This window comes from Alteribacillus sp. YIM 98480 (genome assembly GCF_009765375.1).
GTDB lineage: Bacteria > Bacillota > Bacilli > Bacillales > Marinococcaceae > Alteribacillus.
The window spans coordinates 222,966-266,801 of sequence record NZ_VTOK01000005.1 but is presented as its reverse complement, the minus strand read 5'-3'; the positions used below and the strand labels follow the sequence as shown (position 1 = coordinate 266,801).

Sequence of the window (43,836 nt, the reverse complement as noted above, 5' to 3'; positions counted from 1 at the left end):
GAGGGGTTCAGCGTTTTTGTTTATGGTGTCCCGTGCAGGGCTCGAACCTGCGGCCTCCACCCTGTCAAGGTGGCGCTCTCCCAACTGAGCTAACGGAACGTTACGTTATATGACATTAAGTAGGTGGAAAATCAACGTTTCAACGAAATTGTCGAAGAAACAACTTTCATTTGTTTCGTGCACATTGAATATTATAACGGTTAACACCGCTTATACGCAAGGGAAAATTGCGCTTATATGCCGCCAAAATTTCGTAATTAACCGAACAGTTAGCAGCTAAGTCAAGACTAATAGCGTCAGAATAAACATCTCTGCAAAAAATAACGAACCCATCATTCAGGTTCCAAGCGTTCTGAAACGCTATCGAATTCCCCTTTCGTTTATTCGGATTCTGCTTTCGCTTTTCTTTCACACATTTTGTGAAGTCTTCCGTATATTTCAATTATGCAAAGTAAAGGCAACGTGTAAATCATATAAGTCGAAGCCATTTTGTTTGTTCGAAAATATTGAATGAAATTGTTTACGTTTGAAAAGTTGGTTTCCCACGCACTGAATATGAAAATTGGGAACATAATTATAAATGTATATTTCACAAGCAAAGGAATTTGTGTTCTGAAAATATACCACGAAGGAACGAACACAAATATCAGATATATGAAGAAAACAATCAACACCATCGTCAAAGCAGATTCCCGCACCGTACTGGCCGAATTATTCGCATAGTCCACAGGAAAACCACCTATTGAAAACATTAAAGCTAAGTGCACTAAAAATGTAATCATCGTCAATATAAATATTCTAAAACTAAAAAGTTCGTTCGATTTCATTGGCTTTAATGCCTGAACGAATTTCATCAATATCCCCCTTCGCATACATGTTTTCTTAGGTTCGGCTTCATGGTTCTAATCGTTCAAAATTATACTTTTCTTCAATTTCTTCATGACTACGTTTAGGAAGAGTTCTGATATACGGCGGTTAAAGCCTTTCCGTCTATCTGTTCAACTACAATATGAATGTCTTCGTTGAAGTAATGTTCACGAGCATTGTGTTTTCAGGGTTTCTCTCAATTATATCTGTCATAATAGCTTCGAAATCAAACTCCGTGTCACATTTTTTGTTAGTTTCATAGCTTACATAATGAATATCGAATCCCTCTTTCTCTTTTAAAAGACCGACCCCCAATTATCTCGTTTTAATCCGTGTCGCCTTATTGATCCATCTCTACTTTTTCAACAATTTCTTCGACTTTCTCACTATTATTAGTAGATTCACCTTCATCTAGTGCGATATTAACTGAATTCCAAAATCTAGCTTTGTTTTCATTGTTGAAAGCCACGTCAAGGTCGTGAATAACCCTGTGGGAGTACAACAACGCATCATAATTATATGTTTCTTGTGCATACCAAGCTAAAGCTGCAAAGTTTTCAACATCTTTTCTAAGGGTAGCATCTTCTATCGTTTCTGCCGCTTCCAACGCTAAAGTTGAATATTTTTCCAAATGAAGTGAAATGTCTTCCCAATTTTCTTCATAGGCGTCTATATTATTATTTACTTTCGAATATTTCGTATGGTCGCCGTAACCAGTAATGTCATTTAACAAGACATGTGCTTCGCTGATTGTTTCTTCAACAAACATGTCTTCTTCTGGTCCAACTTGGTTTTCTTTAAACTGCACGACTGATTCGGATGCTTTCATCATTCCTCCATCTGATTTTTTTGTGGTGTTATCCATAAAATGTACAACAAAGAACCCTGCAGCGGATAATACGATAATCGCCGCTGCTGCGGATGTGATAATAAACCATTTCATAATATAACCCCCGTCTTCGTTCATCTTCCACTTCTGCTCACTTTATTTCTTCGATGAATGTGTATCCGCCACCAATGGAGACATCCCCCACTGTCTTCGCTGAACCCTTGGCGTAATCGACGGGAAACCCATCTAACGAATCCCTAACAAACTAACTAGATCATTTTCCATTTTGTACCTTTTCTAAAGTACCACTAATAAATAGTTCTGTAAATGTTTTGTAATAAAATAGATGAGAAAAAACTTCCACCATCGTTACGGTGCTTCTGTTCAAATAAATTCACCTAAAAGATTAGATCCTTTTGGAGGTGTTAACCTCCGACCACCGCGCTTCCCCCGTACATGGCGGTTACCTCTTTTTTATTAAAAGTGAGGTTCGCTGCCGACTTTAGCTAGCTGTTACTATACTTTCTTCACGGAATCATAAAGAAAGTGTGTATATGTGGCACACCTAAGAAAAGCGCAAACGCCTTGCTCACGAGCGACAAGTCCTGGAGGGTCGGCATAGGGAAAGCTGATCTTTGCTTTCCATTGACGAACCGAAGGAAGCTCGAGCGAGTAGGCGCTTGCGCTAGACATGTAAAACACCAACTATTTATAATTTCTTCCCTTTTAAAAAAAGACTGCCGATTTTTTCGGCAGCCTCCTGCGTTTCTCAAGTATCTTATTTACCCTTTTAACCCCTCATACTGCTTAATAACTTCTTTGGTGATGTCGCTGTCTTCACCTAGCCCGCTCACTTTTTTTAGAACATGCCGAGGGCCGTTTTTCTTCAGCATATCCTGGATTTCCACTGCTTGTTCGTCTTCTGGATCATCGAACAAGAGCGCTGCAGCGATTGCCTTTGCGAGGTTCGAGTAAGGCAGGCCTGCTTTTTGTGATTCTGTTGTTGGTCGAATCAATCTGTCTTCAGGACCTAGTTTGCGGATGGGGGCGCGTCCTACTCTTGTAACGCTGTCATTCAAATACGGATTTTTGAAGCGTTCGATATTCTTCGTTATATAACGCTCATGCTCTTCTTTATCAAGACCATATTGTTTTACTAAATAGGCACCGGTTTCTTTCAGTGTCTCCTTGACCTGCTCTGCTATTTCTTCATCGGCGAGCGTTTGATCTATGGTGGATTTTCCTTTCAGGTAGCCAAGATAAGCAATAACGGCATGGCCGGTATTGACGGTAAATAGCTTTCGTTCAATAAAAGGATCAAGATCCTCCACCATCTTCATTCCTTTAACTGGCGGAATGCTTTCCTTTGTTTCCACGACCCATTCATAATAGGGCTCCACCAGCACATCCAGTGAGTCGTCCTCCTGAATCGGAACAATCCGGTCCACAGCAGAATTAAAGAAATATACCCTTTCTTCGAGGCTAGCTTTCGTTTCTTCGTCAAGATGATCGAGTATATGCTTTTTTAACATGTCTGTCGCACCGATTTGGTTCTCGCATGCAATCACATACAGCTTCTCATCGGTTGAACGGACGCGCTTGGATATAGCGCGGGCCATTAACGGGGCAATTTTTGGTAAAATATTCGGGCCAATCGCCGTCGTCAAGTAAGCGGATTGTTGAATGGCCTCTATGACATCTTGTTCTTGAGTTAGATTATTTAACCCCGTCACATTATCGACGGTTATAGTTTCTTTTTTTTCGGCAGCTAATGTGACTTGATAGCTTTTTTCATCATTTATTTTATTAATGAGCTGCTCGTTGATATCGACAAAGGTTACATGATAATCCGATTGGGAAAATAATGCACCGATAAAGCCTCTTCCAATATTTCCTGCTCCAAGATGAACGGTTTGCTTCACCATTATCATTCCTTTATCAAATTATGTTGTAAATAGTCTAAAAATAAACCTTCTAATTTCTTTTGAATCATCGCTTCGTTTGACGATGAGAAAATCATCATAGATGTGTTATTTTCAATCAAACTTGTGCTGATAATACTAAGTATTTCTTGTTCTCTCTTGCTCAAGTTTACGGGGGCTAGCATTAAAAGCAGGCTTTTCATGTGTACTTCCCCGTCGTCCATCCCTTTCACTTTACACGGCTCATCTAAATGGGAGACCTGGAATATCAGCTCCTGTACACTTTCGTCACGGCAGTGAAATAAGCCCATATTGGTGTTCGGTATCCCAAGACCTCCTTTTTTCTCCCGTTCCTCGAGCTGCCGCATGACATTATTCGAGTTTTGAATAAGCCCATCTTGCTCTGTTTGTTCAACCATTTCTTTTAAAACGTTCTTATGACCCTCTGCCTCCTGTTTTCGATATACTCGGAAATTGTTGAGAATGGCTTCCATGCTGAAATGAACTTCTTTAATTTCCTGCAGCAGATTTCGTACTTCGGATGCGTGGTAAGAAGTTTTTGGCTCCCGTTGTATAGCTGGTTTTAAATATTGTTTTTTTCTCGTCAGTTTTTCTACATTATTTTGTAAGTGATTTTTGATGAATCCTATATCTTTGTCGCTTAAGAGCGGGCTTACCAACGTGTATTCTACATCAGTAAATGGCAGTCTTACCGTAGAAAGGATGATATCATATTGCTCGAGATTGGCAGAGTGAAAATCGTTCATTGATAAAATGTCCACATTGTTAATTTCGGCAAGCTCTTTTTGAATACGGCTGGCCAGCATTTTCGACGCGCCAATTCCTGTTGGACAGACGACGACGGCATTTATTTTTACTTTTTCTTCATTCATCAAAAGGGCTGAACCGAAATGGAGAACGATAAAGGCAATTTCGTCATCTGGAAAATCAATATCGTTAAATTCATGTTCCAAACTTTTTTTCACAGCCATAAATAGCACCGGGTATTTTCTTTTAATGTCTTCGGTTAACGGATTGAACAATTCCATCTCTTGTTTTAACCGAAAGATCGAAGGCTCCATGTGTGCGAGTAAACCTTGATACAATGAAAAATCATCAGACAAATCGACATGCAGCTGAGCGGAAACATCTTGTATAACGTTTTTAATCAGCTGGCCGAGCAGGATGCTGTCGTAATAGATGGCGCCTTCAGCTTGTACTTTAGAACCTTTTAAAATAACCGTTAGAAAATGAATGTCACTGCTCGTTAACGGAACCGAAAATCTTTCTTTCAACTCTTTGCATATTGTTTCCATCACGTTGTATTCATTTGTATCTTCCTTTTCCGTGTGATCATCCTGCAAAACAAAATTAGCTTCGGTTCGCTGCAGCGACAAGCATATATGAACGATCAATCCAATATAATCGCTGTCGATTAATTTTGTCCGTTCATTATTCAACGTTTGATTCACTATTTGTTCAACCGCTAACAAGTATTCAGGTGAAAAATACCCAAGAACAGGTTCTTTTAAATAGTTCCCTTTTTGCAGCACATACAAGTTTTCTATGATGTCTTCATAAAAGTAAACGAAAACGAAGCTTGCCAGTGCCCGGCGTTTGCTGGCTTCATCTGCGTAGAGTTCTACCCCTACTCCCCTCTTTCTCGTAAGGGTAATAGAAAATTTACTTAACCAGTCTGCTAAATCATCCAAATAAGTTGTTAGAGTGGCAGTGCTTACCCCGAGCTGCTTGGCCAGCACCTGCTTTTTAAAAGAAGGGCCTTCATGAAGTAATGTAACCAGTAAACTGAGCTTTCTTTCTTCAGGCGTTTCATCAATGGGGTCAACATCCGTTATGTTTTGTATTAGTTTGTATATATGTTCATTTTTCCCATCGATAAAAAGTCCTTCATTCTCGGTATATTTCAGCGTTAAATCATATTCGTTTAAAATTTTTTCTATCGACTTCAGGTTTCTTTGAATCGTTCTTACACTCACATGTAAAAAAGCAGAAAGAGAGTGAACCGTATGCTTCCCAGAGGTTCTTACGATTAAATCAATAATGGATTTTTCTCTGGATGTAATAACCAATACGAACACTCCTTTCTTTATAAGAAAAGCGCAAGCGCCTTAAAAGAAGGAAGTTCGGCTACGAGCGTCACGTCCTGTGACAACGCCGAACTGACTCCCATCCTGGGAGCCCGCGACAGGTTCTGGAGCTTTCGCGCAGGGTCGCCTGCGGCCCGGAGTCGAAAGGGAAGAAATCCCGAGCGGCTGGGCGCTGAAGCTAGACATCAAAAACGCCAAAATGTAGACTATATTACCCAATAAGAAAAGCTCAAGCGCCTTGCTCACGAGCGACAAGTCCTGGAGGGGCGGCATATGGAAAGCTGATCTTTGCTTTCCATTGACGAACCGAAGGAATCTCGAGCGAGTAGGCGCTTGCGCTAGACATGTAAAACGCCAACTATTTATCATTTCTTACCTTTTAAAAAAACTTGGCTGCGCCGAGGTCTTCGTTATACGTATAAAATGTAGAACAGAAAGGCAGGATAACCCGCCTTTCTCTTTTTCATTACTTATTTGCTGTTGATCATTTCTTTTAATTCTTTTGCCGTTTTGGCTTCTATCATTTTATCGACATTTTCCTGTTCAGCACAAATGACGGCAATGCCGGATAGGATTTCTAAGTGAGTGCCGTCTTTTCCTGCTATACCGAAGATCAATTTCGCCTGTTCGCCGTTAAAGTCCACTCCGTCTGGAACTTGTACGACGGTAAAACCGGATTTAAGGACAGCTTTTTTAGCGTCTTCGGTGCCGTGCGGAATCGCAACGTTATTGCCCATATACGTAGAGGTGATTTCTTCTCGTTCTATCATCGCATCTACATAATTTTCTTCGACATAACCCGCTTTTACTAATGCCTCTCCTGCAAATCGGATCGCTTCTTCTTTCGTAGAGAACTCTTGGCCGATGAAGATGTTTTCCTCGAGTAGCAGATCGTCATCTTCATCCATATGAGGTTCTGTGTCTACGGCATCTTCTTCCGATTCTTCCACAAGTTCTGCTTGTTCTTCTGTTATACCGCCTTGCATCCCGGCAATAAGCTTATCGTATTCTGGACTTGATAAAAAGTTGTCGACGGATATGTGATAAGCATCCGGCAGTTTATTTTTGGCCCGGTTTGTTAATTCCTCTTGTGTTATCACGACTTCTGCATCAGCTGGGAGGTTGCTGATCGATGTGTTTGTTACCGCAGCATCCAGGCCGGCGGCTTTTACTTTTTTACGAAGAAGAGACGCCCCCATTGCACTGGATCCCATGCCAGCATCACAAGCAAACACAATTTTATTTACATCTTCTGGCATTGTGCCTTTACTAGCAGATACTTGTCCAGCGACCGAACTTTCTTTTCCTTTCATTTGTTCCATTTTCTTTGTCGCTTCATCGATATCTTCATCCTGTTTTCTGCTTGATTTCAGTACTACAGCAGAAATCAGAAAAGACACGACCGCTGCTACGATAACTGCTGCGAAGTTCGCGATATAAGCCATCCCTTCTGGAGGAGTAACCGCGGTAATTGCAATAATACTACCAGGAGATGCTGGCGCAACCAATCCTCCGCCTAATAGTACCAGTGTAAACACGCCGCTCATTCCGCCAAGGATTACAGATACAATCAACATCGGCTTCATTAACACGTACGGAAAATAAATCTCGTGAATCCCGCCAAAAAAATGGATGATTGCAGCTCCTGGAGCTGACAGTTTTGCCGTTCCTCTTCCAAACAGCATGAAAGCTAACAGGACACCTAGACCTGGACCTGGATTTGCTTCCAATAGGAACAGAAGCGATTTTCCACCTTGCTGCACCTGTTCCAGACCGATGGGGGAGAGCACCCCATGGTTAACCGCATTATTTAAGAAGAGAATTTTAGCAGGTTCAATGAGAATACTTGTTAACGGAAGTAATCCGGCCATAACGAGCCAGTCCACACCTGCAACGAGTATTTCTGTAAACGCATCAACGGCTGGTCCTACACCGAGAAACGCCAGAATCGCAAGAGCCCCGCCAAGTATACCAGAGGAGAAGTTGTTTACGAGCATTTCAAATCCCGCTCTCACTTTTCCTTCGATCACCTGGTCAAATTTTTTAATAACAAATGCCCCAAGCGGTCCCATAACCATAGCACCTAAAAACATCGGCGTATCCGGTGCACCGACGATAACCCCCATCGTCGCAATCGCACCGACCACACCGCCGCGCTGATCATGGATCAGTTTACCTCCTGTATAACCAATTAAAAGAGGCAGCAGATAGGTAACCATTGGGTCCACTAAACTGGCAAGGCTTTCATTTGGAATAAAACCAGTTGGTATAAATAACGCAGTAATTAACCCCCAGGCAATGAAAGCACCAATGTTGGGCATAACCATAGAACTGAGGAAGTTTCCAAACTTCTGTATTGCAACTTTAGCATTTGATTGAGCCATTGTTTTCTCCTTTCTTTAAAAATTCTGGCTTACCGCCAAGTCAAATGGCGGAAGCCTTTAGGAAAGTTTATAGTAAGTATTAAAAATAATAACTTGAGACTATTTTCATCTTAGGCTACCTCATGGTGATGCTTCAATAACAATGAAAACTAACTTTGTCGCACGTATCATGACAAACCTATTGTTTCTCTATGGCCGATTCCTATCCTTTTTTAGGACAGCCTTTGTCTGAATGAATATAGCAAAATGTATGTAAACGTCCAAAAAATGAAACCAATACATGAGGGTTTAACGTCTAAGAGTAAAAAGGGGGTGATGAGAATCAAATCCGTATACTCTTTCCTTTTTGGAGTAGCGATATTGCTTTCTGGATGCGGCGTGCTTGAAACATCTAACCGCAGTGAGGACCCTTTTCCGCCGCCCATACCTACTGGAACAGTAGAAATGAATAATACGCAGCATGGAATGAAAAGCGGGGGATACGAGTGGATTCAAACAAATGATGACGGGGATAGTCAGGCTGTTCAAACTGATGCTCCTTCTCCGATGCAAATCGCCGACATTATGGAGGCCATAGCGCTTAAACCTGAAACCGAAGCAGAGATTACGTTTAACAGCGAACATAAACCGCAGTTGACCTTGTACATATGGAACGAGGATGGGCGGAATACGGAAGGATCGTTGAAAGACCATTCTTTTACATTACCGGAGAAGACAGGAGAATATGTTTATGAGGTCGTTGCTGATTGGTCATATGAAAACGTGAAAGGCACTGTTTCCTATACGTTTTTAACAGAAGTGGAATAGAGTTGAAAAAAAATGGGATTGTTTCAGGAGTCATGCCCATTTTTTTACCTTTCAGAGTGGATGGCACATCTCTGGAAAATGTGGTCCTTCATGGTACGGTCGAAATGGGCCTCCCGCTCTGTTTTTATGTGCCTGAAGATCTGCGAAGCATAGATGCCGAGAAATTTGAAGACAATGAATCAAAAAAGCAGCGATTTTGAACAGACACCGGCAGTTTATTCGTCAAATCACTTGGAATGGTAGAGATATCCACTTTGTTTTGCTGATTGCATAGTTTCCTAAGTTCCATTTTTTTACAATACTAGCCGGATTCAGCGATTTACTCGCCGACTTCATACTTTTACTCGCCGTTCTTGTTCTTTTACTCGCCATTGCGAGGCTTTTACTCACCATTTGGGACTATCCTTGCCGGTTGAACCCACTGTATGGAGAACTCGCTCTTTCTAGTTGCCTGCTATATTTCTTTTTGCTTCTTTCAGCAACTTGAATATCTTCTCGACTTGGTGTTACATCCCCACTTGGATGAATGTTTTACATTAATTTTTCAAGATTTACTAACAGTATTTTTTACGATTAATGTAATTGTTTAAGCGAATTCGATTTCTTTCATGATAGATTCTTCCTCTCGATAGCAGGCTCCAATCAACAAACTAAGAAAATCTTAAAAAAGTGAACCCCGTTCCACTTTTTTATAGGGAAATGGAGTTATTTTGTGATTCAATTGTTAAGTGCATCTTTTTTATATATAGAAAGCACAAATTTGATAGAAGCACACGAATGAAATCATGAGGAGAATAGAACGGATCAACCACTGAGTATGTTTGTGTTTGTTTTTGTGTACGTGAATATATAAATAATTACTGTATATAATCCTTCCGCAAGGTTAATAATCAGCTATGTTTATTTCTCTAAATACGCTGAAAACGATGGAAAATTATACTGTAGATAATGGGCAGTATAGTACAATAAGAAAATCATAATTACTGTGTTATTAATATTGAAGTTGTATACTTTGATTAATAAACTAGGTAAAATGTGAGGTATAGAATATTTATTAACTTATAAAAGGAGTGTGTTCATTATGGTTGGGGTAGAAATTAATATGGTGGTGAAAGATAGCTTAAAAGCATTGGAATTATACGAAAATATATTTGATATCGAGCGTGTGGAGGTTTCAAACTTTCCTCGTGGTGAAAATGAGGCAGTTTTTATCCTATACGACGTTCACTTTCATATGTTAGATGAAAACCCAGAATTCCATTTGATCGCACCAAATCCTGACGACCCTAAAACTAGTTGGGTTAATGTTACTGTCCCAGATATTAAAGAGACCTATGCAAATGCGATGGATTTAGGTTGTACAGAGGTGCAACCGGTGACTGAGATTTCTGACTACGGAGTATCGAACGCCATATTCATGGATCCCTTTGGTTATATATGGATGCTGCATCAAGTACATAAAGAGGTTAGTCATGAAGAACGTATACAGATTTGGGAGGAAAAAAGGGAGAACTAACAATGGGTGTATTATTCAGACTGATGAGGGTCAATTTAGAGTTTGGAGTAAAGAGAATAAGCCAGATGGAATGATGGCTCTGAATTTGCCGGATGATTTCATTTCCATTCTTTTACAATACTAGCCGAATTATCTGGTTTACTCGACGACTTTGCACTTTTACTCGCCGATACTTCTCTTTTACTCGCCATTTTCACTACAAATAACTCGCTTTGATGGCTGAGGACCGCTGCAGTTAACACTTCAGCGTCAGCACGCCGGATAAAATAATAGGATTCATTTTATTACAATACTAGTCTAAGCATTATGACCATCTATTTGTTTGGAATCGATTCATTAAGGGTATGAAGCTTATAATAGATTTGTGCTCTTCGTCCGGCAATGAGCAAGAAAACCAGCAATGATGACGTTAGGAATGAAAAGAGTTGGCAGAAAAAAATTCCTTTTTCAATCACCTGAGGCATTCGATGAAAACATTGAATGATGGTTCTTTAAAAATGAGAAGGGGCGATTGAAATTGGAGCGCAAGTATATAACCAGGCCCCTTCCACTTTCTATATAAGCCCTCTCAAAGGCATCGTTGCTTGTCCATCTTCTATCATGTCAAATGACAACCAGTTGATTTCACAGAGGATTTCGTTATTTTTCAGCTGAAGACGTTATAAAAAAGTCAGATAACGCTTGTTGAAGGCTTCCTTTTGTTTCTGCTTTTTTTTCTAGGTTAATTCCTAAATCAATCATTTTTCTTACCACTTCAGGGCGTACGCCTGTAATAATCGGTTTGCTTCCCATGATGGAGACGCCTTCAATGACTTTCATTAAATGATCGACGACGGCTTCTTCCATGTCTGCGATTCCAGATAGGTCTAAGATTAACGTTTGAATCCGTTTTTCACCTATTTCCATCAATACTTTTTCTTCAATTGTTTTCATCCTTGATTCATCGATCGTTCCGATTAAAGGCAGAACACACATGGCGCTTGTAACAGGAATAATCGGTACAGAGAGGTTTTCCACCAATTTGCTTTGCGATTCAATCAATTTATCCTTGTATTTAGAATAGCTGAGAAAAAAAGAATTGAGGAATTTATCGATGAAATCATTAATTTTTTTCTCTAACACAAAAAAATCATCCGTGTCGTCACTGCTATTGTCCTTCAAATGACTATAGAATTGCAGGAATTTCCACAGTGTTCTTCTTATCGCCTGCACCCATTCGAGTTTAAAAGTTAAGGTTAACTTGTACCTTGCCCATGCTACTCCTTCTTGCCTTGAAAATTCAATGAGTTCTGCTTCTTTTTGTTCAACGACATATGTTACTAATTTGTGAGCATTATCTATAAGATTAATATTGCCGATCAGCTGAATTTCTTCGATTTTTTCTCTCACATTCACTGCCTCTTGCAGTAATTCATGTTCAAACTGATCTTTATTTTCCGTCAAAAATGCTTTCATATCCTGTCCTTCTTGATATGCTAAGTTCATGGTTATCACTCACCTTTGAAAATGTAATGGTTTGATTTAGTTAGATGTCTAATTCATTATACAAAGAAGGAAACAATATGTGGAGATACCTTTGTTTAGTTTCCTTTCATTCCCTTTTTGCTACAGTAATAAACTACTATTTTTTTAGGAGGTACTAAAATTGGATCACATTATTCTTACCGGAGCGTCTCACGGGATTGGGCTCGCTGCGGCGCAGCATTTTTTACAAAACGACAATGTCCATCTTTATACTATTTCTCGTACAAAAGACGAATCTTTAGCAGAAAAAGCTCGCAAAACCGGGGCTTCACTTGATCATTTTTCCTGCGATTTAACGGATAGACATCAAGTGGAAGCGATTCTTCCGGTTATTTTTCAAAACATTAACCAAGAAACCGTTTCTTCTCTTACGTTAATTAACAATGCCGGGATGGTGGAGCCAGTTGCTCCTGCAGACAAATGGGGGTCAGCAGAAGCCGAAGCTGCCGTACAATTAAACTTGCTCGCTCCGATGATTTTATCATCTTCATTTGTGAAAGCAAGCCCTTCTTTTGACGTTCCTAAAACAATATTAAACGTTTCTTCAGGGGCAGCTCATCATCCGATGCACGGCTGGAGTGTATATTGTTCGACAAAAGCCGGGTTGGATATGTTCACACGTACTTGTGCGATTGAACAAAAAGAGAACAAAGCCTCCCCTGTACGTTTTTTATCGTTTGCTCCGGGTATTGTTGATACACCGATGCAAGAAAACATTCGCTCTCTTTCAAAAGAAGATTTTCAAGCCGTCGAAACGTTCCAATCTTATAAAGATGAAGGTAAACTCCTTTCTCCAGAATCAGTGGCGGAAAAAATGGACAAGTTATTATTTGAACAAACCTTTGAAAACGGCGCTTCGATTGATGTACATGAATTGTAAAACAGCAGCATCCAGTTTCAAAAGCATCCGGAACCTTTCCGGATGTTTTTCTAAAGGAGGAACGTTTTAGCTCAAATTTATTATCGAAACGAACATCTTTTTACGCACGTTAATATTCTGCAGCAGAGGGCTCTCTTCCCTATGAAGATGCTCATATTTTTCCTTTCAAATTCATTGACATTCAAACATCTATTTGAGTAACATGAGAATATATTCAAATATTCATTTGATTGTGCAAATGCCCAGGGGGGTGAGCTTCGTGCCTGATACTGATAAAAAACAAATTTACCGCATACAAGGCTTAACCTGAGCAGGCTGCGCAGACACGTTTGAGCAAAACGTGAAGCACCTGGATGGTGTGAACAGTGCAGATGTGAATTTTGGCGCCTCTAAGTTAACCGTTTATGGAGACGTATCTGTCGAAAAACTGGAAAAAGCCGGTGCCTTTGAAAATATAGCCGTGCGTCATGAAAAAGATCAAACGCCGGTTAAAAAGGAGCCTTTTTGGAAAAAGCATGCATCCTTAATGATTTCTTTACTGCTGTTGGCAGCTGGTGTGTGTTCTCATATGTTTGTTGGAGAACATCATCTTTATACGATTCTCGCTTATCTTTCTTCCATTGTTATTGGCGGTCATTCTTTGTTCCGGACAGGACTTTTCAACCTTTTTCGCCTGCGATTTGATATGAAAACATTAATGACGGTGGCGATTATTGGAGCGGTGCTGATTGGTGAATACGGAGAAGGTGCTGTTGTTGTTATTTTGTTTGCGATTAGTGAAGCGCTTGAGCGGTTTTCGATCGATAAAGCGCGGCAATCGATTACGTCACTCATGGAGATTGCACCGAATGAAGCGCTTATACGACGAGATGGAACAGAAGCTGTCATACCAGTGGATGATATACAAATTGGAGACACGCTGCTTGTCAAACCCGGCGAAAAAATTGCCATGGACGGACGTATTACAAAAGGCGTCTCTACGATTAATCAAGCAGCCATTACCGGAGAATCGGTTCCAGCTGAAAAGCAATCCGGAGATGATGTTTTTGCAGGTACGCTTAATGAAGAAGGTTTTTTAGAAATAGAAGTTACCAAACGCGCGGAAGATACAACGCTTGCTAAAATCATTCACCTCGTCGAAGAAGCACAGGCTGAAAAAGCACCATCGCAAGCCTTTGTGGACCGCTTTGCTAAGTATTATACGCCTGCAATTATAGCGGCTGCTTTCTTCGTTGCCATTTTTCCTCCTTTATTATTCGGAGCACAGTGGAGCATTTGGATTTATCAAGGGCTGGCTGTTCTTGTCGTCGGCTGTCCGTGTGCACTCGTTATTTCTACTCCAGTCTCTGTCGTAACAGCGATTGGCAATGCTGCAAAAAATGGTGTTCTTATAAAAGGCGGCGTCTATTTAGAAGAAATGGGAGCTATTCGAGCAGTCGCATTTGATAAAACCGGTACGCTGACGTATGGGGTCCCTTCTCTTACTGACATTGCTATTTTCGCTGACGATCAAGAAGAAATGTTTTCTTATTTGGCAGCGTTAGAAAATCATTCCCAGCATCCGCTTGCTGCAGCAGTCACAAGACAGGCTAATGAGCAAAAGATTGATTACAAAAACGTAAACGTAGAAGCGTTTCAATCGATTACTGGAAACGGCATTCAAGGCCGCATTAACGGCACTATGTATTATGTCGGGAAGCCATCTTTTTTCCATAAAGCATTATTAACAGATCATGTCAATCAGTTCATGGAAGAATGGACAACAACAGGTAAAACCGTGATGGTAATGGGAACCAATGAGAAAATAACGGCAGTTCTAGCTGTGGCAGATGAAATACGGAGCTCAAGCCCAGCTGTTCTTCAGCGTCTGCATGCATTAGGTATAAAAGAAACGGTCATGTTAACGGGAGACAATGAACAGACAGCCCAAGCGATCGGTACAATTGCAGGAGTCAAACATGTTCAATCCGAACTTCTGCCTCAAAACAAACTTGATGTGATTAAAAACATGATGAAAAAAAACCAGAAAGTAGCAATGGTTGGAGATGGGGTTAATGATGCTCCTGCTTTGGCCAATGCAACAATAGGAATTGCGATGGGTGGTGCCGGGACCGATACGGCGCTTGAAACGGCCGATGTGGCACTTATGGCAGATGATTTAGAAAAACTTCCATTTACGGTACAGCTCAGCCGCAAAGCACTCCGCATTATTAAGCAGAATATTGTTTTTTCAATTGGTATTAAACTGCTCGCCCTCCTGCTCGTTATTCCAGGATGGCTGACGCTGTGGATTGCTATTTTCGCCGATATGGGAGCTACCTTACTTGTTACTTTAAACGGACTTCGCTTATTAAAGCTAAAAAACAAAGAAAAAAGCCCAAACACTTTGTAAGAAAAGCGCAAGCGCCCTGTCCAAATCCTGGAGGGTCGGCATATGGAAAGCTGATCTTTGCTTTCCATTGACGAACCGCAGGAACCTCAAGCGAGTAGGCGCTTGCGCTAGACATGTAAAACGCCAAATATTTATAATTTCTTACCTATTAAAAAAGAAGTTCTTGTTCTCAAGTACAACCACTGACTCGGACCTGGAGATCAAATAATAAAGAGAAATTATCCATTTGACAAAATTCTTTATGGCGAAAGATGCAGTTCAATAAAAGTAAAAAGCTATCTTTAAGGGGAACTCCCCTTTAGATAGCTTTTTATTATCATTTCGTATTATCTTTTTTTAGATTAAACTGGTTAACGACTTCTTGTAATTCAGCCGCCATTTGACTTAACGATTGAGCAGAAGAATCGATTTCTTGCATCGAGGCGAGTTGTTCTTCTGACGAAGCTGCTACCGTTTGCGTGCTAGCTGACGCTTCTTCTGAAATACGGTTCATTTCTTCAAATGCCGCCGATATTTCTTGACTGCTAGAAGATAATTGTTCTGATGAAGCAGCCATTTGTTCTATATGTTCTGCCACTTCAAGTGTGGACGTATGAATGTTTTCAAATTTTTCTCTTGATTCATTAACAACCTCCATTCCATCTTCTACTTCTTTGGTTACGTTTTTAGTGGATTCGGAGGATTCAGCCATATCTGTTTGAATGTCTCTAATAATACTGGCAATTTGATTGGATGATTGCTGGGATTCTTCCGCTAACTTTCTTACTTCTTCGGCAACGACCGCAAAACCTTTACCGTGTTCACCAGCTCTTGCTGCTTCAATCGCTGCATTAAGAGCAAGCAGATTCGTCTGTTCTGCTATATCGGAAATCACATTTAATATTTTTTCTATTTCTTGAGATCGTTGGCCTAGGGCCTGATTGACCTTATTGGATTCTTCGACCGCCCCAAGAATAGATTCCATTTTATGATATGTATTTTGAACGGACTTGCCGCCTTCTTCTGCTTTTTCCAGTGTAAGGCTTGATGTCTGTGCAATGTCTGTTACTGAAGATGCCATCTGCTGAATTCCGTCGGTTATTTCTTTTAATGCCTTTACATTGTCCTGTGATTGGACTTTTTGCGTTTCTGCTCCGCTTGCGACTTGCTGAATCGATGTTGTAATATCTTCAGACGCTTGGCTTGATTGTTCAGCGCTCGCATTTAATTGTTGAGAAGAAGAGCTGACTAATTCCGCATTTTGTTCGACTTGCTGTATGATGGCTTTTAAATTTTCTGTCATCTTATTAAAGTGATAAGCTAATTCCCCTACTTCATCGCGTGTGTGGATGACAGCACGATCTTCTGATAAATCGCCTTGCGCCACCCGTTTCACTTTTTCCGTGATGATTTGGACAGGCTTACTGATTTTTCGAGCGACCAACACAGCTGCTAATACGAGAAGGATACTTGCTGCAGCAAGAATAATAATGGAAAAAAGCTGGATCTGATCTGTCACTGATAAAATATGGTCCATCGGCGTTGCTAAATATAAACCATATCCTGCTTGTGTCACAGGAGCATACGACATAACCGCTGCTTCGCCGTTATTTTTCAGTTCAGAAGCGCCGTTTGACGTTTTTCCTTCTTCAAATATGGACACGACATTCTCATTGAAACCAGCTTCTTCTACCGTTTGTCCTATGAGTTCTTCTTCTGGATGGAGCTGAATAATATTTTGCTTATCAATTAGTATAGCTTCTGCCCCTTCCATGTTTTCATCTGTCATTGTTAAAAACTGCTCCACTAGTGCTTCAAAATTAAGAGATGCACTCATTACCCCAATAATATTATCATCATCATCCATTACAGGCGTGGCAACGACGACAATCCGATTGCCTGTCGAGTTGGAAGTAAGAACATCGGAAATGGAATCTTCTCCTTGCATACCGTTTTGAAAATAATCTCGCTCTGACAAATCTAATGAACCGATTTCTTCGGAAGAAGTGTGGGCACGAACGATTCCTTCAGGATCTGTAAAAACGACGGTTTCATAAGCAGCATCCTGTTCTTTCACATAATTCATCAACCCTAACCGTTCGTCCAAGTCATTTGATATAATATTTTCCGTTTGCGCTGTTAATTTTACTTCTTCCAGCCTTTTATCAAGCCATTGTTCTAACCCTTCTGCTGTACTTAACGAAATGTTTTCCATGGCATTTCTTTCTTTTGCCACCATTTCATTGCTGCTTAATTGATAAATAAACATAGATGAAACAATAAGCGGAATGAGACCGACCAATAAAAAACTAATGATTAATTTCTTTCTAATCGTAAACATTTTCTTCTTCATATTTCCACTCCTTTTTCTGTCCAAACGGAAGTATACCAAAAGTCATGGGTCTAGTGGAGTGCAATATTTACTTTTCTGTATTTCATTACAAAAGTCCTATATTATTATTTTTGAAAAATTTACATGGTTTTTTACTGAAGCAGCAGTACATCTTATAAAACGAGGGCAAAACATTCCCTCTACTTCTGCTTTCGTTTGATGAGCATTATGCTGATTGAAGGGAAAGCGGCTTACAGGAGATGATGATAAGTGGCACATCGTGAGAATAAAAACCGACAAGATCAGAAAAATCGGGAGCTTAACAAGGCGAACCGAAAACGAAACCAAAATCATCAGCGTGAATTGCACATGGACAACATGAACACGGAATTTGCTTGTGAATCAGAATTTCAAGACGATCTTGACAACCTGAATAACCGCGGCAACCGTGAAGAAAACTGCAACGACTGCTAATCTCCTGGGGAGGGCTGTCCCAATTTGGGGCAGCTCTTTTTTAGTTTTTTAGTAATTGGCAGCTGGTCAAAATTAGAAAAGTTCGGCCTTCCTTGGAATCCTCTGGTGGAAGAGGTAGTAGTTTTGCTTATCCTTTTAACAAAGTTAAACATTCCCATAAGAAAAGCCCAAGCGCCTTGCTCACGAGCGACAAGTCCTGGAGGGGCGCATATGGAAAGCTGATCTTTGCTTTTCATTGACGAACCGAAGGAATCTCGAGCGAGTAGGCGCTTGCGCTAGACATGTAAAACGCCAACTATTTATAATTTCTTACCTTTTTAAAAAAAGCACCCGATTATTCGGATGCTTGATAAAGGTGATGGCGTCTTAGTTGGGATTCAGCTCTTGCATAAATATTCCCTGCTTCTTCTTCAGAAATATCAAATGCTTTGCTTGCTTTCTTTTCAACATACGTATCATTTTCGGCTTCGTCGTATTTCTCGCCTGCCTGCTCTAACAATTCATACTCTTTCTCCATGAAGTAATACACTTCTCTCTCTACTTCCGGCAAGGATTCCAGACCATTTTTCACGTTTGCATCACTCATATGTAATCCCCCTTTTAATTACATGATAGTATATTTTTTCGATAAAGCAAGTACGATTCCTTTATTAATTTGAAAGTAACAGAAAATAATTCCCTTTCTCTCACTTTTCCTCATTTGTAACCATCCTATTCGTCAAAAGAAGGGTACATTTTGCCCATCTAAGACATTTGACTATTTTCTAGAATCATGCAAATGTTAAAACAACAATAATATTTTACAAAGGAAGCGTGCTCAGAACATGGAACATACAACAACTGACGTACTTGTGATTGGCTCGGGAGCTGCTGGACTTGCCGCAGCCGTTTATGCCTCCCAACAAGATGCAGATGTCCTCGTTATTGATAAAGGAGCATTTGGAAAGAGCGGTTCGACGGTGGGAGCGGTGCAAATTGCCGGGATCGGCCCATGGTCTGTCCCAGAAGACAGTCCAACAGCATATGGAAAAGATATTTATGAAAGCGGACGCGGTTTAAGCGTTCCTTCTCTAATTGGGGCATTAACCACTGATATTGAAAAGCGGCTCCGAGAAATGAACGAGTGGGGACTGAAACTCGATCAAAACGAAGCAAAAGAAGTTGCCGTGTCCTTAACATCCGGCCATACTATTCCCCGCTCCATCAGCGCGAAAAAAGGAAAATCCGGACTTGGATTATTACAAACATTGACGAAAGCCGCTAAGAAAAAAGACTGCCTTACTCGCTGGAGCGATGTTATAACACTTGAACTTCTAAAACAAAATGGCAGAGTGTGCGGGGCAGTGGTTTATGACTTACGAGAAAATAAACCGTATTTCATTCAAAGCAAAACTGTGATTTTAGCTGCAGGCGGAATCGGACAGTTATATTCCATTACAAGCAATCCGGTGCAGGCAACAGGAGACGGTTTCTCCTTAGGTCTAGGTGTTGGAGCATCTCTTATTGACATGGAACAGCTTCAATTTTATCCGGTAAGCTTAATGAAGCCCGCTTCCCTCGATGGATTATGCATGAGCTTTTACCACCTTGGCAAACTTTATAATGCTCAAGGAGAGCGTTTTATGGAAAGGTATGAACCAGAAACGTTGGAAAATACAACAAGAGACAAACTTTCCATTGCAATCGGCAAAGAAATAGCAGCCGGACACTGCTCGTCAAATCGGAGCGTCTGGCTTGATGCAAGAGACCAATTGGAAGCCATACAATCTTATTTTCCGCATGAATATTCGTTGTGTCTCAACCGCGGGGTAGACCTGACTGCAGAGTGCGCCGAAGTCGGCCCGGCTGCCCATTTTATTATGGGGGGGATACAAATAAACAGCGATGCTTCTACAGATGTACCAGGATTATATGCGGCTGGAGAAACATCCGGCGGATTGCATGGCGGCAACCGTCTCGGAAACAATGCTTTATCTGAATGTCTTGTGTTTGGAGCACGAGCAGGAGAAGCAGCAGCATCTTTTTCTAAAGAAACGATGCTTGAGAATCAGCCAGTGCTGCCCGATCACGCCGAATCATTATTAGAAAAACTATCTACCTCAGCAAAAGGCAGCCTCCGTCCACTTGATATAAAAAATAACATCCGAAATATAATGGATAACTATTTGAATGTGATTCGAACGACAGAGGGACTAAATAAAGCAGACAAAAAGCTTGAGAAAATAGAAGCGGCGTTCGATGACGTTTCCATCACCAATCCTGAAGACAGCTATTCTAGGGAAGTGCTCGACTTCATCGAAGCTTCTCATATGCTGCGCACAGCAAAAGTTATAACAGCAGCGGCGAATATAAGAAAAGAAAGCAGAGGAGCTCATTACAATAATGACTTTCCAGCTCAAAACCCTGATGCTTCCCATACTTGCGTGACATCAAGTAATGGTTTGCTGCAATGTACCCTTTGTCCGGTGAGAGGAGAGTGACATGCATGAAAGTAGAAATCAAACGATCAGAAGGGCAAACCGACAACTTTGACATGGAGTATAAAAAAGGGATGACTGTGTTAGACGTGGTCGAAGATATTTACAAATATCACGACCCAACTATTGCATACCGCTATTCGTGCCGAACCGGCCTTTGCGCCACGTGTAATATGATGATAAACGGAAAGCCAGGCTTAAGCTGCATGACTCTCGCAGAGACTGGCAAAAACGGCAAGCTTTCCATTGGCCCTATGCCGCGAGGAGAAACAATTAGGGATCTTGTTAAAGAAATGTAAGCAGAATACATGAGTCAGGCCAGCCACCGAGTCCTTATGGCAGCAGTCGTAGTTTTTCTTATGCTTTTTAAACATTCCTAAAAGTATTAGAAAGACTAGGCTTGTTGCCAAGACCTTAATGGAAAAATCCTTAGTTTTTCTTATACTTTAATCCTTTAATGAAGTTAAACTTTCTTAAAGACAAGAAAGGAGCCGGCCCCCTTATCTTTTCGGGCCGGCCTCTTTTTCTATTTAAATGGTCCATTCATCATGGATAACTCCGACAACATACCATTCTCCCTCATGCTTTTCTACCGCTATTCGAAGCGATTTCCAATCCATGCCTGCGTATTCCTCTTCGTCACCTGAAAAATAGTATTCAACTATAAATGCTTCCGGATAAACATCTTGACTGTTGTCTATCGTATTTCCTTGTCCGATTCTCTCATTCACTGATGTTTCTTCAGCGTTGAGAAAATCACGATCATAAATAAATTCTTCGTAATAACTAGAGAAATCCTGCTCTATCGGGTGTCCGGAACCATCATAATGGCCCCACAAATACTCTGTGTCCTCTTCGAACAGCCCTTCTGTTTCTTTTGCAGAAAAGTGCTGGTCGTTTTCTGGATCGACATAAGCATAAGGTGAAAACCTTACTCCATTATCTGGATGTACGAAAGAGGCGAAATTCTCGCTATTTTTATTTTTTAACGCTTCAACCATTTCGTCTGCCGCCGCTTTTGCTTCTGCTTTCTCTTGCACGGCGTCATCCACCACTTCATAACTTAAAATGGTTTCTTTGATTTCTTGTTCGTTTTCTTCAAAGAACGAAAGAGACACTTCTCCACTTAGATGGTATTCTATATCGTTTTTTAGTCTGAACATATCAAATTCAACCGTATTGTCTTTTTCTATTTCTTTGTAATAGCCATTGCCGTTATCTAAAATGATGGAACGATACTCTGAGATATCAGGGGCCTGGTCATTCATATAATGAGTGGCATAAGCTCTAATTTGATTTTCATCTGATTCATATAGAAGCTTTCCATCTCCGTTCGCTGCTTCTTCACCAGCGGGCCAATCAGCAGGGTGCGTCACTTCAAAGTTGAAACGTGAATTGGCGTACGTTTCACGTTCTGCTTCATCAATAAATTGTTCAGGTGCTAATGCTCGTGCTAGAAACACGGAGAACTGCGCTCTAGTAAGCGTATCATTTGGTCGATACGTATTGTTTTCGTAGCCTGTTGTAATTCTGGCTTCTGCTATCGCTTGAATATCTGTATAAAAAGTATGGCCTTCCTCTATATCTTTAAATGTTTTAACAGCTTCCGGGCCTGCTGAAATGGGAAAAGAACGATTTAGCACAGCTGCCATCTGTCCGCGCGTCATCGCTTCATTAGGTAGAAAATAACCATCATTCCCACGAATAATTCCTTCATCCTGAATAGCTGCGACGATGTCAAAAGCATGAAAATCTTCTTGAATATCTATAAAATCTGGTGTCGGTCGATCTTCGGTTTCTAGTTCCAGTGCTTCGACAAGCATAGACGCTGCTTGACTGCGTTTTACCGGATCATTCGGACGAAACGTTTCGTCGTCGTAGCCGGTAACCACCTTTTCATCAGCCAGAAACTCTATTTCTTCTTGTGCCCAAAATTCACTGTTTACATCGATGAACGGATGAGAGTCAGCATTTGCTGTGGCTGGTGCTAGGAGTGCAGCAATACATGCTGATATCGCCCACTTTCTTATTTGTATCACGTACGTTTCCCCCTTTTTTGTGCTCTTAACTATACTGTAACATTCTTAACATAATTGAAAAAATGGCATTTTTCACCAAAAACACCCGGACCGTTTCTGCATAAACGATCCGGGCTGTTCGATAAGAAATATTTATCTTTTTTTTAAAAGACATGCTATTCCCATCCCCCCGCCGATACCCATCGTGGCGAGGCCTATTTCGGCGTGCTGTCTTTTCATTTCGGTCATAAGTCTAGTCGTAATAATAGCTCCTGAAGCACCGTAGGGGTGTCCAAGTGCAATGCCTCCTCCACTCACGTTCACTTTTTCAAGCGGCATTTTAAGTTCTCGCAAGGATGCCAGCACTTGCGAGGCAAAAGCTTCATTAAATTCCATTACATCAATATCATTGATAGTTATACCATTTCGCCGCAAGCATTTCTCTACTGCAGGTACAGGTCCAATCCCTAGTACGTTTGGATCTACTCCGGCCGTTACCGTATCGATTACTTCTGCCAGCGGTTGCAGATCCCATTCGCGTGCTTTTTCTTCTGACATTATTAAAACAACGGAGGCTCCATCATTTAATGGACAGGAATTTCCAGCCGTTACCGTTCCATTTTCCACAAAAGATGCTGGCAAGCGGTTTAACATTTTTAAGCTTGTTCGTTTGCGCGGGCATTCATCGGTTTGCTGTTTTAGGCCTGACACGGAGACGATTTCTTCTTCAAATCGCCCTTCTTCTGCTGCAGCCGAAGCTTTTTGATGGCTTTCTAATGCATACTGATCCTGATCCTTGCGGGAAATCCCGTATTCCCTGGCTACATTTTCTGCTGCTTCTCCCATTTCAGGGTCCCCTATGCTGTCCGGAGAAAAACGAGCTCTTTCATACAGCCGCGGCATTCCTTTATACAAATTTTTCGGCCGTTCCATTTTCCAAGGTGCCAGACTCGTACTTTCTGTGCCGCCGGCGATGTAAACATCACCTGCTCCTGCTTGGATAAACCGTGCTGCCATGCTGATTGCTTCAAGGCCTGATCCGCACTGGCGGTCTACTGTTACTCCAGGAACGGATACCGGAAGGCCTGATGTTAGAAGGGAAAGCCTGGCGATATTGCCGCCTGGTCCGACAACATTTCCTAAGATCACATCATCTATCGCAGCAGGATCGATATCATTTTCCCGGACAACGTGTTGAATAAGAGTACTTGCCATTTGTTCTGGTGCTGTGTTTCGTAAAATGCCATCCACTTTTCCTATCGGTGTACGTTTTGCACTTACGATTACTGGTTTGTTCATTGTAACTGACCTTGCCCTTCTAACCGAAATTGTTTTTCGATCTTCTCTTTTACTTTTTGCCTAGATGGCTTTCCGCTTGTTGTGAGCGGGATTTTATCGGCTGTCATAACATAACGGGGACATTTGTAGCTGGCAAGATGATTTTTACAAAAAGATTTGATATTATCTTCTATTTGCACATGATCTTTAGCCACAAGTAACACTGCAACCGCTTCTCCCCAATATTCATCTTCTATCCCGGTAACAACTGCGTCTTCTACCATTGGACTTGCTGTCAGCACTTCTTCTACTTCCTCTGGGTATACGTTCAATCCGCCGGTAACGATCATGTTTTTCTTGCGGCCGGCAAGGTGTAAAAACCCGTCTTCATCCTGCTGTACTAAATCTCCTGAAGAAATAAATGCTTCAGGATTTGAACCAATCTGTTGATAATATCCGGCAAACACCATCGGACTTCGTACAAACAATTCTCCAATATGTCCGGGTTCCACTTCTTCTCCCTTTTCATTTCGAACCGACACTTCTACATTAGAAAAAGGAAACCCTAGCGCATTTTTACTTCTAAAACGATCTTTATGGTGCAGGATGCTGACAAAACTGAGTTCTGATGCGCCGTAAAATTCAATCCATTCAGCTTTTGTCCATGTTTTTTCTAACACTGTCTTTCGGTGCTGCGCCATTTTCGCACCAGACGCTATACATGTTCGGAGCGTACCTGGTTTTGTTTCTCCTTGCTCTAAACGCTGAGCGATTGCTTCAAACATCGTCGGCACTCCGTACATGACAGAAATATGCTGCGTGTTTATTCTTTTGATAACGGCTTCGGCCTGAAAGCTTTCTTCAAGAAAGCATACAGCTCCGCGATGCAGGGCATGAAGAGCAGCAAATAAAAACAGCGAATGAACAAGCGGCCCTGGCACTAAAATATGATCAGATGCTTGTAATTTTAGTTCTTTATCTCCTTCTTGAAAACTTTCCGTCCAGGAACGATGGGTTCGCATAAACCCTTTTGGCAGACCGGTGGTTCCTGATGTAAATCCCATGTAAAACAAGGTGCTGCCCGTCACTTCCGGTAAATCAATGTCATTTGTTTTGCTGTTTTCCAGCCATTGTTCATAGGTTAGAAAGGGTGCTTCCTTTCCTCTTAACACAATCACTTCGATAGAGGCAGGGATTTCGTCTTTTATATGTGTAAATTGCTTTTCGATAAAAACAATTTCTGGCATCGTCTCTTTTATAATGGCGGCAAGCTCTTTATCTGACCATTTCGGATCAAACGTCACCGCAAGCCAGCCTGCTTTCGCTGCGCCTAAAAATAATTCTACAAACTCTATACTGTTTGAAAGCAGTACAGCGGCTTTAGGCGGTGTATCTTTTTTATTTTTTACAGGAATCTGCCGCAGCGCTTTTGCTGCTTGATTTGTTTTTTCATGAAGCTCTCCATACGTTACGGACCTGTGTGGTGTGGAGACAGCTGTTTTTCCAGGATTTGTTTCTGCGTTTTTCACAAACGAAGCGGCAATCGACATGTTTCGTTCCTTCCTCTCTTAGCCAGCTTTTTTCGCTGATTGTTCTTCTTTATTGTTTCCTTTTAATAAAGAAGGATGGCTTTTCGCAATTTTTACAGCAATAGTGGCGGAAACGATCGCTTTTACTGTATCTCCCGGCACAAATCCTAAGGATGACACAGCCGCGGCCCATAAAGAAATATTCGTAATAAAAGCAAGATAAATAATTCCAAAAACGTGTATAACGAAGATACCGCCGACAATATTAATGATGATCGCTTTCGCTAAATTTAAGGTCGGCTGGGCTTTTTGCATCATAAACCCAATGAGAAATGCTGCAAGCGGCCAAGATAGGATGTAGCCTCCACTTGGGCCAAACAATACACCAAGACCACCGCGTCCGCCGGAAAGAATCGGCATCCCTGCTGCGATTAATGCTAAAAAGAGAAGCATGCTTCCTCCCCCAAGTTTTGCACCAAGTAAAGAACCAGCAAGCATGACACCGAGTGTCTGCGCTGTGATTGGTACAGGTGTAAATGGAAGCGGGATTGGCGGCATTAATCCAAGAACCCCGACTACTGCTGCAAACATAGCCACATACATCATATTTCTCGTTTTCATTCTCAACGTCCTCCTAAGATAAGTATATGGAGAATGTAAAACAAGACGGCTCATATGTCAACTTAAATTTTAATAAAGTTTACATATTAAAAACATTAACATTTGACTTCTTCTCAATTTAGACGAGATACTTATAATAAAGTATACGTGCTCGATCCTTTTTTGGAAAGGAGAGAGCGTATGAAAGATGAAGTAATGGTCATCCGCATGACACCTCACATTGGCGGAGATTGATGCGGCGGAATTACTGATGACGGGTTCATCAGTATGCACGATACATTTAAAGACGTTCGTGAGGAAATGGAAGAGATCGGGATCGTTTACCGTGATATTCGCAATAAATACGGGGACGAAACAGAAATCATTTATCTTGACCCGAGAAACACATTTTCTATTCTCGTTTATTTTCTGCGCCACTGGAAAGCAGGGTCTATCAGCTTCTCTGAATTATGCAAAGCGATATGTTTTGGCATACGCCGTTCTTCGTTTTTCTATAATGGCCGCTGGCTGAATCCTGATAAAACATGGAAAAGAGATGAGCTGCTGCATAAGCTTGAAGAGATACGGCAGTGAATGCTTTCTTACCTGTGCCATTCATTCAGCTATTTCTTCATTAGAGTGATTGGGCTGCCGCCAAGCCCTAGGGCTGATGACGTTGTTTTGCTTATACTTCCTAATGTACAAAAATAGTGCCCCAGCTATCACCTCACGCTGGGGCACGTTATCATACCAATTCTTTGATTTTGCTTTGCCGCTCGAACCCTTTCTGCCTGAATGCTTTTCTCTTTTTCTTTGACCACTTATTATACTCTTTCAGAAAAGCTTCATAGTCTCCGAGCACGTCTTCCATTTCTCCATAAGCTTTCTTTTCGCCAAATTCAAGCCACATGATTTTATTGCAAAACTCTTTCATTTGTGCAATCGAATGACTGACGAAAAACATGGTTTTGCCGCGTTCTTTAAATTCTTTCATCTTTTCAAGACTTTTTTTCGCAAAAGCTTTATCCCCAACGGACAAAGCCTCATCAACAATTAAAATATCGGGGTCAATGCTGACATTGATCGCAAAGCCAAGCCGTGATTTCATCCCTTTCGAGTAAGACTTCACCGGCTGGTCAATAAATTTATCAAGTTCGGCAAAATCGATAATATCCTGTTCCATGTTCTTGATTTCTTTTCTATTAAAGCCAAGCATCAAACATTTTAGTTCAATGTTTTCTCTGCCGGTTAATTTGTTGTTTAAACCGGCGGACACATCAATAATAGCTGTTTCGCCGTTAATACTGATTTCGCCGCTCGTTTCTGGAACAATACCTGAAATGATATTGGACAGGGTAGATTTCCCTGATCCGTTCACCCCGACTAATCCAATAATATCGCCTTTTTCTGCTTCAAAAGAAACATCTCTTAACGCGTAAAATTCTTCTCCGAAACTTTTCGGAAGCAAAAGGTCTTTTAAGCGTTCGGATTGGGTGTTATATAGTTTAAACTTTTTCGTCACATTTTTAGCAACGATCGCTTTTGTCATCTTTATCACATCCGTCTACATTTTCTATATGCTGCTATACACGTCCTTTGCAGCCTTTTATAAAAAATCAATAAAATGACGGCGAAAACGCATATGCAGCATCGAACCTATGACAAAAAGAACGATTACAATGCTCCAGAAATACAGCGTATATTGCCAATGCTCAATAAAATACCATGATTCTCCGAAAAAGGCAGCTCGGTATCCTTCTACTAAATAATAGAGCGGATTAAGCCGCATTAACGATTGAATGTTGTCCGGAAGCACTTCTGTTACCCATAAAAACGGTGTTAAATAAAGCAAAACACGAATCGTCGATTGAATAAACATTTGCTCATCACGGATAATCGTAGTAACGGTGGAAAAAATCAGGACCACGGCAATAATTAAAATCAGCATGCTGAAAATAAAATAAGGAAACTGTAAATAATACATATTCACCGGGTATCCTGAAAACTGCATAAAAATAATAATTATTAATAATAAGACAAAATGCGGATAAAGCTTTGATACGACAACATAAGCAGGAATCACGCTAGTAGGAAAACTCATCTTCGATACCATGCGGATCTTCGTATAAATCGCTTTGGATCCTTGTGTGACAGCAGGCTGGACAAAAAACCAGATAGTAATACCGGCCATCATCCAGCTGAGAAAAGGAACGCCGTCTACATCCTCATTATCCCGGATCCCATACCCAAACACGAACCAATAAATCGCTATAAAAAAGGCTGGTGTAATTAACTCCCAAAGCGGACCGAGATAATTATTGTTATTTTTTATCTTAATTTCATACAGAGCGAGACGGTTAATAAGATAGATGCTCTGCCATAACTCTTTTATAATCGTACCAACAGATTTCATCGTCATACCTTCTTTTTATATCCTTCACTGCTTATCAAAGACGTGCTCGATGACACGTTTAGAAGCTTCTCCGTCTTCTAGTGAATGAAACGTATTTTCGAACCATTCCACATGCGGTTTAAATCTGGTTCGTATCGTGTCTGCCTGTTTTACTTCTTCGATGATTTCCTCTGTTGTCGTAACAAGCGGGCCGGGGGCTTCGTTTTCAAAGTCAAAATAAAAGCCTCTCAGCTGGTCGCGGTAGCTTTCAATATCATACACATAAAAGATCATCGGCCTTTTTAAAACGCCAAAATCAAACATGACCGAAGAATAGTCCGTAATTAACAGATCACCAATAATATAGAGATCGCGGATGTCTGGATAATTGGAGCCGTCAAATGCAAACCCTTCATAGTCTTTCGAATTAAGTTTATCGGAAACTAAATAATGCAGTCTTAATACGATGACATATTCATCACCAAGTTCTTCACGCATACGATCAAGGTCCATCTGAACCGCAAACTTATACTTTCCGATGAAATGATACTCATTATCCCGCCACGTTGGTGCATATAAAATCATCTTTTTATCGTCGGGAATTCCGAGCCTTTCTCTTATTTTTTCCTCATCTTCCTCTGTATAATGAAACAAATAGTCATTTCTAGGATAGCCTGTTTCCAGCAGGTCTTGTTCAAAATGAAAGGCTCTTCTAAAAATCTCGGAAGAGTACGTATTTGGCGATACGAGATAATCCCATCTGCTTGCTTCTGCCACAAAGTTCCGCTTATACATTTCCGTTGTGGTCCCAGGCATCAGTACTTCTTCCATATCTAACGCCAATTTTTTCAATGGCGTACCATGCCAGGTTTGCAAATACACCGTGTCATGCGGTTTTGCGATCCACTTTGGAAGCCTGCTGTTGAACACCCAGTATTTCGCCCGCATCATGACGATAAACCATTTCAATGAAAAGCGGGTAATCGTACGCACCCCATGCTCATCAAAGCGTGATTTAAAACGATGATCGATACTCCAATAATAAATAAAGTTCCTGTCTTGTTCTTTAAGTGTTTCATAAATCGCTCTAGGGTTGCAGCTGTATTGTTTGCCTAAAAAGCTTTCAAATACGATAATATTTTCCTTCTTCGGCAGACGTCCGACAAGATTAGAGACTCCGCTGTAAAAGCGGCGGACCTTTTTAGATTTCTTTGCCTTTTTCCACTTTTTTGTAAATGTTTTTTTGAATTTTTTCTTTAGTTTTTTAAATCGTTTTTTCATTTCATTCAATACCCTTCTGCTTCAAAAAGTTATAACGATATATTGCCTGATCTATTATATACGTTTTTTTTCATTGAAACAAAAAAGAAAAAAGAGAGTAAAACCCTCTCTTTTTCTAATAAGCATTTGCAAGAAGCAGTTCTTTTTTGATTTTGGTTGTAGAAATATTAGCGGTTCTTGGTAAATAAATGACTTCACAATAAGGCTTAAGGTAGTCGAATTTTCCTTTCCAATCATCTCCCATAACGAGAGCATCTACTTTATGATCAAAGATGTCTTCTACCTTTTGTTCCCACTTTTCTTCAGGAATAACTTCATCTACATAGCGGACTGCTTCTAGAATCATTTTTCTCTGTTCATATGAATAATATGCTTTCTTATTTTTCAATGCGTTAAACTCATCTGTTGAAATAGCTACAATGAGATAATCTCCTAAGGCCTTTGCGCGTTTTAGTATATTAATATGACCCCAATGCAGTAAATCAAATGTTCCATAAGTGATAACTTTTTTCATTTTAAGCCCTCCTAGCTACATTAGAAACTAGAAAATCAAATTATATGAGATTCTTTACGTCTTGTTTACTTTTACTTAATAAATATAATAAAAAAAACATCTTTATTTAGTTGACTTTCAGAATTATATCACACCCATCAACTCTTCACTATAAACTATTGATGAAATATCTGCTTATTTATATGAAAAAGTATGTGAAAATCTCAATTATTCTAGAATTTTTTTCCATTTGAAACATTCTATGTGCGATTATATCAGGTTTTGGCAGCCGCATTTAAAAAAACTCCACCTGCTGGCCGAGATCCTTATGGCGAAAGTGGTATAAGAAAAGCGCAAGCGCCTTAAAAGAAGGAAGTTCGGCTACAAGCGTCACGTCCTGTGACAACGCCGAACTGACTCCCATCCTGGGAGCCCGCGACAGGTTCTGGAGCTTTCGCGCAGGGTCGCCTGCGGCCCGGAGTCGAAAGGGAAGACATAAGAGGTTCAGCTTATTTTAATGAACTTCTACTAAAATCGCACACGTCGACGCATAGGATGTGCTAATGTCGCCAATGCCACAGGACGTGGCGTTTTTGGCGACGAGTGTGCAACGTAGAAGTCACCACATCGTGTGGAAGTACGTCCTGTGACAACGCTGAACGGGCTTGCACAGGAGGTGTTGACTTTTGCGTTGCGACAGGACGTCGCGGTTTTAGCAAAAGTTCCTCTCTATCGTGTGCGCCTGAGCGGCTGGGCGCTGAAGCTAGACATAAAAAACGCCAACTATTTATAATTTCTTACCTTTATAAAAAAAAGGCACCTTTGTCATGAAATGGACAAGGATGCCTCTTTCCTTTTCAGTCCAGTTTATTACGTTTTATTCGTGAACAGCTGTCCTTTATAACCGTCTTGCGTCGTTCCTTCTGTTCTTGCTATTTTTCCTTCTTCGGCAAGCTTTTCTAGCGAGGCTAGGACGTCTTCAAGTGGTTTTTCATTGTCAAACAGCTCTTCATTAATCTCAGCCGGTGAAAATACTTTGTCATCTCTTTGGTCCACATCTACGTTCTGAATAAAATGATAGATTTCTTTGTCCATTCCAATCATCCTTTCCTGCATGGATTGTTAGCAGCTATCTTTCTTTAACCATATTAATATATTGTTAAACTTTTGTTTATATTAACCTTTTGTGACATATAACTTAACTCATTTTCAAATAAGAAAACGTAAGTTGGGCACTCTTAAAAACGAGGTGAATCATAGATGCGGAAAAAGTTTATTCTTTGGACTTTTGGGGTTGTTTTTATCATCTTCCTCCTTGGAGGAGTTACTGCTTTTTTCACAGGGCATTATCGGTTTGCTTATACACCCTCGTTCGATAAAGTACTTAATAATGAAGAAATTTATAAAAACGGCAGGCCGGAAGAAGCGTATAACGTCTGGGGAGAAAGCATTTCAGAAAAAGAAGCAGACACGCTTCGTGCATCTGTCGAGGGGAAAAAGAAACTATCCCCTGAAGAAGGTGCAGTGAAAGTGGACAACGACTTTCTTGAGCTCGGACGTGAGGTGTTTTATGAAGAAACATTTGGTAATGAAGTGTTTCTTACAGATGTGATGGGGATACTAGACGGTCCTATATCGATCTGGAATATTTCGAAAGCAGCACTTGCTTTAAGAGGAAAAGGAACAAACAACTTGCAGGTAGAATTAAGTGAAACAGTGAAAGTAGGAGATGAAACATTTAAAAAAGGAGAAAAAATAGACACAGGGCTTGCTGTACCAAAAGGATCGATCGTGCCGCTTGGTATGCCTGTAACGCTGGACCGTGGAAAATTGAAAGCAGGAGTCACCTGTGCAGCCTGCCATGCCCAAGTTGAAACGACAACCGGGAAAGTGGTAGAAGGAGCTACGAATACAAATTTTAATGTCGGTCTTTTAATGGCGATGGCAAGCAATTCCGCAGCTTATTTTACTCACACCGAGAAAAAAAACCTTGAAGCCTACATAACAGCTTCTAGTCGTTCTATTGAAAATTCGGATGGAAAAACGGAATCGTTACCCGATCCCGATCAGCTTGAAAAAGATGTAGAAAAAACGTTGATGAGCTGGCCGCCTGGCTTTTTTGATGCAACGATTGACCAAGAAGCCAATCCTACACAAGTCGGCGATTCTTTTACTTTTGGCGATCATCCATACAGTTGGAGCGGAATGGGAATGGCCGGTGCATTTAACGGCTTAACGACCCTTAGCAATAATGTACATGCGCAAGGTGCAGACTCCCTGGCTCAATCTTCTATTAGTAAAGGGATGTTTGATATCGATAAAGAAGTCTATATTGGGACGATTCTTCAGCGCGCGGCCAACAAAAACTTCCGGTACCGTCCCGATTCAGGAGAGAAACCTAGTGAATTTTTAAAAAAAGCAGCACCGCATCCTGACACGCCCGGAGTAAATGATCTAGTGAAACTCCCGACTTTCCCAAATGTGACACTTGCTGCTCCAGATGGCTTAGTCGTTTCAAGTCCAGGTTACCGGGTTAATGAACAAAACAGTGCCGTGTCTGCCTTTCAAAATACGCTCGTCCCGCCAAAGCCAAACAGAGACACCGACGCACAAACGATCGCCCAGGGAAGAAAAGTATTTGAAGACGCAGGCTGCATAAAATGCCATGCAGGACGTTATAAAACGAATAATAAAATCATCCCCGCCAAAGAAGCAGGAACGAACCCATCTAGAGCAAAAGCATTAGCCGGGACACAAAAGGTGTGGGACAAGGCATCGATTTATTCACCAGACACCCCCGTTCCCGTGCCGACCGCAGCGAAAAAATTAAACATACCATCTGACAATTTTTCACAAAAAGATGTGGAATTAGCCTTTGCTCATAATGATTCGGATGGCGGTTATAAGGTAAAAGGTCTGGCTGGAGTTTACTGGCAGGCTCCATATCTACATGATGGCGGGGTGGCTGTTGGACGAGACAAAAATACGGACCTTGGCATACCTGGTACATTTCATAAAGGTAAAAGACCAGACCCATATAACAGCATGCAGGCTTTAGTTGATGAGTCACTACGTCAGCAAGTAGTGGATGCCAATCATTCTTCAAGCGAGTTAAGAACATTAAATATAGAGGGAAGCGGTCATGCTTTTTGGGCCGATGAAAAACGCGGGTTTTCAAAAGAAGAACAAAATGCCCTGATCGAATATGTGCTGCAAATAGACGGAGAAGAGGAATGAACTCCTCTTCTCTTTTTTGTCTTGGAGGATTTGCTTTCTGTTTTGGGCTCGGTTTGCAGAAGCCGCTTCGCTATTAGATAGCACTCCATCATGCTGATGATAGAAGCACGATCAATGGTACAATTTCTGAAAGCCAGCTATTGACCATTTTTCTATTGGAGACAGCAAAATAGGTTTGTGATTATTTCAATAATCCAATCAATATTATTAAGAATTTAATATGTTATTAAGTAAAACAAGCATACAACAAGTAGAAAAACTCGGCTTGCCGCCGAGTCCTTGGTGGAAGTCGTAGTTTTGCTTAAACTTTGATCCTTTAACAAAGTTAAACATTACTAAAGTACAAAAAAGGATGTTATTTATGAAAGGTTATCGTCCACTTAATAGACAAACACGGTTAAGGTCAATTCCTTTAAGAAAAAAGACCCGTTCAAATCTAAACACACGTTCTTTAAATAGACGTACAGCTCCCCAAAGCTGTGATTTTTTTCCACCTAATTATGCTGGTCCTCCTGGCCCCCCTGGACCTCAAGGGCCTCAAGGGCCTCCGGGTCCTCAAGGAGAACCAGGACCTCAAGGTGAGCAAGGCCCCCAAGGCGTACAGGGGCCTCAAGGCGAGCAAGGACCTCAAGGCGTACAGGGAATCCAAGGCGAGCAAGGACCTCCAGGAGAAGGGGCTAGTTTGTTCTCCGATGAATCCAACGAGAGTGTATCCCTTCTTCCTGCAGGTACAACAACAACTTTAGAACTGCCTCCTTTAACCACCTTAGAAGGGGAAAGTATTAAATTAGATTCATTTGCAAGAATATATTTCGAGACAGCTAATACAACTAGTCATTCGTTGGAGATTTCCTATGCGTTAGAGAGATTAGGTGATGCTCCAGAGACACTGACAAGTTCAGAGATTAATCGTTTTAGAGAATTCAGCACAAATACCACAGCAAACGACACCTATACTCCTGCGATAAGCTGGGTCGATACACCTCCACCGGGAACCCATGTTTATCAAGTCCAACTTACTGCTGTAACCACAGCTAATATAAATACTCTAAATGTCACTAATATGTCTTTAAACGCTGTTGCTCAAATTAGTTCTGATCCTTTCAATATTTATGTACAGGCAGGGGCTGAAGGAGGAAATGGTACAAGAGAAAATCCATTTGGGACGATCGAAGAAGGCATGAATGCTGCAGCTGAAGGAGGTACTGTTCATGTTTTAGAAGGAGTGTATAATATTGACTCTCAGCTCGTTATTAATCAATCCATAATATTAGACGGGTCGTCAGCAGAGTCCACTCCTCAAGTGATATTTGATCCTTCAACGAATGCTAATGCACTGCTTATTGAATCAGATAATGTGACTGTCAATGGTTTGCATTTAATCAGCAACAGAGCTGTCACCGGGGATAATGCTATTATTAGAGTGCCATTACGAGCACTTAATAATCTCTATGAAAATATTACAATTAGTTCTAATATTGTAGAAGGAACAACCCGAAGCGGTTATTTTTGGGCTGAGAACCTCACCATTGAAGAAAATGAATTTGTGCATAATGCTATAAATACGCAAAGTCTTCGTTTTCAAATGGTAAGGGGAACTACAAATGTATTAAATAATACGTTCGAAGGAAACAGTACGAGTGTAGGAGCTGTTATCTTCGAACCTAATATTGTTTCCTATACAGTCTCTGGAACAATCAATGTCGCCGGCAACACGATGAGAAGTTTTAATCAGTTTGTCAACTTTTACAGTATATTAGAAGGACCTACTAGTTTATTTATTGAGGATAACAACATTGATCATGAAACAAATTCCGGAAGCAGTATTATTTTAACAACTCGCGTGGACTATTCTTTAGTAGAAGAACTATTAATCCAAAACAATTACTTTGAAAACAATGACCCAACCCGACTGGCAGTTTATTTTGCTGGCGGCGGAGGTGGAAATAATATACCGTCTGAAAACCAAATTCAGGTCTATTCCAATACAGCATTCTTTCCTAACGGTTATGGGCAGCGTCCTGGAGATACGGTAGATACTGAATTTCCAGTAGGCTATAATAGCAGCGCTGGTACTTTTGGAATGACTCTAGATGCATTTGATTTACAAGATAATGAACTTCTCCAACAAAATCCACCTAATGGTTTCTCATAACCAAAAGACGGAGATATAGGTCTCCGTCTACCTACTAGCTGGATTCACTTCCTTTTGAGCGGAAATAATTTACAGCATTTCCCGCAACACCGATGCCGCCTGTTACAGCAATAATAAGTGGTATAAGCCATGTGTAGGAGTCAAAGGATTCTGTAAGCAGACGATATGTTCCCCAGCCGCATAAAAGAAAAGATCCAAAGAAACCTAAGGCAGGTTTTTTTTTACGGTATGCCATAATGGCCCCCTTACAACTGGCAATTAAGCATCCAGCCAATTCCGTATTTATCAATTAAGTTAGCATGAAGCGCTCCCCAAAACGTTTCTTGCAGCTCCACCCCTACTTCTGCTCCTACTTGAAGGGATTCATATACTTTTTTTATTTCCTCTTTTTCTTCAAATTCTAGTAATACATAAACACTATTTCCCTGGGTTATCTTTCCATAATCTTGGAAGACATCTGAGAAATGAATGATTTGATCATTCATATGAAGTTCTGCGTGCATATATTTCCCGCCATGTTCTTCTGAAGCCTGTACGTTTTTTATTTCACCGCCTAAAGCCTCTTCGTAAAATTCCATTGCTTCTTTGCAATTTTCTACCATTATGTACGGGTGAATACTTTTCATCAATCAGCACTCCTTTCTTTACTCTTTTAAGTATTCTATAAAAAACAGTCCTGTCCTGCTTATAAGAAAAGCGCAAGCGCCTTGCTCACGAGCGACAAGTCCTGGAGGGTCGGCATATGGAAAGCTGATCTTTGCTTTCCATTGACGAACCGAAGGAATCTCGAGCGAGTAGGCGCTTGCGCTAGTCATGCAAAACGCCAATTATTTATATTTTCTTACCTTTTAAGAAAAGCGCAAGCGCCTTGCTGACGAGCAATAGAAAATATTCGAGCGCTTTTACCGTCTTGATAAAGCGCGAAGCAGAAGCACAGGCAGCACTGGATGAGGGTAGTCGATTGCAGCAGCCATCATAATTTATGCAAGGTACATCACAAATATTTCGTGGTGTACTTTATTCTTCTACATAAATTTATATTTTGGAAAAATACATTAGAAATGGCTATGGCCCAGCTATGACAGTTGTTTTACAATAAAACAACAAATTCGTTTTATTCTTCCGATAACTATCAATAAACAAACCGCAGAGAAAAATACAGAATTAATAACATTCAAAAAAAGATAGGAATGGTGCCATTAGAATCGAAGAAAACCTAAAGAAGGCAGATAAAAGCAAGAGACCTCTGCTTTTATCTGCCTTTACTTTTAAAAGTTTAATTTTACAAAACGAATATTACATTCTCCTATTTAATGAAACCTTCTCTCCCGTAAAGGCTGAAAATTATTTTCCACAAGCCTGTTAAAACGATCATCAAGATGCGTTTTTATTTTTTCTTTTTTGTTTTCTGGGATCATACCGAATTCTACATATTTGTCTACGAGCTCTTTTTTCTTTTCAATAATATCTTTGTGCAAAGTAGAAAGCTCCTCTTTTTGTTCCTCCGTCAGGTCAACGTTTTTCAGCTCGGCATGAATGCCATACGCCTCTGCCTGTTCAGAGTAACTAAATAACGTTCCGGCAGCAAGCATGATGACGAAAAAATTCGTCCACTTTCTTTTACCCAACAACACTCACTCCTTTTTAAAACATATCTTTACTTTGTCTCACCGATCGTTTTTTATGCCGAATTTTGTTTTCATTTTGTTTATTCCATAAGAGAAATGTAAAAGGTAAACCATAGCTAGTTATTTTTTCTAGGAGGTATGACGATGGAAGACAGACTGATTCCTGTCACTTCGGTTACGAATGGATTAGGGCAGACAGTGGCAGACCATCTGTTCTGTTATACAAACCAGGTGGTAAACCTTTGCCTTTATGAGCTTCCAGGCCGGCGAAATGAATGGGTTTTAATTGATGCCGGTATGCCTAAATCTGCTGATATTATTAAAGAAACAGCTCGTGAGCATTTCGGAAAAAATCATTCCCCGCAAGCTATTATTTTGACACACGGCCACTTTGATCATGTGGGAGCAGTTGAAGAATTAGCTGAAGAATGGAAAATTCCTGTTTATGCTCATGAACAGGAAATGCCTTTTCTTACAGGCGCGAAGAATTATCCAGAGCCTGATACGAGTGTTGAGGGAGGTCTTGTTGCTAAATTATCACGTATGTTTCCAAATGAAGGGATTGATCTAGGAGACAACGTACAAACACTTCCTGCAGATGGCACTGTCCCTGAAATGGAGGGATGGCGCTGGATTCACACGCCGGGTCACACACCTGGGCACATTTCTTTATTCCATGAAGAAGATCGTACACTGATTGCTGGTGATGCATTTGTTACCGTCAAACAAGAATATTTGTATAAAGTAATGATGCAAGAAAAAGAAATCAGCGGACCGCCCCGCTATCTTACCACGGATTGGGAAGCAGCCCGCTCTTCTGTTGAACAATTAAAAAATCTCGACCCAGAAGCTGCTGTTACAGGGCATGGACTTCCAATGGAAGGAAAAGAATTAAAACATGCGTTAGAAACCTTAGTCAGCCGCTTTGACGACATAGCTGTGCCAGATCACGGAAAATTTGTATAAGATAAAAGAGCAGGCTTTTGTTCTTGTTGCGAACAGAAGCCTGCTTTTTTTCACACTGATAAGAACATATAACATTTTAGCATGGATGAATCATTCAAAATGTTAGGAAATAAATTTTTTCATATTGATGTTCATTATTTTGAATTATGGTACCATAAACTGGTATAGATTTTTTTAGAAAAGGAAGAGATAAGTGGAAAGTGGTAACTTCACATTAGAAGAGTTGTACGGGGCGGCAAATGACATGTGTTTAAAGCAATGGGGAGTGGAGTACAACGACCAGATTGAGCTTGTACATACCAACTGGAGTGTACAAAATGCCGTATTTATTTATGACCGCGGCACCGGAGAACGTATTATTCGAATGAGCACCAAGCGTAATGCAATACGTTCCAAAGAAGGTGTATTAAAGTCTCTATTACATGAGCTTGTCCATTGGCGCCTGCATTCACAGGGACTGCCATGCCGAGACGAAGACCCTGAATTTATAGAAGAGTGTTTAAACGTTGGTGCGAATATCAGCCTTGCTAAAAAAGCACAGCTGGCGTTCGAACAATTTATGCTTGAACGAAAAACGACCTAGAAAAGCATAATAAACGTACAAACTTTCAGCCTTTGCTGCGTATCTTTTTCCCTGTATTTGCGAAAAGTAAACATAAGGGGGGAAAGAAATATGGCGCAAGATGTGCTATGTGAAGTAAACAACTGTCATTATTGGGCAGAAGGAAACCTTTGTTCTGCCGATAGAATTTATGTAGTAAGCCATAGTGGTGAAAAAGCTTCTACAGAGCATGAAACCGACTGTAAAACATTTGAAAAAAAAGATCATCATTAAAGGTTTAGAGGCCGCTTCCCTGGCGGCCTCTTCTTTATAGCTAAGGATATAAATACTTCTCCGTTTTTCCTATTCATTTAAATGACGAACCCTCTGCAGTACTTGTGCTATTTATTTATGAATTATAAAAAGTACAAGAGTTCGTACTAAAATGCCCAATTTATAATGGCACTAACTACCACTACTAATCCAATAATCATTAAAATCGTTCTAATCATTTGTATCATCCTCTCTCTCTGCATTTGTTGTTACCTTTCCCCATTTGCTTATTTTAAAACTAAGCTAATAAACGTTTTTTACAGAGAGAGTGTGTGATCGTTAGGACCGAGGTGCTGTCTTTTGAGCTGTCAACAGTTCAGCCACTTCATTTACTGCATCTTCCGCCCAATTTTCAAGCGTTTCCACTTTTGTAGCTGCGATCGGATGCGCAATGACAGCAAAAGAGTAATCAGGTAAACCGTGAGCTGTGGCCATCGCTTTTCCTGAGCTGATAAAAGGTTCGGTTACGATGACTGCTGCAGGTACGTGTTTTTTCTCCATCACGATTCCATCGAGCAAACTGCCCGAGCTGCAGGAACCTCAATCACCAATCCCAGAAATAACAAAATCGCATTGCCTTTTCAACTGGTCTGCTTCCCTACCTGGGATGGCATGAGAAAACGATGACTTTTTTACTGTTATTATTTCTTTTAACTGAAAATGTTCTTTTAAACGCCTGCCAATATATTGTAAAATGGTGTCTGCATTTCGTTTACCATTATCAATTAAGCCTAACGTCTTGTTTTCTAGTGAAGTAGGTCTCAGTGCTGTTTGTGCTTGTTCTGGCACTGGGCTCTTAGTTGGATTATAGACGGTAATGCTCATCAAATCACTCCTCTGGCTTTCGATTCAATTTGAGCCAATCACCGATTGACTAGTATCAGCATTGTCAGGTGAAACCTGTTTCTGTCAGAATTGATTTTGTGACAGCTCGCGAAATGTTAGCGCCGAACCAGCCTGGAATGCAAGCTGAAAAGCGGCCGGCTTCCCCTCCTGCTGTCAGCAAAAGAATGCTTTCTGGAGAAGGCACGGCATGTACCATTGTTTTTTCATCTTGTTTTTCCATTGGCGCCTCTATATAACCGCCTTTTTTTAAATCACTTAGCGGCCGTTTTGCATGTTCATAGAGAAAACGGCGCACAGATGCTTTATTCCATCCTTGTTTGTTTAAATCTCTGTAATGCTCTGGGCAAATCACCACTCCCATTTCGGTTTTTCCGCCCATATTAAAAGTGCCAAGACCGGTCATTCGGTCTGCTAAGGTAAGTAAAATATTTTCTGGCCGCAAAGAAGAATGGTTGTTCATTTGATTTGGTCCTTCTGCCGCAAACACGGTTACGGTACTATCTTCTTTGGCAAACCCCTTTTCAACATGCAAAGGTTCCCACTCCGTATCTTCATTTTCTGCTATACAGTACGTAAACTTACCTGGGTGCCCTAAAGTGGCCCGGTCAAACTCTTTAGATCCGCCCGCATTTATCATAAGTAATCGAACCGCTCGTCCTATGGTCGCGTTCGCACGGTTTCCTGGTCCGAATAGATTTTCTCCAGAATTCACCGCAAGCGTTTTAGAAATAGGTCCATTCACAATGATTAAAATCGCAGCGCCGGCTGTACTTGCCGTTGGGCCATGTAATCCGAAGTCTGGATCACTCATCGCTGAAACAGCCGTAACCACTACCGGAAAATAATCGGGTAAGCAGCCTGCCATCACTGCATTAATCGCTGCTGCTTCTGCCGTAAACACACGTCCGCGTTCAGGAATGGAACCAATGACGGTGTCTTTTTTCATGCCGACAAAATCTAACATCGCTTGAATTCTTTCTTCTGTTGGAGGGACGACTGGTAATCCGTCAGTCCAGCCTTTCCGGTAATATAATTCCATTGCAGCCGATTCATTTTCTACCGTAATAGCTTCTGCATTAAACGATGCCACTTTTTCACTCCCTTTCTAGTCATAATCTTAAGTTATCATAACAATCAGAATTTTTGAACTGTAAAGATTCTTTTTTAATAGGTAAGAAATTATAAATAATTGGCGTTTTACATGTCTAGCGCAAGCGCCTACTCGCTCGAGTTTCCTTCGGTTCGTCAATGGAAAACAAAGACCAGCTTTCCATATGCCGATCCTCCGGGACTTGTCGCTCGTGAGCAGAGCGCTTGTGCATTTCTTAAACGAGTATTTTTGGGTTATGTCTATGCAGCAGCGTTACTTATTTTCATATTCCCGTGCTTCTGCATGAAAGGCTGCCATTGGTGATTTCTTATTTTTTGATCCTTTAACAAAATCAAACATTACAAAGTTCAAAAAAGAGCTTCCCCTGCCAAAGGAAAGCTCATGCTGTCATTATTCATATATGCTGTCTGCGTTTTTATAGCGAAGCTGCTCCGCATGATTTTCTACCATTGCTGTACCCGGATGAGGTGTCTCTTCATTAATTTCCCTTACATTTGGCTGCTCGATTTCTGGTTGTGGTTTTATGCGCTCTGGCTGTTCTCTTTTATCAGACATAGTTCTCCCTCCTTGCGTTTACTTTTTCCTCTCTTCATGTGGTTATGAGCGTTAATTTAAGACTTAAAAGGTTTTTAATGCAAAATAATGGGAAAAAAAGTAGTATAAAGAACCAAGGAAGCTGACGAATATAGAGGGGAAAGATTAGACATGAAAATCAATCAAATTTTTTCTTTTGGTCAAACGCTAAAACAGGAAATGATAGATGACAGAGCAACAGGACTAGCAGCTGAACAGGCATTTTATTATATGCTTGCTCTTTTTCCGATGATGATCTTATTTTTATCTATTCTTCCTCATTTATCCATGGACGGCCAAAGAGTAATGATGTTTGTAGAAACCGCCCTGCCCCGCGATACCGCTCTTATGATAGAAGAAAATGTGTTAAACATAGTCAGCGATTCCAACAGCGGCTTGCTTACCTTCGGGATCGCAGGCACGATTTGGTCGGCTTCTACTGGAATGAACGCTTTCATCAGAGCTATGAATGAAGCGTTCAACGTAGAAAACCCAAGATCTTTTATTAAAGGAAGATTGTTGTCTATTTTCTTAACCATCGGTATGATGGTAACCTTTCTTATTATTTTTGCTCTTTTTATTTTTGGCGAAGTGATTTTTAATGCCGTTTCTCATTATGTATTCATGCCAGCTGAAACCGAGTCACTATTGAAAATCGTTCGCTGGATTATTACGGTTTTCGTTATGATCACCATTCTATGTTGTCTTTACTACTTTGCCCCTAATAAAAAAATTACATTTAAGCATGTCCTCCCTGGGGCCATTACAGCAACCATTATATGGCAGGCCGTATCGCTTGGTTTCTCTTTTTATGTAAATAACTTTGGAAATTACTCCGATATGTATGGCAGCCTCGGCGGCGTTATTGTCCTTATGCTTTGGCTCTTTTTGACTGGTCTTGCTCTTGTTGTCGGCGGAGAACTAAACGCGATTCTCCACAGAAACCGCTCAGTTCGATAACAGGCTAATTCGTTTCTCCAGTTTTTCCCACCAGGAATTCGCTAAAGCATCGACTGCTGCTATTTTTTTCATGGCTTCGAGATCTTTAGAGTTGTGAAAAAACGTATGAAGAGAAAAAGCCACGGTAACTTGATTTGGATGCTGTTCTACGAGTTCAATGGGATCTGTTTTTCTTATGGTCCCTTCTTTTAAGACCCGGCATAAAAAGCCTGTATTGCCCGTTTCCACTACTCTAGATAAAAGATTTGGTATATTTGTCCGTCTGCTGATGGTGTCACATGGAATGCGGCCCTGTGTCACCTGGATGATGGCGTCTCCTATTTTATAGGTATCCCCTATGCATACCTTTTCTTCTGTCATGTTACAAGCGGTTATATTTTCCCCAAATGCTGCATCAGCAAGCGTCGCATTAAATTCATTTTCCCATTTGGAATAATGATCATACGGATAAATACAAACTGCACGGTCGGTCCCGCCGTGATTTTTTTTATCGGCCACATCATCATTTTCTATTCCGTGTTCGGCTGCATATATTTCTTCTACACTTTGTTTTTGTATGCCTGTTTTCATGACTTTACCGTTTTGGTACATCATAAGCTGTGGACGCCCTGCAGCCAAGTGTTGTATGGAATATGAAGATGACATCTTTCTTCCTCCTCCTTTTTTAACCTTTTAAAATTAATCATACCATTCTGATGTTTAAAAATAAAAAAAGACGGGTATCTAAAATAATAGTTTAATTTTAAGGGGGTATCTTATGTCGGATCCAATTGCGCTTACAAAGATCACGATTGAACAAGACAAACCGCCCCACAGACTGGCGTACATAGACGGTTTTGAAGAACCGTTTCATTACGGGGTTCATGGCGGAGTGAAAGAATTTTACGGAGTCGAACCGGAAACGGAATACCCTTCAACTTTGGACCACATCGTCGCTTCAGCAGGCGGCTGACTAACCGGAACATTATCCGGCGCGCTGTATGCGCGTCAAATCCCACCTTACCCGGACAAAGTCAAAACAACTGTGCAAGGTACTATTGAAGCTCCGGAAGGCGTCCTAAAAATTACGAAAATCCAGTGCCATTATGACCTTAAAATTCCTAAAGGCAAACGAGAAGCAGCCGAACGGGTGTTAAACGTATTTGAAACAAAATGCCCGGTAGCACAGACATTAAAAGGCTGTGTGGAATTTGAACATTCTTGGACAATTGAAGAATATGAAGAGTAAGAAAAGCAAGCGCCCTGGTCAGCCGCGACAGGTTCTGGAGCTTTCGCGCAGGGTCACCTGCGGCCCGGAGTCGAAAGGGAAGACATAAGACGTTCAGCTCATTTTAATGAACTTCTACTAAGATCGCACACGTCGACGCATAGGATGTGCTAATGTCGCCAATGCCACAGGACGTG

General features: G+C 40.9%; 45 protein-coding genes and 1 tRNA gene. 19 read left to right on the top strand and 27 right to left on the bottom strand.

Annotation, left to right across the window (positions count from 1 at the left end; translation table 11 throughout):
• Positions 1 to 23 precede the first annotated feature (23 nt).
• The 6 genes from FZF09_RS08830 to FZF09_RS08805 form a co-directional block, all read right to left on the bottom strand.
• Positions 24 to 99 (bottom strand) — tRNA-Val (locus FZF09_RS08830).
• 1,108 nt (positions 100 to 1,207) lie between these two features.
• Positions 1,208 to 1,810, bottom strand: a complete 603-nt coding sequence (locus FZF09_RS08825) for a hypothetical protein (RefSeq protein WP_158736213.1) — start codon at positions 1,808 to 1,810, stop codon at positions 1,208 to 1,210.
• Positions 1,811 to 2,212: 402 nt separating this feature from the next.
• The gene (locus tag FZF09_RS08820; protein WP_158736212.1) at positions 2,213 to 2,389 is read right to left on the bottom strand and encodes a hypothetical protein; all 177 of its coding nucleotides are present in this window, start codon (positions 2,387 to 2,389) and stop codon (positions 2,213 to 2,215) included.
• Between the two features lie 89 nt (positions 2,390 to 2,478).
• A complete protein-coding gene (locus FZF09_RS08815) occupies positions 2,479 to 3,618 on the bottom strand; it encodes a mannitol-1-phosphate 5-dehydrogenase (protein WP_158736235.1) in 1,140 nt (379 codons plus the stop codon).
• 5 nt (positions 3,619 to 3,623) lie between these two features.
• Entirely contained in the window at positions 3,624 to 5,708 is a 2,085-nt protein-coding gene (locus tag FZF09_RS08810) for a BglG family transcription antiterminator (protein ID WP_158736211.1), read from the bottom strand.
• A gap of 488 nt (positions 5,709 to 6,196) precedes the next feature.
• Complete coding sequence (locus FZF09_RS08805) at positions 6,197 to 8,110, bottom strand: PTS mannitol transporter subunit IICBA (RefSeq protein ID WP_158736210.1); 1,914 nt, start codon at positions 8,108 to 8,110, stop codon at positions 6,197 to 6,199.
• A gap of 315 nt (positions 8,111 to 8,425) precedes the next feature.
• Between FZF09_RS08805 and FZF09_RS08800 the strand changes: the two genes are divergently transcribed.
• From FZF09_RS08800 to FZF09_RS08790, 3 genes are all read left to right on the top strand, one after another.
• Entirely contained in the window at positions 8,426 to 8,917 is a 492-nt protein-coding gene (locus FZF09_RS08800; RefSeq protein WP_158736209.1) for a hypothetical protein, read from the top strand.
• 2 nt (positions 8,918 to 8,919) lie between these two features.
• A complete protein-coding gene (locus tag FZF09_RS08795; protein ID WP_158736208.1) occupies positions 8,920 to 9,117 on the top strand; it encodes a hypothetical protein in 198 nt (65 codons plus the stop codon).
• Between the two features lie 881 nt (positions 9,118 to 9,998).
• Positions 9,999 to 10,433: a VOC family protein gene (locus FZF09_RS08790; RefSeq protein WP_158736207.1), complete on the top strand. Its 435-nt coding sequence runs from the start codon at positions 9,999 to 10,001 to the stop codon at positions 10,431 to 10,433.
• 639 nt (positions 10,434 to 11,072) lie between these two features.
• On the opposite strand, the gene FZF09_RS08785 is transcribed toward FZF09_RS08790, so the two are convergent.
• A complete protein-coding gene (locus FZF09_RS08785; protein ID WP_158736206.1) occupies positions 11,073 to 11,918 on the bottom strand; it encodes an STAS domain-containing protein in 846 nt (281 codons plus the stop codon).
• Positions 11,919 to 12,078: 160 nt separating this feature from the next.
• On the opposite strand from FZF09_RS08785, the gene FZF09_RS08780 reads away from it, so the two are divergent.
• Together FZF09_RS08780 and FZF09_RS08775 are read left to right on the top strand one after the other, a co-directional pair.
• Positions 12,079 to 12,837 (top strand): (S)-benzoin forming benzil reductase, encoded by a 759-nt coding sequence (locus FZF09_RS08780; RefSeq protein WP_158736205.1) that lies wholly within the window; start codon positions 12,079 to 12,081, stop codon positions 12,835 to 12,837.
• Positions 12,838 to 13,075: 238 nt separating this feature from the next.
• The gene (locus FZF09_RS08775) at positions 13,076 to 15,229 is read left to right on the top strand and encodes a heavy metal translocating P-type ATPase (RefSeq protein WP_158736234.1); all 2,154 of its coding nucleotides are present in this window, start codon (positions 13,076 to 13,078) and stop codon (positions 15,227 to 15,229) included.
• Here FZF09_RS08775 and FZF09_RS08770 read toward each other — a convergent pair.
• Positions 15,165 to 15,344 (bottom strand): hypothetical protein, encoded by a 180-nt coding sequence (locus FZF09_RS08770; protein WP_158736204.1) that lies wholly within the window; start codon positions 15,342 to 15,344, stop codon positions 15,165 to 15,167. The genes FZF09_RS08775 and FZF09_RS08770 overlap by 65 nt on opposite strands.
• A gap of 201 nt (positions 15,345 to 15,545) precedes the next feature.
• A complete protein-coding gene (locus tag FZF09_RS08765; RefSeq protein ID WP_158736203.1) occupies positions 15,546 to 17,561 on the bottom strand; it encodes a methyl-accepting chemotaxis protein in 2,016 nt (671 codons plus the stop codon).
• Positions 17,562 to 17,810: 249 nt separating this feature from the next.
• Between FZF09_RS08765 and FZF09_RS08760 the strand changes: the two genes are divergently transcribed.
• The gene (locus FZF09_RS08760; RefSeq protein ID WP_158736202.1) at positions 17,811 to 18,014 is read left to right on the top strand and encodes a hypothetical protein; all 204 of its coding nucleotides are present in this window, start codon (positions 17,811 to 17,813) and stop codon (positions 18,012 to 18,014) included.
• A gap of 334 nt (positions 18,015 to 18,348) precedes the next feature.
• Here FZF09_RS08760 and FZF09_RS08755 read toward each other — a convergent pair whose 3' ends face one another.
• A complete protein-coding gene (locus FZF09_RS08755; RefSeq protein ID WP_158736201.1) occupies positions 18,349 to 18,600 on the bottom strand; it encodes a hypothetical protein in 252 nt (83 codons plus the stop codon).
• A 238-nt stretch (positions 18,601 to 18,838) separates the two neighbouring features.
• Between FZF09_RS08755 and FZF09_RS08750 the strand changes: the two genes are divergently transcribed.
• Together FZF09_RS08750 and FZF09_RS08745 are read left to right on the top strand one after the other, a co-directional pair.
• On the top strand, positions 18,839 to 20,494 hold the full coding sequence (locus tag FZF09_RS08750; RefSeq protein WP_158736200.1) for an FAD-dependent oxidoreductase: 1,656 nt from the start codon (positions 18,839 to 18,841) through the stop codon (positions 20,492 to 20,494).
• Positions 20,495 to 20,499: 5 nt separating this feature from the next.
• Entirely contained in the window at positions 20,500 to 20,790 is a 291-nt protein-coding gene (locus FZF09_RS08745) for a 2Fe-2S iron-sulfur cluster-binding protein (protein WP_158736199.1), read from the top strand.
• Between the two features lie 231 nt (positions 20,791 to 21,021).
• Here FZF09_RS08745 and FZF09_RS08740 read toward each other — a convergent pair whose 3' ends face one another.
• From FZF09_RS08740 to FZF09_RS08725, 4 genes are all read right to left on the bottom strand, one after another.
• The gene (locus FZF09_RS08740; protein ID WP_158736198.1) at positions 21,022 to 22,530 is read right to left on the bottom strand and encodes an S-layer homology domain-containing protein; all 1,509 of its coding nucleotides are present in this window, start codon (positions 22,528 to 22,530) and stop codon (positions 21,022 to 21,024) included.
• Between the two features lie 132 nt (positions 22,531 to 22,662).
• Positions 22,663 to 23,808, bottom strand: a complete 1,146-nt coding sequence (locus FZF09_RS08735; RefSeq protein WP_158736197.1) for a thiolase family protein — start codon at positions 23,806 to 23,808, stop codon at positions 22,663 to 22,665.
• The gene (locus FZF09_RS08730; protein ID WP_158736196.1) at positions 23,805 to 25,337 is read right to left on the bottom strand and encodes an AMP-binding protein; all 1,533 of its coding nucleotides are present in this window, start codon (positions 25,335 to 25,337) and stop codon (positions 23,805 to 23,807) included. The genes FZF09_RS08735 and FZF09_RS08730 overlap by 4 nt, the downstream gene beginning before the upstream one ends.
• Positions 25,338 to 25,355: 18 nt before the next feature.
• Entirely contained in the window at positions 25,356 to 25,937 is a 582-nt protein-coding gene (locus tag FZF09_RS08725) for a biotin transporter BioY (RefSeq protein ID WP_158736195.1), read from the bottom strand.
• 267 nt (positions 25,938 to 26,204) lie between these two features.
• Here FZF09_RS08725 and FZF09_RS08720 point away from each other — a divergent pair, with 267 nt between their 5' ends.
• Complete coding sequence (locus FZF09_RS08720; protein ID WP_158736194.1) at positions 26,205 to 26,510, top strand: hypothetical protein; 306 nt, start codon at positions 26,205 to 26,207, stop codon at positions 26,508 to 26,510.
• Between the two features lie 151 nt (positions 26,511 to 26,661).
• Here FZF09_RS08720 and tagH read toward each other — a convergent pair whose 3' ends face one another.
• The 4 genes from tagH to tagD form a co-directional block, all read right to left on the bottom strand.
• Positions 26,662 to 27,465 carry a teichoic acids export ABC transporter ATP-binding subunit TagH gene (gene tagH, locus FZF09_RS08715; RefSeq protein WP_158736193.1) on the bottom strand — a complete coding sequence of 268 codons (804 nt, stop codon included), beginning with the start codon at positions 27,463 to 27,465 and terminating at the stop codon, positions 26,662 to 26,664.
• 57 nt (positions 27,466 to 27,522) lie between these two features.
• Entirely contained in the window at positions 27,523 to 28,329 is an 807-nt protein-coding gene (locus FZF09_RS08710) for an ABC transporter permease (protein ID WP_158736192.1), read from the bottom strand.
• 24 nt (positions 28,330 to 28,353) lie between these two features.
• Positions 28,354 to 29,589: a CDP-glycerol glycerophosphotransferase family protein gene (locus FZF09_RS08705; protein WP_158736191.1), complete on the bottom strand. Its 1,236-nt coding sequence runs from the start codon at positions 29,587 to 29,589 to the stop codon at positions 28,354 to 28,356.
• Between the two features lie 115 nt (positions 29,590 to 29,704).
• Positions 29,705 to 30,103 (bottom strand): glycerol-3-phosphate cytidylyltransferase, encoded by a 399-nt coding sequence (gene tagD, locus FZF09_RS08700; protein ID WP_158736190.1) that lies wholly within the window; start codon positions 30,101 to 30,103, stop codon positions 29,705 to 29,707.
• 610 nt (positions 30,104 to 30,713) lie between these two features.
• Between tagD and FZF09_RS08695 the strand changes: the two genes are divergently transcribed.
• Entirely contained in the window at positions 30,714 to 30,875 is a 162-nt protein-coding gene (locus FZF09_RS08695) for a hypothetical protein (protein WP_158736189.1), read from the top strand.
• 77 nt (positions 30,876 to 30,952) lie between these two features.
• On the opposite strand, the gene FZF09_RS08690 is transcribed toward FZF09_RS08695, so the two are convergent.
• Positions 30,953 to 31,177, bottom strand: coding sequence for a hypothetical protein (locus FZF09_RS08690; protein ID WP_158736188.1), 225 nt, complete (start codon positions 31,175 to 31,177; stop codon positions 30,953 to 30,955).
• 165 nt (positions 31,178 to 31,342) lie between these two features.
• Here FZF09_RS08690 and FZF09_RS08685 point away from each other — a divergent pair, with 165 nt between their 5' ends.
• Both FZF09_RS08685 and FZF09_RS22650 read left to right on the top strand, forming a co-directional pair.
• On the top strand, positions 31,343 to 33,319 hold the full coding sequence (locus tag FZF09_RS08685; RefSeq protein ID WP_158736187.1) for an electron transport protein: 1,977 nt from the start codon (positions 31,343 to 31,345) through the stop codon (positions 33,317 to 33,319).
• 361 nt (positions 33,320 to 33,680) lie between these two features.
• A complete protein-coding gene (locus tag FZF09_RS22650) occupies positions 33,681 to 35,474 on the top strand; it encodes a right-handed parallel beta-helix repeat-containing protein (protein WP_199256765.1) in 1,794 nt (597 codons plus the stop codon).
• Positions 35,475 to 35,508: 34 nt separating this feature from the next.
• On the opposite strand, the gene FZF09_RS08675 is transcribed toward FZF09_RS22650, so the two are convergent.
• The 4 genes from FZF09_RS08675 to FZF09_RS08660 form a co-directional block, all read right to left on the bottom strand.
• Positions 35,509 to 35,709, bottom strand: coding sequence for a hypothetical protein (locus FZF09_RS08675; RefSeq protein WP_158736186.1), 201 nt, complete (start codon positions 35,707 to 35,709; stop codon positions 35,509 to 35,511).
• Positions 35,710 to 35,719: 10 nt separating this feature from the next.
• On the bottom strand, positions 35,720 to 36,100 hold the full coding sequence (locus tag FZF09_RS08670) for a VOC family protein (RefSeq protein ID WP_158736185.1): 381 nt from the start codon (positions 36,098 to 36,100) through the stop codon (positions 35,720 to 35,722).
• Between the two features lie 18 nt (positions 36,101 to 36,118).
• Positions 36,119 to 36,289: a hypothetical protein gene (locus tag FZF09_RS08665; RefSeq protein WP_158736184.1), complete on the bottom strand. Its 171-nt coding sequence runs from the start codon at positions 36,287 to 36,289 to the stop codon at positions 36,119 to 36,121.
• 495 nt (positions 36,290 to 36,784) lie between these two features.
• Positions 36,785 to 37,102 (bottom strand): YckD family protein, encoded by a 318-nt coding sequence (locus tag FZF09_RS08660; RefSeq protein ID WP_158736183.1) that lies wholly within the window; start codon positions 37,100 to 37,102, stop codon positions 36,785 to 36,787.
• 138 nt (positions 37,103 to 37,240) lie between these two features.
• Here FZF09_RS08660 and FZF09_RS08655 point away from each other — a divergent pair, with 138 nt between their 5' ends.
• The 3 genes from FZF09_RS08655 (at position 37,241) to FZF09_RS08645 (ending at position 38,903) form a co-directional block, all read left to right on the top strand.
• Positions 37,241 to 38,068, top strand: coding sequence for an MBL fold metallo-hydrolase (locus tag FZF09_RS08655; RefSeq protein WP_158736182.1), 828 nt, complete (start codon positions 37,241 to 37,243; stop codon positions 38,066 to 38,068).
• 193 nt (positions 38,069 to 38,261) lie between these two features.
• Positions 38,262 to 38,651, top strand: coding sequence for a hypothetical protein (locus FZF09_RS08650; RefSeq protein ID WP_233269453.1), 390 nt, complete (start codon positions 38,262 to 38,264; stop codon positions 38,649 to 38,651).
• Between the two features lie 90 nt (positions 38,652 to 38,741).
• The gene (locus FZF09_RS08645; protein ID WP_158736181.1) at positions 38,742 to 38,903 is read left to right on the top strand and encodes a DUF1540 domain-containing protein; all 162 of its coding nucleotides are present in this window, start codon (positions 38,742 to 38,744) and stop codon (positions 38,901 to 38,903) included.
• Between the two features lie 318 nt (positions 38,904 to 39,221).
• Here FZF09_RS08645 and FZF09_RS23225 read toward each other — a convergent pair whose 3' ends face one another.
• Both FZF09_RS23225 and FZF09_RS08630 read right to left on the bottom strand, forming a co-directional pair.
• Positions 39,222 to 39,767, bottom strand: coding sequence for a UGSC family (seleno)protein (locus tag FZF09_RS23225; protein WP_304503059.1), 546 nt, complete (start codon positions 39,765 to 39,767; stop codon positions 39,222 to 39,224).
• Positions 39,768 to 39,831: 64 nt separating this feature from the next.
• A complete protein-coding gene (locus FZF09_RS08630) occupies positions 39,832 to 40,878 on the bottom strand; it encodes a hypothetical protein (RefSeq protein WP_158736178.1) in 1,047 nt (348 codons plus the stop codon).
• Positions 40,879 to 40,989: 111 nt separating this feature from the next.
• Here FZF09_RS08630 and FZF09_RS08625 point away from each other — a divergent pair, with 111 nt between their 5' ends.
• Positions 40,990 to 41,202 (top strand): hypothetical protein, encoded by a 213-nt coding sequence (locus tag FZF09_RS08625; protein ID WP_158736177.1) that lies wholly within the window; start codon positions 40,990 to 40,992, stop codon positions 41,200 to 41,202.
• A gap of 87 nt (positions 41,203 to 41,289) precedes the next feature.
• On the opposite strand, the gene FZF09_RS08620 is transcribed toward FZF09_RS08625, so the two are convergent.
• On the bottom strand, positions 41,290 to 41,454 hold the full coding sequence (locus tag FZF09_RS08620; protein ID WP_158736176.1) for a hypothetical protein: 165 nt from the start codon (positions 41,452 to 41,454) through the stop codon (positions 41,290 to 41,292).
• Positions 41,455 to 41,604: 150 nt separating this feature from the next.
• Between FZF09_RS08620 and FZF09_RS08615 the strand changes: the two genes are divergently transcribed.
• The gene (locus FZF09_RS08615) at positions 41,605 to 42,432 is read left to right on the top strand and encodes a YihY/virulence factor BrkB family protein (RefSeq protein ID WP_233269452.1); all 828 of its coding nucleotides are present in this window, start codon (positions 41,605 to 41,607) and stop codon (positions 42,430 to 42,432) included.
• Here FZF09_RS08615 and FZF09_RS08610 read toward each other — a convergent pair.
• A complete protein-coding gene (locus FZF09_RS08610; protein ID WP_158736175.1) occupies positions 42,421 to 43,077 on the bottom strand; it encodes an MOSC domain-containing protein in 657 nt (218 codons plus the stop codon). The genes FZF09_RS08615 and FZF09_RS08610 overlap by 12 nt on opposite strands.
• Positions 43,078 to 43,189: 112 nt before the next feature.
• Between FZF09_RS08610 and FZF09_RS08605 the strand changes: the two genes are divergently transcribed.
• Both FZF09_RS08605 and FZF09_RS08600 read left to right on the top strand, forming a co-directional pair.
• Positions 43,190 to 43,384 (top strand): hypothetical protein, encoded by a 195-nt coding sequence (locus tag FZF09_RS08605; RefSeq protein WP_091585069.1) that lies wholly within the window; start codon positions 43,190 to 43,192, stop codon positions 43,382 to 43,384.
• A 24-nt stretch (positions 43,385 to 43,408) separates the two neighbouring features.
• A complete protein-coding gene (locus FZF09_RS08600) occupies positions 43,409 to 43,660 on the top strand; it encodes an OsmC family protein (protein ID WP_370514440.1) in 252 nt (83 codons plus the stop codon).
• The last annotated feature ends 176 nt before the right edge of the window (positions 43,661 to 43,836 follow it).

Excerpts from the sequence above, each read along its gene's own strand:
- FZF09_RS08825 (WP_158736213.1), bottom strand. The coding sequence starts at position 1,810 with ATGAAATGGTTTATTATCACATCCGCAGCAGCGGCGATTATCGTATTA.
- FZF09_RS08820 (WP_158736212.1), bottom strand. The coding sequence starts at position 2,389 with ATGTCTAGCGCAAGCGCCTACTCGCTCGAGCTTCCTTCGGTTCGTCAA.
- FZF09_RS08805 (WP_158736210.1), bottom strand. The coding sequence starts at position 8,110 with ATGGCTCAATCAAATGCTAAAGTTGCAATACAGAAGTTTGGAAACTTC.
- FZF09_RS08800 (WP_158736209.1), top strand. The coding sequence starts at position 8,426 with ATGAGAATCAAATCCGTATACTCTTTCCTTTTTGGAGTAGCGATATTG.
- FZF09_RS08790 (WP_158736207.1), top strand. The coding sequence starts at position 9,999 with ATGGTTGGGGTAGAAATTAATATGGTGGTGAAAGATAGCTTAAAAGCA.
- FZF09_RS08785 (WP_158736206.1), bottom strand. The coding sequence starts at position 11,918 with ATGAACTTAGCATATCAAGAAGGACAGGATATGAAAGCATTTTTGACG.
- FZF09_RS08770 (WP_158736204.1), bottom strand. The coding sequence starts at position 15,344 with ATGTCTAGCGCAAGCGCCTACTCGCTTGAGGTTCCTGCGGTTCGTCAA.
- FZF09_RS08765 (WP_158736203.1), bottom strand. The coding sequence starts at position 17,561 with ATGAAGAAGAAAATGTTTACGATTAGAAAGAAATTAATCATTAGTTTT.
- FZF09_RS08755 (WP_158736201.1), bottom strand. The coding sequence starts at position 18,600 with ATGAGTGATGCAAACGTGAAAAATGGTCTGGAATCCTTGCCGGAAGTA.
- FZF09_RS08750 (WP_158736200.1), top strand. The coding sequence starts at position 18,839 with ATGGAACATACAACAACTGACGTACTTGTGATTGGCTCGGGAGCTGCT.
- FZF09_RS08745 (WP_158736199.1), top strand. The coding sequence starts at position 20,500 with ATGAAAGTAGAAATCAAACGATCAGAAGGGCAAACCGACAACTTTGAC.
- FZF09_RS08735 (WP_158736197.1), bottom strand. The coding sequence starts at position 23,808 with ATGAACAAACCAGTAATCGTAAGTGCAAAACGTACACCGATAGGAAAA.
- FZF09_RS08730 (WP_158736196.1), bottom strand. The coding sequence starts at position 25,337 with ATGTCGATTGCCGCTTCGTTTGTGAAAAACGCAGAAACAAATCCTGGA.
- FZF09_RS08725 (WP_158736195.1), bottom strand. The coding sequence starts at position 25,937 with ATGAAAACGAGAAATATGATGTATGTGGCTATGTTTGCAGCAGTAGTC.
- FZF09_RS08720 (WP_158736194.1), top strand. The coding sequence starts at position 26,205 with ATGCACGATACATTTAAAGACGTTCGTGAGGAAATGGAAGAGATCGGG.
- tagH (WP_158736193.1), bottom strand. The coding sequence starts at position 27,465 with ATGACAAAAGCGATCGTTGCTAAAAATGTGACGAAAAAGTTTAAACTA.
- FZF09_RS08710 (WP_158736192.1), bottom strand. The coding sequence starts at position 28,329 with ATGAAATCTGTTGGTACGATTATAAAAGAGTTATGGCAGAGCATCTAT.
- FZF09_RS08705 (WP_158736191.1), bottom strand. The coding sequence starts at position 29,589 with ATGAAAAAACGATTTAAAAAACTAAAGAAAAAATTCAAAAAAACATTT.
- tagD (WP_158736190.1), bottom strand. The coding sequence starts at position 30,103 with ATGAAAAAAGTTATCACTTATGGAACATTTGATTTACTGCATTGGGGT.
- FZF09_RS08690 (WP_158736188.1), bottom strand. The coding sequence starts at position 31,177 with ATGGACAAAGAAATCTATCATTTTATTCAGAACGTAGATGTGGACCAA.
- FZF09_RS08685 (WP_158736187.1), top strand. The coding sequence starts at position 31,343 with ATGCGGAAAAAGTTTATTCTTTGGACTTTTGGGGTTGTTTTTATCATC.
- FZF09_RS22650 (WP_199256765.1), top strand. The coding sequence starts at position 33,681 with ATGAAAGGTTATCGTCCACTTAATAGACAAACACGGTTAAGGTCAATT.
- FZF09_RS08675 (WP_158736186.1), bottom strand. The coding sequence starts at position 35,709 with ATGGCATACCGTAAAAAAAAACCTGCCTTAGGTTTCTTTGGATCTTTT.
- FZF09_RS08670 (WP_158736185.1), bottom strand. The coding sequence starts at position 36,100 with ATGAAAAGTATTCACCCGTACATAATGGTAGAAAATTGCAAAGAAGCA.
- FZF09_RS08665 (WP_158736184.1), bottom strand. The coding sequence starts at position 36,289 with ATGACTAGCGCAAGCGCCTACTCGCTCGAGATTCCTTCGGTTCGTCAA.
- FZF09_RS08655 (WP_158736182.1), top strand. The coding sequence starts at position 37,241 with ATGACGATGGAAGACAGACTGATTCCTGTCACTTCGGTTACGAATGGA.
- FZF09_RS08645 (WP_158736181.1), top strand. The coding sequence starts at position 38,742 with ATGGCGCAAGATGTGCTATGTGAAGTAAACAACTGTCATTATTGGGCA.
- FZF09_RS08625 (WP_158736177.1), top strand. The coding sequence starts at position 40,990 with ATGTCTAGCGCAAGCGCCTACTCGCTCGAGTTTCCTTCGGTTCGTCAA.
- FZF09_RS08620 (WP_158736176.1), bottom strand. The coding sequence starts at position 41,454 with ATGTCTGATAAAAGAGAACAGCCAGAGCGCATAAAACCACAACCAGAA.
- FZF09_RS08615 (WP_233269452.1), top strand. The coding sequence starts at position 41,605 with ATGAAAATCAATCAAATTTTTTCTTTTGGTCAAACGCTAAAACAGGAA.
- FZF09_RS08610 (WP_158736175.1), bottom strand. The coding sequence starts at position 43,077 with ATGTCATCTTCATATTCCATACAACACTTGGCTGCAGGGCGTCCACAG.
- FZF09_RS08605 (WP_091585069.1), top strand. The coding sequence starts at position 43,190 with ATGTCGGATCCAATTGCGCTTACAAAGATCACGATTGAACAAGACAAA.